Origin of the sequence: Streptomyces sp. NPDC001914 (assembly GCF_042891215.1) — a bacterium.
Classification (GTDB): Bacteria; Actinomycetota; Actinomycetes; order Streptomycetales; family Streptomycetaceae; genus Streptomyces.
The window spans coordinates 54,871-110,886 of the sequence record NZ_JBIASW010000005.1 but is presented as its reverse complement, the minus strand read 5'-3'; the positions used below and the strand labels follow the sequence as shown (position 1 = coordinate 110,886).

53 protein-coding genes, 3 tRNA genes and 1 pseudogene (1 of these 57 only partly in view) are annotated in these 56,016 nt (G+C 71.1%); 30 read left to right on the top strand and 27 right to left on the bottom strand.

All coding sequences use genetic code 11. The features are described from left to right. The first annotated feature begins 128 nt into the window (after positions 1-128). Complete coding sequence (locus ACFYYF_RS16095; protein ID WP_388776005.1) at positions 129-1,178, top strand: M23 family metallopeptidase; 1,050 nt, start codon at positions 129-131, stop codon at positions 1,176-1,178. A 465-nt stretch (positions 1,179-1,643) separates the two neighbouring features. On the opposite strand, the gene ACFYYF_RS16090 is transcribed toward ACFYYF_RS16095, so the two are convergent. The 6 genes from ACFYYF_RS16090 to ACFYYF_RS16065 form a co-directional block, all read right to left on the bottom strand. Next, positions 1,644-2,531 carry a Cof-type HAD-IIB family hydrolase gene (locus ACFYYF_RS16090; RefSeq protein WP_388776002.1) on the bottom strand — a complete coding sequence of 296 codons (888 nt, stop codon included), beginning with the start codon at positions 2,529-2,531 and terminating at the stop codon, positions 1,644-1,646. 153 nt (positions 2,532-2,684) lie between these two features. Further along, positions 2,685-3,587, bottom strand: coding sequence for an LLM class flavin-dependent oxidoreductase (locus ACFYYF_RS16085; RefSeq protein WP_361682869.1), 903 nt, complete (start codon positions 3,585-3,587; stop codon positions 2,685-2,687). A gap of 275 nt (positions 3,588-3,862) precedes the next feature. Beyond that, positions 3,863-4,411 carry an RNA 2'-phosphotransferase gene (locus ACFYYF_RS16080; protein ID WP_388775999.1) on the bottom strand — a complete coding sequence of 183 codons (549 nt, stop codon included), beginning with the start codon at positions 4,409-4,411 and terminating at the stop codon, positions 3,863-3,865. A gap of 254 nt (positions 4,412-4,665) precedes the next feature. Further along, the gene (locus ACFYYF_RS16075; RefSeq protein ID WP_388775996.1) at positions 4,666-5,610 is read right to left on the bottom strand and encodes a MerR family transcriptional regulator; all 945 of its coding nucleotides are present in this window, start codon (positions 5,608-5,610) and stop codon (positions 4,666-4,668) included. A 74-nt stretch (positions 5,611-5,684) separates the two neighbouring features. Further along, entirely contained in the window at positions 5,685-7,454 is a 1,770-nt protein-coding gene (locus ACFYYF_RS16070) for an SDR family oxidoreductase (protein WP_388775994.1), read from the bottom strand. Next, on the bottom strand, positions 7,451-8,293 hold the full coding sequence (locus ACFYYF_RS16065) for a M24 family metallopeptidase (protein ID WP_388775991.1): 843 nt from the start codon (positions 8,291-8,293) through the stop codon (positions 7,451-7,453). The genes ACFYYF_RS16070 and ACFYYF_RS16065 overlap by 4 nt, the downstream gene beginning before the upstream one ends. Positions 8,294-8,548: 255 nt before the next feature. Between ACFYYF_RS16065 and ACFYYF_RS16060 the strand changes: the two genes are divergently transcribed. From ACFYYF_RS16060 to ACFYYF_RS16040, 5 genes are all read left to right on the top strand, one after another. Beyond that, positions 8,549-9,511, top strand: coding sequence for an ABC transporter ATP-binding protein (locus tag ACFYYF_RS16060; RefSeq protein ID WP_388776749.1), 963 nt, complete (start codon positions 8,549-8,551; stop codon positions 9,509-9,511). Beyond that, on the top strand, positions 9,501-10,406 hold the full coding sequence (locus ACFYYF_RS16055; RefSeq protein ID WP_365478818.1) for an ABC transporter permease: 906 nt from the start codon (positions 9,501-9,503) through the stop codon (positions 10,404-10,406). The genes ACFYYF_RS16060 and ACFYYF_RS16055 overlap by 11 nt, the downstream gene beginning before the upstream one ends. Beyond that, complete coding sequence (locus tag ACFYYF_RS16050; RefSeq protein ID WP_388775988.1) at positions 10,403-11,314, top strand: ABC transporter ATP-binding protein; 912 nt, start codon at positions 10,403-10,405, stop codon at positions 11,312-11,314. Before ACFYYF_RS16055 ends, ACFYYF_RS16050 begins: the two co-directional genes overlap by 4 nt. Positions 11,315-11,324: 10 nt before the next feature. After that, positions 11,325-12,044, top strand: coding sequence for an ABC transporter permease (locus ACFYYF_RS16045; protein ID WP_361682855.1), 720 nt, complete (start codon positions 11,325-11,327; stop codon positions 12,042-12,044). A gap of 361 nt (positions 12,045-12,405) precedes the next feature. Continuing rightward, positions 12,406-12,492 (top strand) — tRNA-Ser (locus tag ACFYYF_RS16040). 70 nt (positions 12,493-12,562) lie between these two features. Here the strand turns inward: ACFYYF_RS16040 and ACFYYF_RS16035 are convergent. The 9 genes from ACFYYF_RS16035 to ACFYYF_RS15995 form a co-directional block, all read right to left on the bottom strand. Beyond that, entirely contained in the window at positions 12,563-13,417 is an 855-nt protein-coding gene (locus ACFYYF_RS16035; RefSeq protein WP_388775984.1) for an HAD family hydrolase, read from the bottom strand. Beyond that, positions 13,414-14,691 carry a serine--tRNA ligase gene (gene serS, locus ACFYYF_RS16030; RefSeq protein WP_388775981.1) on the bottom strand — a complete coding sequence of 426 codons (1,278 nt, stop codon included), beginning with the start codon at positions 14,689-14,691 and terminating at the stop codon, positions 13,414-13,416. Before serS ends, ACFYYF_RS16035 begins: the two co-directional genes overlap by 4 nt. 593 nt (positions 14,692-15,284) lie before the next feature. Then, a complete protein-coding gene (gene pheA / locus ACFYYF_RS16025; RefSeq protein WP_361682849.1) occupies positions 15,285-16,220 on the bottom strand; it encodes a prephenate dehydratase in 936 nt (311 codons plus the stop codon). A 186-nt stretch (positions 16,221-16,406) separates the two neighbouring features. Continuing rightward, on the bottom strand, positions 16,407-17,726 hold the full coding sequence (gene efeB / locus ACFYYF_RS16020; RefSeq protein WP_388775978.1) for an iron uptake transporter deferrochelatase/peroxidase subunit: 1,320 nt from the start codon (positions 17,724-17,726) through the stop codon (positions 16,407-16,409). 8 nt (positions 17,727-17,734) lie between these two features. Continuing rightward, a complete protein-coding gene (locus ACFYYF_RS16015; RefSeq protein WP_388775975.1) occupies positions 17,735-19,744 on the bottom strand; it encodes a copper resistance CopC/CopD family protein in 2,010 nt (669 codons plus the stop codon). A gap of 13 nt (positions 19,745-19,757) precedes the next feature. Further along, the gene (locus tag ACFYYF_RS16010) at positions 19,758-20,240 is read right to left on the bottom strand and encodes a copper chaperone PCu(A)C (RefSeq protein WP_388775972.1); all 483 of its coding nucleotides are present in this window, start codon (positions 20,238-20,240) and stop codon (positions 19,758-19,760) included. Next, the gene (locus tag ACFYYF_RS16005) at positions 20,237-20,890 is read right to left on the bottom strand and encodes an SCO family protein (RefSeq protein ID WP_388775969.1); all 654 of its coding nucleotides are present in this window, start codon (positions 20,888-20,890) and stop codon (positions 20,237-20,239) included. Before ACFYYF_RS16005 ends, ACFYYF_RS16010 begins: the two co-directional genes overlap by 4 nt. 154 nt (positions 20,891-21,044) lie before the next feature. Beyond that, entirely contained in the window at positions 21,045-21,779 is a 735-nt protein-coding gene (locus ACFYYF_RS16000) for a YcnI family protein (protein WP_361682839.1), read from the bottom strand. 228 nt (positions 21,780-22,007) lie between these two features. Beyond that, positions 22,008-22,856 carry a hypothetical protein gene (locus ACFYYF_RS15995; RefSeq protein WP_388775966.1) on the bottom strand — a complete coding sequence of 283 codons (849 nt, stop codon included), beginning with the start codon at positions 22,854-22,856 and terminating at the stop codon, positions 22,008-22,010. A gap of 251 nt (positions 22,857-23,107) precedes the next feature. Between ACFYYF_RS15995 and ACFYYF_RS15990 the strand changes: the two genes are divergently transcribed. Further along, positions 23,108-23,563: an ATP-binding protein gene (locus ACFYYF_RS15990; protein WP_361682835.1), complete on the top strand. Its 456-nt coding sequence runs from the start codon at positions 23,108-23,110 to the stop codon at positions 23,561-23,563. 197 nt (positions 23,564-23,760) lie between these two features. Here ACFYYF_RS15990 and ACFYYF_RS15985 read toward each other — a convergent pair whose 3' ends face one another. Both ACFYYF_RS15985 and ACFYYF_RS15980 read right to left on the bottom strand, forming a co-directional pair. Then, complete coding sequence (locus tag ACFYYF_RS15985; protein ID WP_388775964.1) at positions 23,761-25,248, bottom strand: aminopeptidase P family protein; 1,488 nt, start codon at positions 25,246-25,248, stop codon at positions 23,761-23,763. A gap of 98 nt (positions 25,249-25,346) precedes the next feature. Beyond that, positions 25,347-26,858, bottom strand: a complete 1,512-nt coding sequence (locus tag ACFYYF_RS15980; RefSeq protein ID WP_361682831.1) for a PP2C family protein-serine/threonine phosphatase — start codon at positions 26,856-26,858, stop codon at positions 25,347-25,349. 482 nt (positions 26,859-27,340) lie between these two features. Between ACFYYF_RS15980 and ACFYYF_RS15975 the strand changes: the two genes are divergently transcribed. Beyond that, positions 27,341-28,006, top strand: a complete 666-nt coding sequence (locus tag ACFYYF_RS15975) for a bifunctional DNA primase/polymerase (RefSeq protein WP_388775960.1) — start codon at positions 27,341-27,343, stop codon at positions 28,004-28,006. A gap of 55 nt (positions 28,007-28,061) precedes the next feature. Beyond that, entirely contained in the window at positions 28,062-28,646 is a 585-nt protein-coding gene (locus tag ACFYYF_RS15970) for a hypothetical protein (protein WP_388775957.1), read from the top strand. Positions 28,647-28,878: 232 nt separating this feature from the next. On the opposite strand, the gene ACFYYF_RS15965 is transcribed toward ACFYYF_RS15970, so the two are convergent. The 3 genes from ACFYYF_RS15965 to ACFYYF_RS15955 form a co-directional block, all read right to left on the bottom strand. Next, complete coding sequence (locus ACFYYF_RS15965; RefSeq protein WP_361682825.1) at positions 28,879-29,847, bottom strand: DUF5926 family protein; 969 nt, start codon at positions 29,845-29,847, stop codon at positions 28,879-28,881. Between the two features lie 178 nt (positions 29,848-30,025). Beyond that, complete coding sequence (locus ACFYYF_RS15960; RefSeq protein WP_361682823.1) at positions 30,026-30,655, bottom strand: ATP-binding protein; 630 nt, start codon at positions 30,653-30,655, stop codon at positions 30,026-30,028. Between the two features lie 128 nt (positions 30,656-30,783). Continuing rightward, positions 30,784-31,593: a glycerophosphodiester phosphodiesterase gene (locus tag ACFYYF_RS15955; protein WP_388775953.1), complete on the bottom strand. Its 810-nt coding sequence runs from the start codon at positions 31,591-31,593 to the stop codon at positions 30,784-30,786. Between the two features lie 257 nt (positions 31,594-31,850). Here ACFYYF_RS15955 and ACFYYF_RS15950 point away from each other — a divergent pair, with 257 nt between their 5' ends. After that, positions 31,851-33,356, top strand: a complete 1,506-nt coding sequence (locus tag ACFYYF_RS15950; protein ID WP_388775950.1) for a trypsin-like peptidase domain-containing protein — start codon at positions 31,851-31,853, stop codon at positions 33,354-33,356. Between the two features lie 116 nt (positions 33,357-33,472). Here the strand turns inward: ACFYYF_RS15950 and ACFYYF_RS15945 are convergent, their stop codons facing one another. Next, positions 33,473-34,303: a DUF2637 domain-containing protein gene (locus ACFYYF_RS15945; RefSeq protein WP_388775948.1), complete on the bottom strand. Its 831-nt coding sequence runs from the start codon at positions 34,301-34,303 to the stop codon at positions 33,473-33,475. Positions 34,304-34,655: 352 nt separating this feature from the next. Between ACFYYF_RS15945 and ACFYYF_RS15940 the strand changes: the two genes are divergently transcribed. The 3 genes from ACFYYF_RS15940 (at position 34,656) to ACFYYF_RS15930 (ending at position 37,436) form a co-directional block, all read left to right on the top strand. Beyond that, a tRNA-Ser gene (locus tag ACFYYF_RS15940) sits at positions 34,656-34,740 on the top strand. Positions 34,741-34,931: 191 nt separating this feature from the next. After that, complete coding sequence (locus ACFYYF_RS15935; protein WP_388775945.1) at positions 34,932-35,717, top strand: sulfite exporter TauE/SafE family protein; 786 nt, start codon at positions 34,932-34,934, stop codon at positions 35,715-35,717. Between the two features lie 504 nt (positions 35,718-36,221). After that, positions 36,222-37,436: a multiprotein-bridging factor 1 family protein gene (locus ACFYYF_RS15930; protein ID WP_388775943.1), complete on the top strand. Its 1,215-nt coding sequence runs from the start codon at positions 36,222-36,224 to the stop codon at positions 37,434-37,436. 123 nt (positions 37,437-37,559) lie between these two features. Here ACFYYF_RS15930 and ACFYYF_RS15925 read toward each other — a convergent pair whose 3' ends face one another. Beyond that, the gene (locus ACFYYF_RS15925) at positions 37,560-37,913 is read right to left on the bottom strand and encodes a GntR family transcriptional regulator (RefSeq protein ID WP_388775940.1); all 354 of its coding nucleotides are present in this window, start codon (positions 37,911-37,913) and stop codon (positions 37,560-37,562) included. Positions 37,914-38,343: 430 nt separating this feature from the next. Between ACFYYF_RS15925 and ACFYYF_RS15920 the strand changes: the two genes are divergently transcribed. From ACFYYF_RS15920 to ACFYYF_RS15895, 6 genes are all read left to right on the top strand, one after another. Beyond that, the gene (locus ACFYYF_RS15920; protein WP_388775938.1) at positions 38,344-38,619 is read left to right on the top strand and encodes a hypothetical protein; all 276 of its coding nucleotides are present in this window, start codon (positions 38,344-38,346) and stop codon (positions 38,617-38,619) included. Next, positions 38,616-38,840 (top strand): hypothetical protein, encoded by a 225-nt coding sequence (locus ACFYYF_RS15915; RefSeq protein WP_388775935.1) that lies wholly within the window; start codon positions 38,616-38,618, stop codon positions 38,838-38,840. The genes ACFYYF_RS15920 and ACFYYF_RS15915 overlap by 4 nt, the downstream gene beginning before the upstream one ends. Before the next feature lie 47 nt (positions 38,841-38,887). Further along, the gene (gene repSA, locus ACFYYF_RS15910; RefSeq protein WP_388775932.1) at positions 38,888-40,267 is read left to right on the top strand and encodes a replication initiator protein RepSA; all 1,380 of its coding nucleotides are present in this window, start codon (positions 38,888-38,890) and stop codon (positions 40,265-40,267) included. Then, positions 40,267-40,479 carry a helix-turn-helix domain-containing protein gene (locus ACFYYF_RS15905; RefSeq protein ID WP_388776746.1) on the top strand — a complete coding sequence of 71 codons (213 nt, stop codon included), beginning with the start codon at positions 40,267-40,269 and terminating at the stop codon, positions 40,477-40,479. Before repSA ends, ACFYYF_RS15905 begins: the two co-directional genes overlap by 1 nt. Beyond that, complete coding sequence (locus tag ACFYYF_RS15900) at positions 40,479-41,657, top strand: tyrosine-type recombinase/integrase (protein ID WP_388775929.1); 1,179 nt, start codon at positions 40,479-40,481, stop codon at positions 41,655-41,657. Before ACFYYF_RS15905 ends, ACFYYF_RS15900 begins: the two co-directional genes overlap by 1 nt. 6 nt (positions 41,658-41,663) lie before the next feature. Then, positions 41,664-41,753 (top strand) — tRNA-Ser (locus ACFYYF_RS15895). Positions 41,754-41,857: 104 nt separating this feature from the next. On the opposite strand, the gene ACFYYF_RS15890 is transcribed toward ACFYYF_RS15895, so the two are convergent. Further along, positions 41,858-42,757: a bifunctional DNA primase/polymerase gene (locus tag ACFYYF_RS15890; RefSeq protein WP_388775926.1), complete on the bottom strand. Its 900-nt coding sequence runs from the start codon at positions 42,755-42,757 to the stop codon at positions 41,858-41,860. A 185-nt stretch (positions 42,758-42,942) separates the two neighbouring features. Between ACFYYF_RS15890 and ACFYYF_RS15885 the strand changes: the two genes are divergently transcribed. From ACFYYF_RS15885 to ACFYYF_RS15845, 9 genes and pseudogenes are all read left to right on the top strand, one after another. Next, on the top strand, positions 42,943-43,329 hold the full coding sequence (locus ACFYYF_RS15885; RefSeq protein ID WP_388775923.1) for a hypothetical protein: 387 nt from the start codon (positions 42,943-42,945) through the stop codon (positions 43,327-43,329). A 351-nt stretch (positions 43,330-43,680) separates the two neighbouring features. Next, on the top strand, positions 43,681-44,874 hold the full coding sequence (locus ACFYYF_RS15880) for an acyl-CoA dehydrogenase family protein (RefSeq protein WP_388775920.1): 1,194 nt from the start codon (positions 43,681-43,683) through the stop codon (positions 44,872-44,874). Positions 44,875-45,119: 245 nt separating this feature from the next. After that, on the top strand, positions 45,120-46,118 hold the full coding sequence (locus ACFYYF_RS15875; protein ID WP_388776744.1) for a bifunctional MaoC family dehydratase N-terminal/OB-fold nucleic acid binding domain-containing protein: 999 nt from the start codon (positions 45,120-45,122) through the stop codon (positions 46,116-46,118). Position 46,119: 1 nt separating this feature from the next. Then, positions 46,120-47,316: an acyl-CoA dehydrogenase family protein gene (locus tag ACFYYF_RS15870; protein ID WP_388775917.1), complete on the top strand. Its 1,197-nt coding sequence runs from the start codon at positions 46,120-46,122 to the stop codon at positions 47,314-47,316. Beyond that, positions 47,313-47,708, top strand: a complete 396-nt coding sequence (locus ACFYYF_RS15865; RefSeq protein WP_388775915.1) for a MaoC family dehydratase — start codon at positions 47,313-47,315, stop codon at positions 47,706-47,708. Before ACFYYF_RS15870 ends, ACFYYF_RS15865 begins: the two co-directional genes overlap by 4 nt. Then, positions 47,705-48,871, top strand: coding sequence for a lipid-transfer protein (locus ACFYYF_RS15860; protein WP_388775913.1), 1,167 nt, complete (start codon positions 47,705-47,707; stop codon positions 48,869-48,871). The genes ACFYYF_RS15865 and ACFYYF_RS15860 overlap by 4 nt, the downstream gene beginning before the upstream one ends. Positions 48,872-49,499: 628 nt before the next feature. Next, positions 49,500-50,087, top strand: coding sequence for a SigE family RNA polymerase sigma factor (locus ACFYYF_RS15855; protein ID WP_388775911.1), 588 nt, complete (start codon positions 49,500-49,502; stop codon positions 50,085-50,087). A 174-nt stretch (positions 50,088-50,261) separates the two neighbouring features. Next, positions 50,262-50,960 (top strand): annotated as a pseudogene (locus ACFYYF_RS15850) (AMP-binding protein); the annotation flags it as partial. Positions 50,961-51,087: 127 nt separating this feature from the next. Continuing rightward, positions 51,088-52,749 (top strand): long-chain fatty acid--CoA ligase, encoded by a 1,662-nt coding sequence (locus tag ACFYYF_RS15845; protein WP_388775909.1) that lies wholly within the window; start codon positions 51,088-51,090, stop codon positions 52,747-52,749. Between the two features lie 286 nt (positions 52,750-53,035). Here ACFYYF_RS15845 and ACFYYF_RS15840 read toward each other — a convergent pair whose 3' ends face one another. Then, positions 53,036-53,509, bottom strand: a complete 474-nt coding sequence (locus tag ACFYYF_RS15840) for a hypothetical protein (protein ID WP_388776742.1) — start codon at positions 53,507-53,509, stop codon at positions 53,036-53,038. A gap of 2 nt (positions 53,510-53,511) precedes the next feature. Beyond that, a complete protein-coding gene (locus ACFYYF_RS15835) occupies positions 53,512-53,955 on the bottom strand; it encodes an ATP-binding protein (protein ID WP_388775906.1) in 444 nt (147 codons plus the stop codon). A 243-nt stretch (positions 53,956-54,198) separates the two neighbouring features. Between ACFYYF_RS15835 and ACFYYF_RS15830 the strand changes: the two genes are divergently transcribed. Together ACFYYF_RS15830 and ACFYYF_RS15825 are read left to right on the top strand one after the other, a co-directional pair. Then, on the top strand, positions 54,199-55,062 hold the full coding sequence (locus ACFYYF_RS15830; protein ID WP_388775903.1) for a helix-turn-helix domain-containing protein: 864 nt from the start codon (positions 54,199-54,201) through the stop codon (positions 55,060-55,062). Further along, positions 55,059-55,277: a DUF397 domain-containing protein gene (locus ACFYYF_RS15825; protein ID WP_388775900.1), complete on the top strand. Its 219-nt coding sequence runs from the start codon at positions 55,059-55,061 to the stop codon at positions 55,275-55,277. Before ACFYYF_RS15830 ends, ACFYYF_RS15825 begins: the two co-directional genes overlap by 4 nt. A 156-nt stretch (positions 55,278-55,433) precedes the next feature. On the opposite strand, the gene ACFYYF_RS15820 is transcribed toward ACFYYF_RS15825, so the two are convergent. Together ACFYYF_RS15820 and ACFYYF_RS15815 are read right to left on the bottom strand one after the other, a co-directional pair. Beyond that, entirely contained in the window at positions 55,434-55,778 is a 345-nt protein-coding gene (locus ACFYYF_RS15820; RefSeq protein WP_388775897.1) for a hypothetical protein, read from the bottom strand. After that, positions 55,775-56,016, bottom strand: the 3' portion of a protein-coding gene (locus ACFYYF_RS15815; protein ID WP_388775895.1) for a hypothetical protein. 4 nt of this gene lie beyond the right edge of the window; only the last 242 of its 246 coding nucleotides appear in the window; its start codon lies off the right edge, out of view; it ends in the stop codon at positions 55,775-55,777. The genes ACFYYF_RS15820 and ACFYYF_RS15815 overlap by 4 nt, the downstream gene beginning before the upstream one ends.

Here is a 56,016-nt window from a genome sequence, read left to right as displayed (position 1 = left end):
CGCCAGTCGGATCGCCTGAACCGCTGAAGGTCCGTCAGGCCCCTTCGCTGGGCCATTCGTGACGTCCTGTCCCCCAGGTGTACGCCTTGAACGGGCCGGGCCCGAGGGCGCGGGCCACGATCGCTGTCATGCGCCCATCTCGCCGCCATCCCCTCCTCGTACCGGCCCTGTTGTCCGCTCTCGTGATCCTCGCGGCCCGGCCGGCGCTGGCCGACGGCGACGGCGACGGCGCGGACCTCGACATCAGCGCCCAGGTGGCGCGGCTGTACGAGGACGCCTCCGTGGCGACGGGACAGTACGAGGCCGGGCGGCACGACGCCGACGCGCAGCGCGGCCGGGCGGAGCGGGCCGAGCGCCTTCTCGTCCGGGAGCGGAAGGAGATCGCCGTCCTGCACGAGGATCTGGGCCGTATCGTGCGCGCCCAGTACCGGCAGGGCGGTGGACTGCCGTACACGGCGCAGATCCTGTTCGCGAAGGACCCCGACGGGCTGATGCGCGGTCAGCATGCCGTGCGGCGGGCCGACCTGGCCGTGGCCGGTGCCGTCGCGAAGAGCCGGCGGGCCGAGGTCCGGCTCGCGGCGAACGAGGCGAAGGCGCGCTCCGAGTGGCAGGTGCTGGAGAAGCGGACCGGGGAACTCGCCGCGGTCAAGCGGACCATCGAGGCCAAGCTCGACGAGGCCCGGTCGGCGCTGCAGAGCCGGGCGGACGCCTCCGTGGCGGCCGGCTCCTGCCGCGGGGCGGTCCGTCTCGACCAGCCGCCGGCGGCGTTCACGAGCCCGTGGGTCGCGCCCGTGCAGACGTACGAACTCTCCGCGGGATTCGGCAGCGGAGGTGAGCACTGGGCGCACCGGCACACCGGGCAGGACTTCGCGGTGCCCATCGGCACCCCGGTGCGGGCGGCCGGGGCGGGCCGGGTGGTGAAGGTGTCCTGCGGCGGCGCCTTCGGCATCGCCGTCGTGATCGAGCACCCCGACGGCTACTACACGCAGTACGCGCACCTCGCGTCCGTCGCCGTCGACCAGGGGCAGCGGGTCTCGACCGGGGAGTGGATCGGCCAGTCCGGCACGAGTGGCAACTCGACCGGCCCGCATCTGCACTTCGAGGTGCGGGTGACGCCGGAGTCGGGATCGGCGATCGACCCGGTGCCGTGGCTCGCGGAACACGGGGTCGTCGTCTAGGACGCCGCGACCCCGCCGAGTCCCCCGGCACGGATGCCGGAGGACCCGAGCCGGACGGGCGGTGGGCTCGGCACGGATGCCGGCCACCTGAGCCGGACCGGCGGAGGCTCGGCACGGATGCCGGAGGACCCGAGCCGGATGGCGGAGGGCTCGGCACGGATGTCGGAGGATTCGAGGCGGCCGGGCGATGGGCTCGGTACGGATGCCGGTGACCTGAGCCGGACCGGCGGAGGCTCGGCACGGATGCCGGAGGATTCGAGCCGGACGGCGGAGGAATCGAGGCGGACGTGCGGTGGGCTCGGTACGGATGCCGGTGACCTGAGCGACGACCGGCGGAGGCTCGGCACGGATGCTGGTGACCCGTGCCGGACGGCGGTGGGCTCGGTACGGATGCCGGTGACCCGAGCCCGACCGGTGGAGGGCCGGGCGTACGGGCCGAAGGGCCCCGGCACCGGCCGGGTGGGGCTAGGAGCCGTCCGCCAGGATCCGCTCGATCACTACCGCCACGCCGTCCTCGTTGTTCGCGACCGTGCGCCCGGAGGCGGCGGCGATCACGGCGGGGTGGGCGTTGCCCATGGCGTACGACCGGCCGGCCCAGGTGAGCATCTCGACGTCGTTCGGCATGTCGCCGAAGGCGACGACCTCCTCGGGCGTGATACCGCGCTCGGCGCAGCACAGCGCGAGGGTGCTGGCCTTGGAGATGCCGGCGCCGCTGATCTCCAGCAGGGCGCTCGGGCTCGACCGCGTCACGTTGGCCCGGTCGCCGATGGCCGGGCGGGCGACGGCGAGGAATTCGTCCGGGTCCATCTCCGGGTGGAACGCGAGCACCTTGAGCACCGGCTGATCGGCGTCCAGCGCGTCCTCGGCGAGAAGCTTCTCGGCGGGCAGGACGATCTCCGGGGGCTCCATGTGCATCAGGGGGTAGCCCGGTTCGAGGTGGAGGCCGTACGTCCGCTCGACGGCGCACACCGTGCCGGGCGCGGCCGCGCGCAGGATCCGGACGACGTCCAGCGCGATGTCGTGCGTCAGCTCGCGGATCTTGACGAAGCGGTGCGCGCCGGGGCCGCCGTGCAGGTCGACCACGGCGGCGCCGTTGCCGACGATGGCCAGGCCGTGCCCGTGGACGTGGTCGCTGACGACGTCCATCCAGCGGGCCGGGCGGCCGGTGACGAAGAAGACCTCGATGCCGGCCTGCTCGGCGGCGGCGAGGGCGGCGATCGTGCGGGCGGACACCGATTTGTCGTCGCGCAACAGGGTGCCGTCGAGGTCCGTGGCGATCAGCCGGGGCGGGACGGTGGAGGCCGGGGTCTCGGGCCGGCGAGTCGCTGAGGTCACGCGCTCATTCTCCCGCATATATGCGCACGGTCGTGCGGCGGTCCGCACACTTGAGTGGTTACCGTCCTCACTCCGGCTCACGTCACCCCCGCGCACGCCCCCTCCGCGCTGCCGTCCTGCTGCCGTCCTGCTGCCGTCCTGCCGGCCCGGACCGGGGCCCGGCGGAGGGGTTCAGCGGAGCTGGGCGACCGCTTCCATGGCGATCCGCTCGAAGACCTTCGGGTCGGCGGCGAAGTCCGAGTCGGGGATCGGCCAGTGGATCACGATGTCGGTGACGCCCAGTTCGGCGTGCCGGCCCGCGAAGTCGACGAACGCGTCGAGGGACTCCAGGGGGCGGCCCCGGTCGGGGGTGAAGCCGGTGAGCAGGATCTTGTCGAGTTCCGCCACGTCCCGGCCGATCTCGGCGCAGGCGTCGGCGAGCCTGCCGATCTGTCCGCGAATGGCCTGAACCGACTGTTCGGGGGTCCCCGTCTCGTACAGCTTCGGGTCGCCGGTCGTCACCCACGCCTGCCCGTGGCGGGCGGCGAGCTTGAGTCCGCGCGGGCCGGTGGCGGCCACGGCGAACGGCAGCCGGGGGCGCTGGACGCAGCCGGGGATGTTGCGGGCCTCGTGCGCCGAGTAGAAGTTGCCGCCGTAGGAGACGGAGTCCTCGGTGAGGAGCCGGTCGAGCAGGGGCACGAACTCGGCGAAGCGGTCGGCGCGCTCACGCGGGGTCCACGGGTCCTGTCCGAGCGCGGTGGCGTCGAAACCGGTGCCGCCGGCTCCGATGCCCAGGGTGATCCGGCCGTCGGAGATGTCGTCCAGGGAGATCAGATCCTTGGCGAGGGTCACCGGGTGCCGGAAGTTCGGCGAGGTCACGAGCGTGCCGAGGCGCAGCCGGTCGGTGACGGCGGCCGCCGCGGTCAGTGTCGGCACGGCCCCGAACCACGGGCCGTCGCGGAAGGTCCGCCAGGAGAGGTGGTCGTAGGTGAACGCGGTGTGGAAGCCGAGCTGCTCCGCACGCTGCCATGCGGAACGCCCGCCCTCGTGCCAGCGGACGTACGGCAGGATCACGGTGCTCAGACGCAGACTCATGCGTCGAGCGTAGACGGAGCCGGGGCACGCCCGCTTCAGGGCGGCCCGGCGGGAGCCCGGCGCCAGGCGACGGCACGGACCTGCGCCGGCGTCGGCAGGGACCCGCGCCCGGCGTCGGCACGGACCGTTGATCGAGATCGGCGAGGACCGGGGACCGGCATCGGCAAAGACCGGGGACCGGGATTGGCGAGGACCGGGGACCGGGATCGGTGAGGACCGGGGACCGGGATCGGTGAGGACCGGGGACCGGGATCGGCACGGGCCGGCGTCCGGGATCAGTGCGGGCCGGGAAACCGCAGATAGCGCGGGGGTACGGCCTCGGCCAGCCAGACGCCGTTCGCGCTGACCCGGAAGACATGGCCGTCCCGGTGCATGGCGGCGGCGTCCACGGACAGGACGACCGGCCGGCCGCGGCGGGCGCCGACGCGGGTGGCCGTCTCCCGGTCCGGCGAGAGGTGCACGTCGTGCCGGTTCATGGGCTTCAGGCCCTCGGCGCGGATCGCGTCCAGGCTGCGGGCCACGGTCCCGTGGTAGAGGTACGCCGGCGGGGTCGCCGGGAGCAGCCCCAGGTCGACCTCGACGGAGTGGCCCTGGCTGGCGCGGATCCGGGTCCCCTCCACGGCGAAGCGCCGCTTGTCGTTGGTGGCGACCACATGGTCGAGCTCGTCACGGGTGATCCGGAAGCCGTGCTCGGTGGCCGCGGAGAGCAGCACGTCGATCTCGACCCAGCCGCCCTCGCCGAGGGTGAGCCCGATCCGCTCGGGCTGGTGGCGCAGATGTTTCGAGAGGTACTTGGACACCTTCACGGTGCGCTTTTCGTCCATCGGTTCATCGGCCCGTCTTTCCGTCCGATCATCCGCCCGCTCATGCGCCTGGTCCCTCGTTCGGCCCTGCGCCCGGCCTCGTGTTCGCTCACGCGTCCGCTCGTGCGGCTGTTCATCGCTGTGTTCCATCATCCTCTCAGCGTGCCTGGCGAGAGACGGATCACGCATTTGATTTTGGTCCGGAGGTTTGATCCACAGCCAAGTGCTGTTATCCACAGGTGAATTGACGAATCTGTGGACAACGCAGATGTCTTTTAAGGTGTTTCGTCAACATTGGTGGATTGAGAGACGTTTGCCGTCAGCCGGTCCAACGTCCTTGTCTGCAGCTCCCGTTCCGTCGCCGCCGTCACGAACTCCGCCACCTGCGCGGCACCAACCAGGCGCTCCACGGCCCGCGTTGTCGCGGCGGCCACCTCCACCCGGCGCGTCCCTTCCGGCTCGACCGGGAACCGTCCCGCCGTGAGGTGCCTGCTCAGCTGACGGGTGGCGAACATCCGCATGGCGCGGGCCAGTTCGGCGTCCACCGTCTGCTGCGCGAGCGGCCGCAGCCGTCGTACGAGCGAGGCCGCCTCGGCCGCTTCCGCGTCGCTCGGCGGATGCTCCCCCAGATAGCGCGCGAAGACGTGCTCCGTCGTGAACTCCAGGAAACGGGAGGCGATGTACTCGACCTGACCTCTCAACTCCCGCAGATGGCAGGTGATCGCGGGCAGCGGGACGCCCGAGTTGTACAACTCGACCGCTGCGGACAGTTCTTGGGGGCTCGGGACGAGGAAGGTGTCCTCGTCGCCCGGAACGGGCTCCAGCACGCCCAGCTCCACGGCCTCCGCGACCGCCGCGTCGTCGGGGCGGCCGCCGAACCGCTCCACCAGCTCGGTCCGGGAGATCCGGGCGGCCTCCTCGTCGGTCCACGGCCCGTCGACCTCCGCGACCAGGCCGAGTATCCCGCCGAGCCCCCGGCCCGCGTCCCAGGCCTCCAGGAGCTCCTTGATCGAGGCCAGGGTGTAGCCGCGGTCCAGGAGGTCCGCGATCTGCCGCAGCCGCGCCAGATGGGCGTCCGCGTACACGTTGGCGCGCCCGCGCCGCTCGGGGCGGGGCAGCAGTCCGCGGTCCTGGTAGGCGCGGATCGTCCGGACCGTGGCGCCACTGCGGTGCGCCAGGTCCTCGATGCGGTACGCGGTACCGCCCGCCTCGTCGCTCATCGCGCCCTCCTTCCCTGCTCCAGGAAGCAGCCGTCCGTCCGGTCGGCCCCGCCGCCGGAGGCAGGGCCGCGTGCTCACAAGGGTGGTTCCATGCGGGCGATCGCGCGCAGCGTCCGGGGCGCGAAACGGTGCAGGAGGTGGGCGCCGCGCGCCTCCGGGGTGACCGGAACCACCGCCTCGTCACGGACGACCGCGCGCAGGATCGCGTCGGCGACCTTCTCCGGCGGGTAGTTGCGCAGGCCGTAGAGCCGCGCCGACTTCTTCTGGCGCCGCTTCTCCTCGGCCGCGTCGACCCCGGCGAAACGAGCGGTCGCGGTGATGTTCGTGTTGACGAAGCCGGGGCACACCGCCGAGACGCCGATGTCCTTCCCCGCCAGCTCCGCGCGCAGACACTCGCTGAGCATCAGCACGGCCGCCTTGGAGGTGCTGTAGGCGGGCAGCGCCTTCGAGGGCTGATACGCCGCCGCCGAGGCGATGTTGACGATGTGTCCGCCCTGCCCGCGCTCGGCCATCTGCTTCCCGAAGAGCCGGCAGCCGTGGATCACGCCCCACAGATTGACGTCGAGGACCTTCTTCCAGTCCTCGGCCGTGGTGTCGAAGAACGAACCGGAGAGCCCGATACCGGCGTTGTTCACCAGCACGTCCACCACGCCGTACTCGGCGGCGACCTTGCCGGCGAGCTTCTCCATGGCCTGCTCGTCGCTGACGTCGGCCGTCTCCGCCCAGGCCGCGGGCGAGCCGATCAGCCGGGACATCTCCGCCGTGCGGGCCGCGGCCTCCGCGTCCCGGTCGACGGCCACCACCCGGGCGCCCGCCTCGGCGAACGCGAACGCGGTGGCCCGGCCGATGCCGCTGCCGGCGCCGGTGACCAGCACGAGCTGCCCGCCGAACCGGTCCGCGTACTTGCCTGAGGCGGCCGGCTCGGGCGCGGGCACCCCGGACGCGCGGCCCTCGTGGACCGTCACGAACTCGGATATCCAGGAGGCCAGTTGATCGGGCCTGGTCCGCGGAATCCAGTGCTTGGCCGGGAGCGTACGGCGCACCGAGCCGGGGGCCCACCTCTCCAGTTCGTCGTAGAGCCGCTCGGAGAGGAAGGCGTCGCCCAGGGGTGTGATGAGCTGCACGGGCGTGTGCGCGTACGCGTCGTCGCGGGGGCGGCCGAGCCGGGACCGTACGTTGTCGCGGTAGAGCCACGCGCCGTGCGCCGCGTCGGAGGGCAGCGACGGGGTCGGGTAGTCGCCCGCGGGCACCTTCTCGATCCGCTGGAGGATCTTCGGCCAGCGCCTGCCCAGAGGGCCGCGCCAGGCCAGCTCGGGCAGCACCGGCGTGTGCAGCATGTACACGTACCAGGACTTGGCGCCCTGCCCGAGGAGCTGGCCGATCCTTCGCGGAGTGGGCCGCCGCATCCGCCGCTTGATCCAGTGGCCGAAGTGGTCGAGGGACGGACCGGACATCGAGGTGAAGGACGCGATCCGGCCCTCCGTGCGGGCGACCGTGACGAACTCCCACGACTGCACCGAACCCCAGTCGTGGCCCACGAGATGCACCGGCTCGCCGGGGCTGACCGCGTCGATCACCGCCAGGAAGTCGTCGGTCAGCTTCTCCAGCGTGAACCCGCCGCGCAGGGGCAGCGGCGCCGTCGACCGGCCGTGCCCCCGCACGTCGTACAGCACGACGTGGAAGCGGTCGGCGAGCCGCGCGGCGACCTCGGACCACACCTCCTTGGAGTCCGGATAGCCGTGTACGAGCACCACGGTCGGCCGGCTCGCGTCACCCAGCTCGGCGACACACAGCTCGACCCCGCCCGTCCTCACCCGGCGTTCGCGCGCGCCCACGAGACTCACTTGTCCTCCGCCCAGCGCCGCACGTGCGGCAGATCGTCGTCGAGCCAGAACGCGCTCTGTCCGGGGTCCCGGGAGTCCGTGACGACCAGGAGCTCCTCGAACTTCGCGCCCGTACCCCGGAAACCGAGATGCGGTTCGACCGCCCACAGCCCCGGCCGGGGCGGGTGGTCGGAAAACGTGTAGGGCGACCACAGCGGCGACCAGCCCTCCCGGTGCCCGTGCAGCGCGTCGCCCGCCAGCCCCTTCAGCGACCGGACCCCGAACCCGAACACGTTCGGCGACCAGGGCCGCTCCCGCACCCGGTCCACCTTGTGCGCGATCACGCCGAACGGATACGCGCGATGCCGGTTCGCGTAGCCCTGGCGGACCATCAGCCGGTCCACGTCCTCGTAGATCTCCCGCAGCGGCCGCCGCTCGCGCACCTCGCGCAGGATCAGCTCGCGGTGCGCCTCCAGGTCGGCCAGCAGCCTGTCCTGCACGGGGTTCGGGCCCAGCGAGCCCGAATAGCCGATGTCCGCGGTGAAGCCCCCGTACACCGGCGCCATGTCGAGGATGAACGGCATCCCCGGCTCCAGCCGGCGGCCGGTGGGGAAGAACTGCAGCGGGATCCGGAAACCGGCGAAGGCCGTGCGGTCGCCGAACCAGGCGAACGGCAGATGGAACCAGTCCCGCACCCCGCGCTCGCGCAGCCACACCCGCTGCATGCGGGCCGCCTCCCGCTCGGTGACGCCGGGCTTCAACTGCGCCGCGACCGCCTCCGCGCAGGCGTACGCCAGACGCTGGACCTCTCTGAACCCCCTCAGCTCCGCGGAGAGTTCGCCCGTCATCGCCGTCGTCATGCCACCGCCCCACCTTGTCCGCACCGACTGCGGTACGTGCCCGTAACGTGACACTGGCGAATGTGACAGTTGTTAGAGGCTGCGTCAATAGGCGTGGGCGTCCTGTGGACAAGCAGCCCGGACGGGACCGCCCGGCGCCCGGAAGCCGTACCTGAGGGTGACCCCTACGGGCCCGTACGACTGGAGGCTGACGCGGATCCACCTCCGTGGGTTGACGACCCCTGTGGTGTGCGCCACTACCGTCGAACCGTGACTGTGATCGCGACCGAAAGCCTGAGCAAGCGGTACCCCCGGGTGACCGCGCTTGACCGGCTCTCCGTGGACGTCGGGCCCGGTGTGACCGGACTCGTCGGAGCCAATGGAGCCGGCAAGTCCACACTGATCAAGATCCTGCTGGGTCTGTCCCCCGCCACCGAGGGCCGCGCGCACGTGCTCGGTCTCGACGTCGCCACCGAGGGCGCCGCCATCCGCGAGCGGGTCGGGTACATGCCCGAGCACGACTGCCTGCCGCCGGACGTCTCGGCCACCGAGTTCGTCGTCCACATGGCGCGGATGTCCGGACTGCCGCCGGCCGCGGCCCGCGAGCGCACCGCGGACACCCTGCGCCACGTCGGCCTGTACGAGGAGCGCTACCGCCCCATCGGCGGCTACTCCACGGGCATGAAGCAGCGCGTCAAACTCGCTCAGGCCCTCGTCCACGACCCCCAGCTCGTCTTCCTGGACGAGCCGACCAACGGTCTGGACCCGGTCGGCCGCGACGACATGCTCGGACTGATCCGCCGCATCCACACGGACTTCGGCATCTCGGTCCTGGTCACCTCGCACCTCCTGGGCGAACTGGAACGCACCTGCGACCACGTCGTGGTCGTCGACGGCGGCAAGCTCCTGCGCTCCAGCTCCACCACGGACTTCACCAAGACCACGACCACCCTCGCCATCGAGGTCACCGACAGCGACGAACACCCGAACGGCACGAGCGCCGTGCGCGACGTGCTCCACGCGCGCGGGATCGAGACCCACGACGGCGGCGGACTGCCGGGCGCCGGACACATCCTGCTGCTCACCGCCGAGAGCGAGGACACCTACGACCTCGTCCGTGACGTGGTCGCCGACCTCGGTCTCGGGCTGGTCCGCATGGAACAGCGCAGGCACCACATCGCCGAGGTCTTCACCGACAGCGACGAACAGCGGAAGGAGGCGGTCGGCCATGGCAGTTGAGCACCCCCTCGCCCGGCCGGGCGAGCAGACCCGTATCCACAACATCGGCTACCGCAACTACGACGGCCCGCGCCTCGGCCGCGGGTACGCCCGCCGCTCCCTCTACTCGCAGTCCCTGCGCGGCGCCTACGGACTCGGCCGCTCGGTCAAGTCCAAGGTCCTGCCGATGCTGCTCTTCGTGGTCATGTGCGTCCCCGCGCTGATCATGGTGGCCGTCGCCGTCGCGACCAAAGCGAAGGACCTGCCGGTCGACTACACGCGCTACGCGGTGATCATGCAGGCGGTCATCGGCCTGTACGTCGCCTCGCAGGGCCCCCAGGCCGTGTCCCGCGACCTGCGCTTCAAGACCATCCCGCTGTACTTCTCGCGCCCCATAGAGACCGCCGACTACGTACGCGCCAAGTACGCGGCCCTCGCCTCGGCGCTGTTCGTCCTCACGGCCGCCCCGCTGATCGTCCTCTACGTGGGCGCGCTGCTGGCCAAGCTCGACTTCTCCGACCAGAGCAAGGGCTTCGGACAGGGACTGCTCTCCGTGGCCCTGCTGTCCGTGCTCTTCGCCGGCATCGCCCTGGTCATCTCGGCCATCACCCCGCGCCGCGGCTTCGGCATCGCCGCCGTCATCGCGGCCCTCACCATCTCCTACGGCGCCGTCTCCACCGTCCAGGCCATCGCCTTCGAGCGGTCCAGCAGCGGATCCGTCCCCTGGATCGGGCTCTTCTCGCCGATCACGCTCATCGACGGGGTCCAGACGGCCTTCCTCGGCGCCTCCTCCGCCTTCCCCGGCCAGGTGGGCCCCTCGTCCGGACAGGGCGTCGTCTACCTCGTCGTCGTCCTGGGTCTCATCGCCGGCTGCTACGGCCTCCTGATGCGCCGCTACCGAAAGGCCGGACTGTGACCACGCTCAGCATCGACCACGTCTCACGCTGGTTCGGCAACGTGGTGGCGGTCAACGACATCACGATGACCATCGGCCCCGGCGTCACCGGCCTGCTCGGCCCGAACGGCGCCGGAAAGTCCACCCTCATCAACATGATGGGCGGCTTCCTCGCCCCCTCCACGGGCACCGTCACCCTCGACGGCAAGCCGACCTGGCGCAACGAGGACATCTACCGGCACATCGGCATCGTCCCCGAACGCGAGGCGATGTACGACTTCCTCACCGGACGCGAGTTCGTCCTCGCCAACGCCGAACTGCACGGCCTCGGCGCGAAGGCCGCCGACCGGGCGCTCGCCACGGTCGAGATGGAGTACGCGCAGGACCGCAAGATCTCCACGTACTCCAAGGGCATGCGCCAGCGCGTGAAGATGGCGTCCGCGCTGGTCCACGACCCCTCGCTGCTGCTCCTCGACGAACCGTTCAACGGCATGGACCCGCGCCAGCGCATGCAGCTCATGGACCTGCTGCGCCGCATGGGCGACGAGGGCCGCACGGTGCTGTTCTCGTCCCACATCCTCGAAGAGGTGGAGCAGCTCGCCGCCCACATCGAGGTGATCGTCGCCGGACGGCACGCGGCGAGCGGCGACTTCCGGCGCATCCGCCGGCTGATGACCGACCGCCCGCACCGCTACCTGATCCGCTCCAGCGACGACCGGGCACTGGCCGCCGCGCTCATCGCCGACCCGTCGACCTCGGGCATCGAGGTCGACCTCGCCGAGGGCGCTCTGCGCATCCAGGCCGTCGACTTCGGCCGGTTCACCACCCTGCTGCCGAAGGTCGCGCGTGAGCACGGCATCCGGCTGCTGACGGTGTCGCCGTCCGACGAGTCGCTGGAATCCGTCTTCTCGTATCTCGTCGCGGCGTAGGAGGCCGAAGATGTACGACCCCACAGTCGCCCGGCTCACCTACCGGGGCCTGCTCGGCCGCCGGCGGGCCCTCATCCTCGGCGTCCTGCCCGTCCTGCTCATCGTGATCTCGCTGGCCGTCCGGAGCTTCTCCGGCGCCGACGACCAGGTGGCCTCGGACCTGCTCGGCGGGTTCGCCCTCGCCACCATGGTGCCGATCATCGGCGTCATCGCCGGCACGGGGGCGATCGGCCCCGAGATCGACGACGGCTCCGTGGTGTACCTGCTGGCCAAGCCGCTGAAGCGGCCCACGATCATCTTCACCAAGCTGATCGTCGCGATCGCCGTCACCATGGCCTTCTCGGCGGTGCCGACCTTCGTCGCGGGCATGATCCTCAACGGCAACGGCCAGCAGATCGCCGTCGCCTACACCGTGGCGGCCCTCGTCGCCTCGATCGCCTACGCCGCGATGTTCCTGCTCCTGGGCACCGTGACCCGGCACGCCGTGGTCTTCGGACTCGTCTACGCCCTCGTCTGGGAGGCCCTGTTCGGGTCCCTGGTGTCCGGCGCGCGCACCCTCAGCGTCCAGCAGTGGGCGCTCGCCGTGGGCCACAAGGTGACCGGCGGCGACATCGTCACCTCGGACGTCGGTCTGCCGACCGCGACGGTCCTGCTGGTCGTGGTCACCGTCCTCGCCACCTGGTACGCCGGGCAGCGGCTGCGCTCGCTGACCCTGGCCGGCGAGGAGTGAGCGGGGGCTCCCGCGCGCGGTGTCCGGAAGGGGCACGCGCGCGGGAGCCCTCTTTCCGTTCCCCGGCGGGAGCGTCGGCGCGGACGGCGCCGCGCGTGAGCCCACGGGCCCGCGCCCTTTAATCAGTGGCGCCCAAGTCGGCGTACAGGCACAGTGGTTCTGTCCACGCCGCCGCGTCGAGCCGGCGCCACCGACTGGGAGAGGAGCGCGACGATGTTCATCAGGAGCAGTTCGTCGAGCTCCCGACAGGGCAGCCCGCGGCGGGTTCCGGAGTAGTCACTACCTCCGTCGAACCCGCTCGCAGGGGGAGTTGCCCGGGGCGGCCGCTTCGAGCGCGCGTCACCGCGCGGGCCGCCCACCCGGAGGATTGGCCGAGTGGAAAGGCACCGGCTTGCTAAGCCGTGGTCGGGGGTGAAGCCCCGCGCGCGTTCGATCCGCGCATCCTCCGCACAACCAGGAAGCACCGAGACACACGGGCCCGACCGCGTCGGCGCCCACGCCCCGGTGTCCGGCCGACGCTAGTTCCCCGTCAGCAACCGCTCCAGCACGACCGCGATGCCGTCCTCCTCGTTCGAGGACGTCACCTCGTCGGCGATCGCCTTGAGATCGTCGTGGGCGTTGGCCATCGCCACCGAGTGGGCCGCCCAGGCGAACATCGGGAGGTCGTTCGGCATGTCGCCGAAGGCGATGGTGTCCGCGGCCTTGACGCCCAGACGGCGTGCCGCCAGGGACAGCCCCGTCGCCTTGGAGAGACCGAGCGGAAGCAGCTCCACCACGCCCGGGCCCGCCATCGTGACACCGACGAGTCCGCCCGCGACCTTCACGGCCACGGCCGCGAGCTCGTCGTCGGAGAGCACCGGATGCTGGATGTACACCTTGTTCAGCGGCGCCGACCACAGGTCCGCCGCGTCCCTGATCGGGACGACCGGCAGCGAGCCCTCCAGCCTGCGGTAGCCGGGGCCCACCAGCACGTCGCCGTCCAGCCCGTCGCGGCTCGCGGCCAGCAGCAGCGGTCCGACCTCCGCCTCGATCTTGGCGAGGGCGAGACCGGCGAGCTGCCGGTCCAGCGTCACCGACGTGAGGAGACGGTGCTCCCCCGCGTGGTAGACCTGCGCGCCCTGACCGCAGACCGCGAGACCCTCGTAGCCGAGCTCGTCGAGGATGTGCCGCGTCCAGGGCACCGCGCGCCCGGTGACGACGATGTGGGCCGCGCCCAGCTCGGTCGCGGCGACGAGCGCGTCACGCGTGCGCGGCGAGACCGTCTCGTCGGAACGCAGCAGCGTCCCGTCGAGATCGGTCGCGACGAGCCTGTACGGGAACGCCCCGGGCCCGGTGGACCCGGAGGCTCCCGTCGAACCGGTGGTGCTGGTCACTTGGAGATCGGCTCCAGAACCTCACGGCCGCCCAGGTAGGGGCGCAGCAGCTCCGGGACCCGCACCGAACCGTCGGCGAGCTGGTGGTTCTCCAGGATCGCCACGATGGTGCGCGGAACGGCGCACAGCGTGCCGTTCAGGGTGGCGAGCGGCTGGACCTTCTTGCCGTCGCGCATACGGACCGACAGGCGGCGGGCCTGGAAGCCGTCGCAGTTCGAGGCCGAGGTCAGCTCGCGGTACTTGCCCTGGGTCGGGATCCACGCCTCGCAGTCGAACTTGCGGGAGGCAGAGGACCCCAGGTCGCCGCTGGCCACGTCGATCACCTGGAAGGGCAGTTCGAGGCCGGTCAGCCACTGCTTCTCCCACTCCAGGAGCCGCCGGTGCTCGTTCTCGGCGTCCTCGGGAGCCACGTACGAGAACATCTCGACCTTGTCGAACTGGTGCACGCGGAAGATGCCGCGGGTGTCCTTGCCGTACGTGCCGGCCTCGCGGCGGAAGCACGGCGAGAAACCGGCGTAGCGCATCGGCAGCTTGTCCGCGTCGAGGATCTCGTCCATGTGGTACGCGGCGAGGGGGACCTCGGAGGTGCCGACCAGGTAGTAGTCGTCCTTCTCCAGGTGGTACACGTTCTCCGCGGCCTGGCCGAGGAAGCCGGTGCCCTCCATGGCGCGCGGGCGGACCAGGGCCGGGGTCAGCATCGGCGTGAAGCCGGCCTCGGTGGCCTGGGCGATCGCCGCGTTGACGAGGGCGAGCTCCAGGAGCGCGCCGACACCGGTCAGGTAGTAGAAGCGCGAGCCGGACACCTTGGCGCCGCGCTCGACGTCGATGGCGCCGAGCGCCTCGCCGAGCTCCAGGTGGTCCTTGGGCTCGAAGCCCTCGGCGGCGAAGTCGCGGATGGTCCCGTGCGTCTCCAGGACGACGAAGTCCTCCTCGCCGCCGACCGGGACGTCCGGGTGCACCAGGTTGCCGAGCTGGAGGAGGAGCCGCTTGGTCTCCTCGTCCGCGTCGTTCTGCTCGGCCTCGGCGGCCTTGACGTCGGTCTTGAGCTGCTCGGCGTTCTTCAGCAGCTCGGCGCGCTCGTCCGGGGTGGCCTTGGGGATCAGCTTGCCGAGCGACTTCTGCTCGGAACGCAGCTCGTCGAAGCGGACGCCGGACGACCTGCGCCGCTCGTCGGCGGAGAGGAGGGAGTCGACGAGCGCGACATCCTCTCCACGGGCGCGCTGGGAGGCGCGAACACGGTCGGGGTCCTCACGGAGCAGGCGAAGGTCAATCACCCCTCAAGGCTACCGGTGCGGATCTCCGGCCAACGACCCGATATTCCAGAGCGTGACGGCTGTCACGGTATGAGTGAAATGCCGGACCCAATCCCTTGATCGCCGAAGGGTGTCAAGGAAAGGGGCCCACTCCCTGGAACGGGGCAGGCGGCCGTTCGCCGGTTGACCGGATCGCCTTGCGGGGAGCGGTACTTGCGGGGCCGGTTGTCCACAGGGAGTGACCTGTCGCGAGAGTTATCCACAGGGTGTGTGGATGATCTGTGGATGTCGGAATTGATCATTCCGATACACCTTCGGCGGCCATGGAATTCCCGGTCCAAACCCTCAGTACAGCCACTTTCGGGTGTAAATGATTCGCTCCATCGGGTTGATCAATGGAAATGGGTAGACGAAGAGGGAGGTGCAGGGGTGTGGACCGACTTGGGTCGAGTAGCCGATTTGTCGACCATGTAGTGCTTCGTTGTCGACTTGTCCCCAGGTCGAGAAGCGTGCCTGTGGATAACTCTGTGGATGAAGAAAATCGGCAGGCGGAGACCTGGGGAAACGCTCGGGCGGGTGCGGATCCGCCGTTCAGACGGGTGCGGATCCGCCGTTCAGAACCGGCCGTCGGCGCAGCGCGCCAGCCAGTCCGAGGCCGCCGAGAACTCGTCGTCCGACGTCCCCGGCCGCAGCGGGCGGACGTCCTCCAGGGCGACGCCGGCACGCGGATACGAACCGAGGAAGCGCACCTGGGGACAGATGCGCTTGAGGCCCATCAATGCCTCGCCCACCCGGCGGTCGGTGATGTGACCCTCGGCGTCGACCGAGAAGCAGTAATTGCCGATGCCCTGTCCGGTCGGGCGGGATTCGATCCGCATCAGGTTGACGCCCCGCACGGCGAATTCCTGGAGCAGTTCGAGCAGCGCTCCGGGGTGGTCGTCGCCGAGCCAGATGACCACGGACGTCTTGTCGGCGCCGGTCGGCGCGGCGGGCCGGGCCGGGCGGCCGACCAGCACGAAGCGGGTCTCGGCGTTCGCCGCGTCGTGGATCTCGGTCACCAGCGGTTCGAGGCCGTACGTGGCCGCGGCGAACTCGCCCGCGAAGGCCCCGTCGAACCGGCCCTCCTGGACCAGCCGGGCGCCGTCCGCGTTCGAGGCCGCCGACTCCCACACGGCGTCCGGCAGATGCGCCGCCAGCCAGTTGCGCACCTGGGGCTGGGCGACCGGGTGCCCGGTGACGGTCTTGACGTCCTTCAGCGCCGTGCCGGGCCTGACCAGCAGGGCGAAGGCGATCGGCAGCACGACCTCGCGGTAGATCATCAGCGGGTCGCCCTTGGCGAGCTCGTCCAGGGTGGCGGTGACACCGCCCTCGACGGAGTTCTCGATCGGCACGAGCGCGCCCGCCGCCTGGCCGCCGCGAACCGCGTCGAGCGCGGCCGGGACGGACACCATGGGGACCAGCTCCCGCGTCGCGGCCTCGGGAAGCGTGCGAAGGGCGGCCTCGGTGAACGTACCCTCGGGGCCGAGATAGGTGTAGCGCGTCGCCGACATACCGTCACCCTAATGGGCCCCGCGCGAGGCGTCCGACGCGCGAGCCCGCCCGGCGGCGCGTCCGATACGAGGCCCGGTACCGCGGTACCGACCGAGGTACGGAGAGCCCGCGCCGAGCCCCCGCGTGAGGTGCCGCGCAGGCCCGGGCGTCGGAGTTCTCCCGAGGCCCGCCGGCGGACGGCCGCTTCACGCCTCCAGCAGTCGCTGTCCCACGTACTCGCCCTCCGCCGCGCCGCCCGGCACCGCGAAGAGGCCGCTCGACTCGTGGCGGATGTACGTCGAGAGCGCGTCGCCCCGGTCGAGCTTGCGCTGGACGGGGACGAAGCCGCGTACCGGATCCGCCTGCCAGCACACGAAGAGCAGACCGGCGTCGGGCGTCCCGTCGGCACCGATGCCGTCGTGGAAGGAGAACGGGCGGCGCAGCATCGCGGCCCCGCCGTTCTGGTCGGGCCGGGTGATGCGGGCGTGCGCGTTGACCGGCACGACGAGATTGCCGTCGGCGTCGGTTTTGTCCAGGTCCATCGCGGTGGTCTCCGTGCCGCCGCTCAACGGCGCACCGTCGGCCTTCCTCCGCCCGATGACGTCCTCCTGGGCCTTGCCCGACAGCTTCTCCCAGTCGTCGAGCAGCATCCGGATACGGCGTACGACGGCGTAGGAGCCGTTCGCCATCCACTCCGGGGTGCCGGAGGCGGGGACGAAGATCCGCCCGTCGAAGTCGGGCTCGGAGGGCTTCGGGTTGCGGGTGCCGTCGACCTGGCCCATCAGGTTCCGGGCGGTCATCGGTTCGGCGGTGGCGCCGGGGGAGCGGTTGAAGCCGTTCATCTGCCAGCGCACCCGTGCCGCGGCCCCGGCGTCCTTCTGGACCGCGCGCAGGGCGTGGAAGGCGACGAGGGAGTCGTTCGCTCCGATCTGCACCCACAGGTCGCCGTCGCTGCGCGCCTTGTCGAGACGGTCGGAGGAGAAGTCGGGCAGGGGGTCCAGGGCGACCGGGCGCTGCTTCTCCAGCCCCGTACGCGCGAAGAAGCTGTGGCCGAAGCCGAACGTGATGGTGAGCGACGACGGTCCGGCGTCCCGCGCGATGTCCGTGTCCTCGTGGGCCGCGGCCTCACCCGCCATCAGCCGCCGAGCCGTCCCCGACCAGCGGCGCAGCAGGGCGGCGGCCTCCCTGCGGCCCGCGCCCGCCGTCAGGTCGAAGGCGACGAGATGGCCGCGGGCCTGGAGGGCGGTGGTGATGCCCGGCTGATGTTTCCCGTGAAACATTGCCATGTCCGCGCCGATGGAGGTCAACGGGACGGTGCTGACGGGGGAGGGCGCCGCCGCGTATCCCACGGCCGCGCCCGCCGCTCCGAGCGTGAGCCCGGTGGCGCCGGCGGTGCCGAGCAGCCGGCGCCGTGACATGACCCCCTGCGGGGCGTCGCCCGGCGACGAGGTGCCGGAGGACGCTTCGGGGGACGGGGCCGTTCGGGCGGAGGGGGCGGAGGTCCCGGGGGTGGACTGGTCAGCCATGGTCAGGTTCAGCCGATCTGCGCGTTCTTGTTCACGGTGGCCTGGTCGATGTCGGAGGTGCGCACGGTCACCGCGATCTTCCAGTCGCCCGCCAGGGGGATCTGTACGGAGCTCGCCGCCCAGTGCCCGGTGGCGACCCGGTCGGGGGTCACCGGCAGCGGGCCGATGTTCTTCGCGGTGAGCGTGAAGGCGACCTTGACCTCGGGGACGTCGAAGGCCTTGCCGTTCGGCCGGTACACGAAGACGTGCATCTGGTTGCCGCCCACGCGGGCCGGATCGAGGGTGACCTCCACCGTGCCCTTGCCGTCCTCGCCGCCCGTGTCGAAGGGCAGCTTCAGGGACAGCGGCCCGGAGCGCTGCGCGGCGGACGCGGTGGCCTGGCGGGCGGCCTCCGCGGTGCGCCCGGGCTCGGTGGCCGTCAGCGCGGTCGTGACCGCGAGCAGGACGACCGCGACCCCGGCCTCGGCGAGCACCGAGCGCCGCAGGCCCGAACGCTGCGGGTCGGCGTCGCGGACCCGCTTGTCGCGCGCGGAGTCCATGACGGCCTGCTGCCGGGCGAGCTGGGCCGCGCGCCGCGCGTCCGTCCCGGCGGGGACGGTGGCGGGTGTCCTCAGCTCGGTGCGCTGCTCGACGACGGCGGCGACGGCCTCGGGGGCGCTCGTCTCGGCGAGCTGTGCCGTCCAGCGCCGGGAGATCCACGCGATGCCCACGAGAACGGCCACCAGGCCGACCTTGACGAGCAGCAGTTGTCCGTACGACGTGCCGGTGAGCGCGGACCACGAGCCGAGCTGGCGCCACGACTGGTAGATCCCGGTGGCGACCAGGACGACGACGGAGCCGAACGCGAGGCGGGAGAACCGGCGGACGGCCGCGGCCTCGACGGGTGCCTGCGCCGGAGCCCGGAACAGGGCCACAACCAGCGTCGCCAGACCGCCGAGCCAGGCGGCGACGGCCAGCAGGTGCAGGACGTCGACGGGCATCGCGATGCCCGGCTGGACGCCGGTCGAGGCGTGCTCGGCCATGGCCCAGGTCGCGGCGAGGCCGGCGGCGACGACCGTGCCGCCGACGGCGAGCCCGAAGGTGAGGTCGTTCTTCTCCGCGGCCAGGTGCCCGGCCTCGGCGGCCGGGTCCTCCGCACCGGCGGCCGGGTCCCCGGCGTCGGTGGCGCGGGCGTCCGTCGCCTCGGCCGGTTCCGCGGCACCGCCGTCCGCGCCGGCCGCGCGCTCGTCCTCGTCGCGCCGGGCGTACGCGCCGAAGAGCACCGCGATGAACAGCGCGGCGGCGGCGAGCAGCAGCAGCCTCGACACCAGTGCCGCGCCGGATTTGGTCTGCAGCACCTCGCCGAGCAGGTTCAGGTCGAAGATGTCGCCGGCCTTGCCGGACCCGACGTAGGAGCCGCGCAGGAGCAGCAGGGCGAGGGTGGAGGCGGTGAGCGTGAGCCATCCGCCCACCACGAGCCGCTGCACCGGCCGGATGCCCGAGCCGCGCTGCCAGCAGGCCAGGACGAAGGCGGCGCCGCCGACGAGCAGGATGAAACCGGCGTACGACAGGTAGCGCGCGGTTCCGTAGAGGAAGCCCACGAGGCCGCCGCCCGCGGCCTGGCCGTCCAGCGAGACGGAGGTCTGGGAGGGGGCGCCGACGGAGAAGGTGAAGGCGCCCGAGACGGGGTGGCTGTCCGCCGAGACGACCTGGTAGGTGACGGTGTACGTGCCGTCGGGCAGCCCCGGCCTGATCTTCAGGCCGTAGGTGTCGCCGCCCAGGTCGCTCGCGCCGCCGGTGTCGACCCGTTGGCCCTTGGGGTCGAGCACCTGGAGCGAGCCGTCGTTCAGCGAGACCTGTTCGGAGAAGGTGAGCGAGACCTGGGCGGGTGCCTCGTCGACCACCGATCCCTGCGTCGGGTTGCTCCCGGTCAGCGCGGCGTGCGCGGAGGCGGGTGCGGCGCCCGCCAGGAGCGCTCCGGTGACGGCGAGGAACAGCAGCAGGAGGGTCCTGAAGCGGGGGGCGATGGTCGGTGTCACGGTGATGCCTCCCTCAGCGTCCGGTCTTCGGGTTGTAGGTCGCGGGCTTCACCGGCATCGAGATCGTCACCGTGCCGGACTTGGCGAAGTGCAGTTCCACGGACACCTTCTCGCCCTGTCCGGGCTTGTGGGTGAGCTTTCCGAACATGAGGTGGTTGCCGCCGCTGGCGAAGTCCAGGGTGCCGTCGGCGGGTATGGCGAACGACTTCTTCTCCTCCATCGCGCCGTCCACGGTCGCGTGCATCGTCACGTCGTCCGAGAGGTCGCTGGTGACCGAGGTGAGCGTGTCGGCGCCGCCGGAGTTGGTGACGGTGAAGAAGCCCGCCGCCATGGTGTCCATGGTCGGTGCGGGCATGTAGGCGCCGGTGACCTCGAGTTCGGGCTCGGCCGAGGACGACGAGGAGCCGTCCGAGCCGCAGCCCGCCAGTGTCCCGGCGGCCAGGACGAGGGAGCAGACGGCGAGGAGTCCCGCGCGGCGGCCCGTACGGCGGCTCACGGGGTCTTCCCCTCGGCGATCTCGGGCAGGTCCTTGGTGTAGTCGTCGACGGTGGCGTTCTCGCCGTACAGCACATAGCCGGCGTCGGTCTTCGGCGAGAAGGCGATGACCTGGGTGCCGTGCACGGAGACGGTCTTGCCGTTCTTGTCCTTGCTCGTCGGCTCGATGCTGATGCCGAGGCGGCGGGCGCCGGCCTGGATGGCGGCGAAGTCGCCGGTGAGGCCGATGAAGTCGGGGTCGATGCCCTTGAGCCAGGTGCCGAGCGCGGCGGGCGTGTCGCGCGCCGGGTCGGTGGTCACGAACACGACGCGCAGCTTGTCCTGTTCGGCCTTCGGCAGCTGCTTCTTGGCGACGGCGAGGTTGTTCATCGTCAGGGGGCAGACGTCGGGGCAGTGGGTGTAGCCGAAGTAGATCAGCGTGGGCCGGCCCTTGGTCTCCGCGCGCAGGTCGTACTTCTTGCCGGTCGTGTCGGTGAGCACGAGGTCCGGCTTCTCGAACGGGTTGTCCAGGACCGTCGCGGCCTTGGTGGCGCCGGGATCGGCGGACACGGCGGCGACGGGCCGGCTGCCGGCGTCGTCACTGCCGCAGGCGGAGAGGGTCAGAGCGGCGGCGGCGAACAGGGCGGCCGTCGCGTACGTCTTCTTGCGCATAGAAAAATGTCCCAGATGTGAGCGCTCCGGTGGGCACCGGGGGGCCGGACGGGCCGAAGGGCCGGGCCGGACGCGGGTCCGGAGAGCCGTGTCCGCGACCCTCCGGTGCCCACCAGGAGCGTGTGTCTCAGTGCCTCAGATGTGTGCCGGCACCTCAGGCGCCGGCACGCCGCCGGCCGGCCAGAACGCCGTAGGCCACGCCCGCCAGTCCGACGAGGATGCCCACGACGCCGAGCACGCGTGCGGTGGTGTCGCTGCTGTCGCCGGCGGCGGCCGCCTCGTCGGTGTGCTCGGCGGTCTCCTCCGTGTGGGAGGCGTCCTCGGCGGCGGCGCCCCCGTGGTGTCCGCCCTCGGTCGCGGCGGTGAGCGCGAGGGCCGGGGCCGGGTGCTCGGGCTCCTCGGCGCCCTTCTTCTGCGGCTCGATCCAGCGGACGACCTCCTTGTCGGAGTACGTCTGGACGGCCTTGAAGACGAGTTCGTCGGTGTCCTCGGGCAGCGCGCCGATGGAGAGCGGGAACTTCTGGAAGAAGCCCGGCTCGATGCCCTTGCCGTCGGCGGTCCAGGTGACCTTGGTGACGGCCTCGCTGATCTTCTCGCCGTGCGCGGTGACCGGCTTGTCCAGCTTGGACTTGGTGACCTTCACGGTCCAGCCGTCGAGGGGCTGGGGCATGACGGAGGACAGCGGGTGGTCGGCCGGGAGGTTGACCTCGACCTGGGTGGTCGAGGCGTTGTCGCGCTCGTTGGGCACCTTGAAGTTCACGACGGCGTAGCCGCCCTTGGCGGCCGCGCCCTCGGGCTGCACGCTGACGTGCGCGAACGCGGGGGCGGACAGGGCGAGAACGGCCGTGGCGGCGACGGTGCCGGCGGCGGCGAGACGAGAAGCCTTCATGGAAGGAGACACTCCACATTCAGTCCGGTGACAAAGGGGACGCGCGTACGCCTCGGTGTCCCGTGGAAGGGGCGAAAGGGCGCCCGGGGAAGACCCGGCGGGCACGCGCGCGTGCGGCACGACCGCGTCCCCTTCGAGAAGGTCCGTGAAGTCCCGCCGGGCCGGTGAAGTCGATGACTCCGGGGACCCGGGGGAATTGCGTGGATTTCCGTGAGGCGGCGCGTCGTGTCAGGCGACGAGGGTGAACGTGGAGGCGGGCGGCCCGCGCCGGACGACGGTGTGCTGGAGAGCGGTCGTCCGTGGAGCGAGGGGTGCGAGCAGCGCGGTGTGAGGCGTGCGCGCGATCTCGGGCGCCCCGGGAAGTCCCGTACGCAGGGCGCGTACGAGGGTGAGGGCGGCGCGCAGGGAACGTACGAGCGCCGCTTCCGCGACTCCCTGGGCCGACAGGCGCATGAGCCGCAGGAGGGCCAGGTCGCCGTGGCGCAGCACCCATCCGGCGGCAAGGGCCGCGAGCACGTGGCCGAGCAGCATCGGCAGGGAGGGCAGCACCGGCATCGAGGTGCCGGCGGCGCCGGGCAGGGCGTCCGCGGCATGGCTCATGGACGACGTCATGCCCGTCGTCCTGGCCGTGCCCGGGTCGATCCGCGCGTCGGTGAGGATCTTCATGGCCTGCGCGGGGCTGATCGCCGCCGCGGCCGTCCCGCACACCAGGCGGGCGGCCCGCTCGACCAGCGTGGCGTCGGACATCGGCATGCCCGGCGCCATCGCGCCCATGGACGATCCGCCGGCCGTCGTGCCGCTGCCCAGGCCCAGTCCGAAGAGGGTGTGCAGCAGCGTCTGGCCGAGCGCGAGCAGTGCCACGATGCCCGGCAGTGTGCGTTCACGGCCCGCCAGCGCCCCGGCGACCGCGAAGACCGCGAGGAAGCCGGCGCCCAGCGTCCACAGCGGGACGGTGGTGCAGGAGGCGATCCCGTGACCGGCGGCGGCCAGCACGACGCAGACCGCGGCGAACACCGCGGCCCTCAGGGTCCGGAGACCTGCTCCGGAACGCGCCGAACGCTGGTGGGGGGCAGTCATGGCGGGCTCATCATCGCACTGGGCCCCGACGCCCCGTACGGCAGGTCCGATTGACGGCTTGTGACCGGTCCGTCCTCCCTGTGGCGGACGCCCGGAAGGCCGCCGTCCTGCAGGAGATCACTCGCGCATGCACCGCCGGCTCGGGTGAGCGCGTCGGCCGTATGGGCGGCGTCACGTCGCGTATGCGATTGCGCACGCGTGGTTGCGGCAATACGTAACGGTATGTCGAGCCGCGGCCGGGAGGCTGGAGCATGAGCATCTGGTGGTCACTCCATTTGCGGCGCGAGGCTGCGAGTGTTCCGCTCGCCCGACGCCTGTTGCTCGGCACGATGGAGAGCGCGGGCGTGGACCCGGACATCTCGTACGACCTCTCCGTCGCGCTCACCGAGGCCTGCGCCAACGCCGTCGAGCACGGCGGGGACGACGTCCGGGGCTCCTCCTGCGAGGCGTACCGCGTGACGGCCTATCTCGACGGCGACCAGTGCCGTATCGAAGTCGCCGACTTCGGCCCCGGTTTCCCGGCCGGCAACGCCCGCCCGGTATTCCGCCAGGCGGGCGAGGACGCGGAGCACGGCCGGGGGCTGTGTCTGATCCGGGAACTCGCCGACCACGTCCAGATCGGCAACAGGCCCGGGCGCGGCGGCGCCGTGGTGAGCTTCGACAAGATCCTCAAGTGGAGGACGGCCCCCGCACTGCTGCCGGCCTGACGCCGGCACCCCGGACGACTCCGGCGTCAGGGCCCCGCCGGCATTCGGGAGCCGCCCACGGGCATCCCGGGCGCCGCCCACGGACAAGGCCGGCGACAACCCTGGGCAGGCCGATGGCAGCCCTGGACAGGCCGATGGCCGGGAGCCTCGGAAGGCGCCCGGCCATCGGTCGCGTGCCCGCTCCCGCGGGCACGGCGTCAGCCCTTGAGGGACGCCATCCACGCCTCGACCTCGTCGGAGCGGCGCGGCAGGCCGGCCGACAGGTTCCGGTTGCCGTCCTCGGTGACCAGCAGGTCGTCCTCGATGCGGACCCCGATGCCGCGGTACTCCTCGGGCACGGTCAGGTCGTCCGCCTGGAAGTACAGGCCCGGCTCGACGGTCAGGCACATGCCCGGCTCCAGCGTGCCCTCGACGTACGTCTCGGTGCGCGCGGCGGCGCAGTCGTGGACGTCCATGCCGAGCATGTGGCCGGTGCCGTGCAGGGTCCAGCGGCGCTGGAGGCCGAGCTCCAGGACACGCTCGACGGGGCCTTCGAGCAGACCCCACTCGACGAGCCGCTCGGCCAGCACGTGCTGGGCGGCGTCGTGGAAGTCGCGGTACTTGGCACCCGGCTGGACGGCCGCGATACCGGCCTCCTGGGCGTCGTACACGGCGTCGTAGATCTTCTTCTGGATCTCCGAGAAGGTGCCGTTGACCGGGAGCGTGCGCGTGACGTCGGCGGTGTAGAGGGTGTGCGTCTCCACGCCCGCGTCCAGCAGCAGCAGGTCACCGGAGCGGACCGGGCCGTCGTTGCGCACCCAGTGCAGCGTGCAGGCGTGCGGACCGGAGGCGCAGATCGAGCCGTAACCGATGTCGTTGCCCTCGACCCGCGCGCGCAGGAAGAAGGTGCCCTCGATGAAGCGCTCGCTGGTGGCCTCGGCCTTGTCCAGGACCTTCACCACGTCCTCGAAGCCGCGCACGGTGGAGTCGACGGCCTTCTGCAGCTCGCCGGCCTCGAACTCGTCCTTGACGAGCCGCGCCTCGGACAGGAAGACGCGCAGTTCGTCGTCGTGCTCGCGGGTGACCTTGTCGGTCAGCGCGGCCTCGATCGCGGCGTCGTAGCCGCGCACGACACGGACCGGGCCGGTGGCCTCGGCCAGCGCGGCGGACAGCTCGCGGACGTCCGAGGCGGGGATGCCGTAGAGCTGCTCGGCCTCGGCCAGGGAGTGGCGGCGGCCGACCCACAGCTCGCCCTGTCCGGACAGCCAGAACTCGCCGTTCTCACGGTTCGAGCGCGGCAGCAGGTAGATCGTCGCCTTGTGGCCGTCGGCGGCCGGCTCCAGCACGAGGACGCCGTCCTCGGTGAGGTTGCCGGTGAGGTACGCGTACTCGACCGAGGCACGGAAGGGGTACTCCGTGTCGTTCGAGCGGGTCTTCAGGTTGCCCGCGGGGATCACCAGGCGCTCGCCCGGGAAGCGCGCGGACAGCGCGGCACGGCGGGCCGCGGTGTACTCGGCCTGCGCGATGGGCGTGAGGCCCCGCAGCTCGGTGTCGGCCCAGCCGGACTTCATGCTGGCGGCGAGCTCGTCGGACACGCCCGGGTACAGGCCGTTCTTGCGCTGCTTGATGGGCTCTTCCTCGCCCGCTTCGTCAGCGGCTTCGTCGAGTACGGCTTCCGGGGTCTCCGGGGTGAGCGCCTCCGACACGGTCTGCCTCCTTCATACGACTTTGGACCACCCCATCGTACGGTCGTACTGAAGGGGGCCCAGGGCCGGAAGGCCTGTTACACCGGATGAGAGTCGTCTCAGTCGAAACGGGCCGCCAGGAGGACGACGTCCTCGTCGCTGTCCGCCTCGTCCAGGCCGTCCGGCAGCACACCGCGCAGCACGTGGTCCGCGATCGCGCCGGGGTCCTCGCGCAGCGCCCTCGGGACGCTCGCCGCCGCCGCGTGCAGCCGGGCGAAGGCGCGGTCCATCGGATCGCCGGTGCGGTGCAGCAGCCCGTCCGTGTAGATGAGCACGGTCTCGCCCGGGTCCGCGGTCAGTTCGACGCTCGGTGCCTCCCAGCAGGCGAGCATGCCCAGCGGCGCGGACAGGGAGGTCTCCACGAACTCGGTGCGCCGCGGGCCGATCACCAGGGGCGGGCTGTGTCCGGCACCGGCGAGGGTGAGCTTGCGCAGGGCGGGCTCGCAGTACGCGAACAGGGCGGTGGCGGAGCGGGCCGGCTCGGTCAGCCGCAGCAGCAGTTCGAGGTCGGAGAGCACGGCGACCGGGTCCTCGCCCTCCATGACGGCGTAGGCGCGCAGGGAGGCGCGCAGCCGGCCCATGGCGGCGACCGCGCTGGGCCCCGAGCCGGTGACGGAGCCGACCGCGAGTCCGAGCGCGGCGTCGGGCAGCGGCAGCGCGTCGTACCAGTCGCCGCCGCCGCGCGGGCCGGTGCGGTGGCGGGCGGCGAGCTGGACGCCGGAGACCCGGGGCAGCCGTGGGGGCAGCAGCTCCTCGGACATCGTCCGCACGCACGCCCGCGCGCGTTCCAGCTCCAGCAGCCGGGCCAGGTGCTCGGTGGCGTAACGGGTGTAGAGGCCGATGAGGTGGCGCTGGCGTTCCACCGGCTCGGCGGGCTCGTCGTAGAGCCACACGGCGGCGCCGAGGCGGCCGGCGGCCTCGGTGGACAGCGGGAGCGCGTAACTGGCGGCGTAGCCGAGACGGGCGGCGACCTCGCGGTGGCGCGGATCGAGCCCGTCCTCCGAGAGGAGGTCCGGCTGGGTGATCTCGCCCTCGCCGCCCGGCAGTCCGTCCAGGATCTTCCCGTACGACATGGAGCTGCGCGGCACCGTCTCGATGTGGCCGAGGTCCGCCCGGGCGAGGCCGAGGCCGATCGTGGTGTCGGGTCCCAGTCCGTCGCCGGGTTCCAGGACGACCAGACCGCGCCGGGCGCCCACGAGGGCGGCTCCGGCGCGCAGCAGTTCCTGCAGCGCGTCGTCCAGGGTCGCGGTGCGGGCGACCCGCTCGGTGAGTTCGTGGAGCGTGGTGAGATCCGAGACCCAGCCCGCGAGACGGTCCTGGAGCGCTGCTCCGGGGCCTGCCGGCGGGGCGGCCGGGGAGGCGCCCGTGGGCGCGGGCGCCGGCGCGACAGTGTGCGCGGGCGAAGGAACCGTTGAATCGATTCCGGCCACTTTGGGAAGGTGAGGGGCGTTCATGGCGTCCGGCTTTCCGACCGGTGCGTTTTGCTCAATAGCATCGCAAACCCCCATGTCGTTCTGCGCCGCTAGCGGTGTCTCCACATGTACACGTACTCGTGAGGGGATGTCCAGCATTGTCCTGCCGGGATTCCTGGTGTCCGTGCGACCGGTGGTAACCCTTGCGGGAAAATGAAATTGGCCTAAAACTGACTCGGGCAACGGCTTATTGAGGTCGACTGGCCTCGTTCGACGGAGCGTCACAGCGGTCGTGATGGGTACGTACTCGGTGAAGGCCAGGGGTGGTTGAGATCCGCCCGGAACCTGGCGACGGACCCGGGCGTCTTAACCACCGACGACCGTGCCCCATCCTCCCGTGGCGGAGGCGGCTAGGAATACGCGGGACGTAAAACGCCAGGCGCCGCCACCCCACGCCATGCCCATGCTTTGGATATACGCGGTATGGGCGCGGACACAGCCACATGCTCGGCCCAGAGGGGTTCCCCTTGTCTCCAGCAGGGGTGTGATGCGCCAGCAGGTACGCACAGTGAAGTGATCGACACATGGTGTGATGTGATCCTCGGTGTTGCCAGGCGTGCAACGGAAAGGAACGAGCGCTCATGCGCGAGATCCTCGGAAGGCGACGCAGGCTCCTGTCCAGGCGAAACGGCGGGAGGCCTGAGATGCTCAGCGCGGCCCTGACGTTCGCGGCCGCATGGCGGTGGCCCGTACTCCCGGGTGTGGCGGCCGATCCGCAGGGGCGTGCCCGCTGCGGCTGCCCCGACCCGGAGTGCACGGTGCCGGGCGCCCATCCCTTCGACCCCGGCCTCCTCGCGGCCACCACGGACGAGCGCATGGTGCGCTGGTGGTGGACCAACCGGCCCTCGGCCCCCATCGTGCTGGCCACCGGCGGCGGCGCCCCCTGCGCGGTGAGCCTGCCCGCCGTCGCGGCGGCGCGCGCGCTCGACGCCCTCGACCGCACGGGCATGCGCCTCGGCCCGGTCGTGGCGTCCCCCTCCCGCTGGGCGATCCTCGTCGCCCCGTACTCCATGGAACAGCTCGGCGAACTGCTCTACGCCAAGGACTTCGTCCCCGGCTCCCTGCGCTTCCACGGCGACGGAGGCTACATCGCGCTGCCGCCGTCCGAGACGGGCCAGGGCCAGATCCGCTGGGAGCGCGCTCCGCTGCCGGGTTCGGCCGCCCCCTGGGTGCCCGGCGTGGAGGCCGTGGTGGATGCCGTCGTCGAGGCACTCACTCGTACGGGTGTGAGCGCGCCCGAGTTGTAGGGGCGTCCGGCGCGCGGCGAGCCGCGCGCCCTCCCCCGCTCGTTATCGTCCGCCCATGCAGCGTCATTCCGGGGGGTACGGGGCCGCGGCGCCGACCGGCGGCGGGCCCGACCCCCGAAGAGTGCGGCTCGCGGCCCTGGCCGGAGTCGTGGTGGCCGTCCTCGCCCTGCCGCTCGCCATGGCCTCGGCCGGCCCGGCGGGCGGGGCCCGCGCCCCGGCCGTGCGTGCGGCGGCCCCCGCGGACGACCGGCCGCCCGCGCCCCGGCGCTCTCCCCTGCGGCTCGGCCTCGGACTCATGACCGCCGCCCGGTGCGGTCCGGAACTCTCCTCGCCCGACGGCGTCGAGGCGCAGACCTGTGTCCTCACACAGGGTGAGGAGACCTGGGCGCGCACCTACTACCGCAACGCGACCGGCGACGCGCTGAGCGCGGCCCTGACGCTGATGGGCCCCGGCGGCCGCGCGGTGCAGATGAACTGTGCGGTGGACGCGGCGGACGACCCGGGGGCGTGCGAGACGCCGAGGGAGCACATGGCGGGGGATCCGGGGGCGTACTCGGCGGTGGCGGAATTCGCGAGGAGCGACGACGGGCCGCTGCTGCTGCGTTCGGGAAGCAACTCGGGCCGCAGGCAAGCCGGTTGATATTGTTCGGGATTCCGAACATGGAAAGACCCGGTTGCTGGCGACGGGGGATGCACCAGCAACCGGGCTACTCGAACGGTAACAAGAGATCGGCGGTTCGCAAATTCGATCTCGGCTATTCGGACACGGATTTACCTGTCACAACGGGGAGTTGTGACAGGAGTCACCCGTTTCCGAGGCCCTGACGAGCTGACCGGTCGGTCAGTTTCCCGTCCTGTGGGTCCGCTGTGGACTAGCTGAGCGTCACCTGGCGGTTGGTGAGACCGCCGCGTGCACGGCGCTCGTCCGCCGTCAGCGGCGCGTCCATGGCCAGAGCGGTGGCGAGACGCTCGGCGAACTCCGCCGCCGGCTTCTCGACGTCGTCCGCCGTGACACCGCTCGGCAGGTCCCAGACCGGCACGGTGAGCCCGTGCGCGCGGAAGGAACCGACCAGCCGGGTCCCCTCCCCGAGGCTCGAACGGCCCTCGGCGTGCAGGCGCGCGAGAGCGTCCAGAAGCCGCTCCTCGGCGTGGGGCATGACCCAGCGCAGGTGGTTCTTGTCGGGCGTCTCGCACCAGTAGGCGGCGTCGACCCCGGCGAGCTTCACCGTCGGGATGGCGGCGGCGTTGGCCCGCTCCAGCGAGGCGGTCACCTCGGGCGTCGCGTTCTCCGCGTCCGGGACCCAGAACTCGAAGCCGCTGTGCACAACTGGCTCGAAGGCGCCTTCGGGGTCGAGCAGGTCCTGGAGCCGGGGGCCGTCCGCCGGGGCGCGCCGCCCCTCGACCGGGGTGCCGGGAGGCGCGACGAGCGCGCGCTGGAGGGTGTCGGCCAGGTCGCGGCTGATGTCGCCGGACGCCGTGTCGTTCTGCAGGCCGAGCAGCACCGAGCCGTCCTCGCGGCGCAGCGCGGGCCACGCCATCGGCAGGACCGTGGCGAGGGTGACCGAGGGGACGCCCTCGGGCAGGCTCTCCTTGAGCGTCAGCTCCACCGTCGCGGCGGGAACCAGTTCGCGCAGCGCGACCCAGTCGCCCTCGCCGCGCAGGCCCTCGAACGGGCGGTGCACCAGCTCGGTCACGGCGTGCGCGGCGGCACGGCCGTGGCAGGCCTTGTACCGGCGGCCGCTGCCGCAGGGGCAGGGCTCGCGGGCTCCGACGACCGGGATCTCGCCGCCGTCCGTCAACTGCGGCTGCTTGGCCTTCGTCTGGGGTCGCTTCTTGGCCATCGTGGGTGTCTCCCGATCACGGCTCGTCTCGTACTGGCGCGAGCCTAGCCGTTCGCGGGGAGACCGACGGGACCCTGTGGACAACGCACCGCGTCGTCCCGTGGCGCGACGGTCCCTCCGCGCGCCGGTGCTGCTCGGTGGGGCTCGGTGGGGCTCGGCCGGGGGCGTCCCGTCCGGTTCAGTCGAGGTCGTCGAAGGCGTCCACGAAGTCCAGACCGGAGATCCCGGACACCCTCGGTGACGCGACGCGCGTAGCGAAGTCGTCGTGCCGACGGGCCAGTTGAACGTCGTCCTGCACGACCACCCACACCGTGACCTCGCCGCGGACGTCGTCCCGGACACCCCAGTCCTTGGCCAGTGCCGTGATGATGTTCAGCCCGCGGCCGCCGCGTGCCGTGACCGACGGCGTGGCGGGTGCGGGGCGGGTCGGACCGCCGCCGTCCGTCACCTCGACCGTCAGCCGTCCCGCCGCGTCGACACGCCAGGCCGCGCGCACGGTGCCGTCGTCCGCGAGGGCGTCGCCCAAGGGCCTGCCATGCCGGCACGCGTTGCTGAGCAACTCGGAAAGGATCAGTACGGCATCGTCGATGACCGTTTCCGCCACGCCCCCCGAACGCAGTTGATCGCGCATCCGGTGTCTTGCCTTCCCCACGCCCGCAGGGCCATGGGGTACGGCCATGCTCGACGACGTGGGCACCTCCTGTGCCACCACCAACGCCACCCCCGAGACCTCCTTCACCCCACGCCACGGTGTGAATGCCCCTTTGGACTGGACCGGAAACCGGCCAGTGGGCGTCTGCTGACGCACTCGTAACGTTCGACTGCGGAACGAACGCGCCGGAGCACTCCCTGTGACCGGGTGGCTGATTCTCGATGGTTTCCGGTGGGCGATCGTGGTGTTTTCCGGGGGGGGTGCCGACGTCGGGCAGGGCCAGGTCAGCGGCCCAGTTGGCGGAGCACCGCGCGCGGGCGGTTGGTGATGATGGCGTCGATGCCCAGCTCGACGCAGAGATCGACGTCCTCGGGCTCGTTCACGGTCCAGACGTGCACCTGGTGACCGGCGCGTTTCAGCCGTTCGATGTACCCGGGATGACTGCGGACGATCCGCATGGAGGGGCCCGCGATCCGGACACCGGCGGGCAGCCTTCCGTCCCGCAGCCGGGGGGAGACGAACTGGAGCAGATAGACCGTCGGCAGGGTCGGGGAAGCGGCCCGTACGCGGTGCAGCGAGCGCGCCGAGAAGCTCATGACCCGTACCGCGGACTCGTCCGGGGAGGCGGGGGCGTCCAGGCCGAAACGCTTCAGCAGCTGGAGCAGCCGCTCCTCGACCTGGCCCGCCCAGCGGGTGGGGTGCTTGGTCTCGATGGCCAGCTCGACGCGGCGGCCGGCGTCGGCGACGAGTTCGAGCAGTTTCTCCAGGGTGAGGACGGAGGTGTCCGTCAGGCTCCCGGGGGTGTGTTCCCAGTCGGGCGACTCGTCGCGGTTCTTCCACGAGCCGAAGTCCAGTGCGGTGAGTTCGGCGAGTTCCAGGGCGGAGACGGCTCCGCGGCCGTTGGACGTCCGGTTCACGCGGCGGTCGTGGACACAGACGAGATGGCCGTCGGCGGTCAGCCGCACATCGCACTCGAGGGCGTCCGCACCGTCCTCGATCGCCTTCTTGTACGCGGCCAGCGTGTGCTCCGGTGCCTCTTCGGAGGCTCCGCGGTGGGCGACGACCTGGATCGGGTGCTGTCGTGCGAGGGTCACCGCGTCATGGTGCCACCGTCGCGGGGCTCATGTGAGGTGAGATATGTCGCAAGACATCCCAATTGGTAATAAAAGTCCGTTATAAAGGATGGCCTCGGACGCACAGCCACCGCTTATGGTGCCCTGACGCCCTGTGGGAAAAGCTGACGGCGTACAAAAGCACATGCACAGCTGAATCGCGCCGGGCCATCGACAAGTGTGAGTGGGCGTGACCGAGTGCGACCGAGAACAACAGCCGTGGATCGAGGAGAAGAGCTGTGAGCACCGAGAACGAGGGCAACGCAGTACCCCCGGCCCCGTCCGCACCTCCCGTGCCGGTGGAAACTCCCGCTGCCTCCGCGCCGGGCCCCGCGCACCCGGGCCCCGCGCACCCGGGGGACGCGCCGACCGCTCCGATTCCCCCGGTGCCCGGCACCCCCGGCGCACCGCAGCACGACGCGGCGCCCGCGGGCATGCCGGCGTACGCGTCGAACGGCGCCGGGCAGGGGGCCGACCCCTACGGACAGGCCCCGACGCAGGGCTCCGCCCCCGAAGCGGGCTGGCCGCCCCCGCCGCCCGCCACCCCTTCGTACGCCGACGGCGGCGGCTCGGGTGACGGCGGCTGGGGTTCCTCCTACCAGCAGCCCGCGCCGAAGCCGAAGAACCGGCGCGGCGGCCTGATCGCCGCCGTCCTGGTGGCCGCGCTGGTCGCCGGCGGTGTCGGCGGCGGCATCGGCTACTCGCTGGCCAAGAACGACGACGGTTCCACCGACTCGACGACGGTCTCCGCCCCGAGCAGCAGCGGCGAGGTCAAGCGCGCCTCCGGCACGGTCGCCAACGTCGCGGCGAACGCGCTGCCGAGCACCGTCACCATCGAGGCGCAGAGCAGCAACGGCGAGGGCGGCACCGGCACCGGCTTCGTCTTCGACAAGCAGGGCCACATCCTCACCAACAACCACGTGGTGGCGGACGCGGTCGACGGCGGCAAGCTCAGCGCCACCTTCCCGAGCGGCAAGAAGTACGACGCCGAGGTGGTCGGCCACGCGCAGGGCTACGACGTCGCGGTCATCAAGCTGAAGAACGCGCCCTCGGACCTGAAGCCGCTCGTCCTCGGCGACTCCGACAAGGTGGCCGTCGGCGACTCCACGATCGCGATCGGCGCGCCCTTCGGTCTGTCCAACACGGTGACCACGGGCATCATCAGCGCCAAGAACCGTCCCGTCGCCTCCAGCGACGGCAGCGCCAGCAGCAAGTCCTCGTACATGAGCGCGCTGCAGACGGACGCCTCGATCAACCCGGGCAACTCCGGCGGTCCCCTGCTCGACTCCTCGGGCGCGGTGATCGGCATCAACTCGGCGATCCAGTCGTCGAGCAGCGGCGGTCTCGGCGGCTCCGGCCAGTCCGGTTCCATCGGCCTGGGCTTCGCGATCCCGATCAACCAGGCCAAGCACGTGGCCCAGCAGCTCATCCAGACCGGCAAGCCGGTGTACGCGAAGATCGGCGCGTCGGTCTCCCTGGAGGAGGGCACCGGCGGCGCGAAGATCACCGAGCAGGGCGCGAGCGGCTCCGCGGCCGTCGAGTCCGGCGGTCCGGCCGACAAGGCGGGCCTCAAGCCCGGCGACGTCATCACCAAGCTCGACGACATGGTGGTCGACAGCGGCCCGACCCTGATCGGCGCGATCTGGACCCACAAGCCGGGCGACACCGTCAAGCTCACCTACACGCGCGACGGCAAGACCCACACGGTCGACGTCACCCTCGGTTCCCGAGAGGGCGACAGCTGATCGTCCGGTCCCGCACGCAAGGGGTGTCTCCCACGGGGAGGCACCCCTTCCGCGTGCGGGCCCCGTCCCGGTCCGACGGAGTCCGGGACGGGGCCCGCACACGGTCCCGGGACGGGTCAGCCGCGCGCCTTCTTCGCGGACGACGACCCCTTCTTGCCGCCGGCGCGCTCCGGGGGCGTGGGCGGGGCGGGCCGCGGCCGGTGGCGGTGCGTGCTCTGGCGGGGCGGCCGGGTCAGCGTGATCTGACGGATCAACTGCTGGAAGCACGTCAGCGACGCGAGGGCGGGTACGACGGCGGTGGCCACACCGGTGATCGTCTGGTGGGCGTCGGCCACGCAGAACATCATGGCCACGGACGAGAACAGCAGCACGACGTACCACGAGTGCACGGCCCGGCGCTGGTGCAGGGCGGCTCGCAGGATGGAGAGCGAGGCGACCATCCAGGGGCCGTAGATCAGCAGGGGCCACCAAGGGCCGGTGCCGCTCTGGGCGTTGGAGGCGATGCGCTGCAGCGGCGAGTACGCCACCATGCCGCTGAAGACGCTCACCATCGACACGGTGGCTGCCGCGACCGCGGCGAGCACGAAACTGGCGGTCTGCAGCCAGTTGCGGGGGTTGCGGGCCCGTACCTTGCGGTGTCCCGTCGAGGAGCGCCGGATGGGCGGCAACTCGGCGGTGATCTGCACCAGGTTCTCCATCGGGTCACCGGTGAACTCGTCCCCGTAGTCCGGCTCGCTGCGCGGGGGCGGCACGGTGACGTCCTGCTCCGCCGCCGCGGCGTCCTGCAGGAGGTAGGTGAGTTCCTCGACGGGGTCCCAGCCCTGTTCGTTCAGGGCGGTGACGGGATCGCCGTACGGGCCGGTCTCCGTCCCGACGGGATGTCCCGCGGGGTATCCGGGGTCCTGGCCGTACCGGGCGAACGAGAGGTTCGGGTAGTCGTCATTCACCGGAGTCAGCCCCGGCCGGTACCGCGGGGGCCGGGACCGGCCCCTCTGCCGTCGCTCCTGGGACGGTCGGAGCGAGAGATCTTGCTTTCGCCATGTTCCGCTAACGCGGCTCCCCCGCCTCCAGGTGTGCGGCAATCGAGTGAGCGCGTGGCGGGGGAAGTATTCACCAAAACGGCTTTTCGTGTACGTCGGCCGCAGGCTTCCGGCGCGCCGCCGAACGGACCCCGCCGACGCCCGGCCGGTGCCTCCCGCGAGCCGGATCGGCGCTGGTGGATCCGGTGCGGACCATGCCTCCGCGACACGCTCCGAGCCGGGTACTCTGTACCCGCTCCACCCGCCTGGGCGGGAGCGGGGTGGGTTGCCCGAGCGGCCTAAGGGAACGGTCTTGAAAACCGTCGTGGCGCGAGTCACCGTGGGTTCAAATCCCACACCCACCGCAGGTGAACGGCCCCTGACCGGGAGAAACGGTCGGGGGCCTTCGTCGTATGCGCTGCCCGTGCGCGACCGTTGTTCCCCGCGAGTCCCCGGTCCAACGGGCACGGATGGGGCACGGCCCTCGATGTGCGGGGCGATCTAGTCTGTCGTGGGACGGCGACCGGGACGGACTGAGGCGCGGCGGGGGCATCGGGTGGACTGGGAGCTGGGGGCGGCCGGCCTCGCGGTCGGGATGCTGATTGCTGTGGTGACGGCGCCGGTCGGAGTGTCCGGGGCGGTGTTCCTCCTGCCCGTACAGCTCAGCTTGTTTGCCGTGCCGAACCCGTCCGTCACTCCCACGAATTTGCTCTACAACGTCGTGGCAGGCCCGGGCGCGCTCGTGCGTTATCGCCGTGACGGCGCTCTGCGGGGGCCGCTCGTGCGCAGACTGGTGCTGGGCACCCTGCCCGGTGTGGTCCTCGGAGCGGTCATCCGCGTGTTCGTCCTCCCGGGCCCGGACGTCTTCCGCCTCCTGGTCGCCGCCTTGATGCTGCCGCTCGGAACCTGGCTCATCGTCCGAACTCTCCGCGCGGGGGCTCCGGAAACCCAGCGGTCTGCGCCTTCGCCCCGGACCGTGACGAGTCTGGCTCTCGTGGTCGGGGTCGTGGGTGGCATCTACGGCATCGGCGGCGGTTCGATCCTCGGCCCTGTCCTCGTCGGCCGCGGGCTCCCCGTTTCCCAAGTCGCCCCGGCCGCGCTCGCCTCCACGTTCGCCACCTCGTTGCTCGGCGCCTCGACCTACGCCCTGCTCTCGCTGGGGCACAGCGGCAGCATCGCCCCCGACTGGTTCCTCGGACTGGCCTGCGGGCTGGGCGGTCTCATCGGCGGGTACCTCGGCGCCCGCCTCCAGCCACGGATGCCCGAGACCTTCCTGCGCCTGCTCCTGGGCACACTGGCCGCCGGGCTCGGCACCCTCTACGCGATCAACGCGCTGCGCTGACCTGCCTAGTCAGCCCATCACTTCGATAGGGCGTAGCGGTCCTCGACGGGAACCTTGCAGAGCGGTCGGCGGAACGGCTTTGGGCGGGAGCTGCTTTGGGGCGAGTGATCATGGCCCCTTAAGCTTCCGGCGAGTCGGGCAGTCTGTGGACCTGCCCGTTAAAGCACGACGTTGGGGCCATGATCTTCGAGGCTCGCCCCAAAGTGGCTGCCTAAAGCCGTGGAGCCGACCGCCCCAGCCACGATGTGTTCTGACCTCATGCCGCCGGCCAACCCTCTCCAGGGCGCGCGTCGGCGCAGCCCGCCGGAGCGGGCCGAAGGCAGGAGCGGCGGCGGAGCGGAGCCGGGAGCGCGCCCGGCGGAGCGGAGCGCAGCCGGGGCTTGATGAGGTAGAGAAATCCGTAACTCCGACCTGCCGGAGGGCTGTTCGGGCGCTCACTGTCACTTTTACTGACAGCGTCACGGTTCGGCGTGGGTACCGTCGTAGTGTCGAAGGGAACCCATGATGGCTGAACTGACCACAGGGCAGCGCGTAGCACGGGCGCGGCGCCGTCTCGGCTGGGATCAAGCGCAGTTGGCGGCATCTGTCGATCGCTCTGTGAGCTGGGTATCGAAGATCGAAACCGGTCGCCTTCCGCTTGATCGAATGAGTGTCCTCGGGCAGATCGCCGAGGTTCTGGGTGTAGAGGTCGTAGAGCTGACCGGTCAGCCGTACCGTCACGAGACTGCGGAACTCGACTCCGGTCACGCCGCGATCCCCGGTCTCCGGCTCGCGCTTCAACAGGCAACCATGCCTGGCGGCGCGGCCTTGATCCCCGTGACGGACGTCCCGGCTCTTCCCGCACTCACGGGGCGGGTCGAAGCGGCCGAGAGGCTGAGGCAGGATGCGAAGTTCGCTGCCCTGGGTGACGTTCTCCCTCAGATTCTTCGCGACCTGGTCGTCCTGTGCGATACGGCCGAGGGTCAAGACGTACCGCGGGCCGAGTCGCTCATGCTGCGGGCGAGCCACATGGCGCGGGTGTCGTCCAACCTCCTCGGTCACCATGACCTCGGATGGAGCGCTGTTCAGCGTGAGCTGGTGGCGGCGGAGCGGGCAGAGTCTCCGATCCTCCGCGCTGCGGCTCGCTGGGATCTCTGCGGTCTATGGCTGCACGAGGGGGAGCTAGGCGCGGCGCGCGACATGGCACGCAAGGCTCTCGATGACCTCGAACCTCACATGGGGACGGCTGATCAGACGTTGCGCGCGCTGTGGGGTGCGATGCATCTGCGGGCCGCCGTCGCCTGGTCCCGACTCTGGGATCGGCCGGAGGCGGAGTCCCATCTGGCTGAGGCTCGACAGGCGGCGGCCGGCGTACCGGAGGACGGCAACGCATTCCAGACTCAGTTCAACGCGGTCAACGCAGAGATCCACTCGGTGGAAGTGAGCTTGGAACTGGGCCACCCTCGCGATGTGCTCTCGCGTGCCGAGCTGGTCAACATCGGTCACATCGCATCGGGCGAGCGGCAGTCGCACTTCTGGGTCTGCACCGCTGTCGGCCAGATGATGAATGGCAAGTCGGCCCTGGCGGCTGACGCGATCCTGCGGGCTGACGCGATCGCCCCTCAGCACGTGCGCAACAGGCCGATCGCCCGGAACCTCGTGGACGACCTGAGGTCGACGGACAAGCACGCGCACACGGCGGAGATCAGGCGTCTCGCCGCGAGTATGAAACTGGGCTGATCACTGACTGGGGGACAGACGCTGTGAGGGTCGCGGACAGGGCGCGATTATTAGTAGAGCTGCACGAGATCCGGAAGAAGCTCGCCGAAGCTGCCCAGCGGGTCGAGCGGCTGTCTTCCTCGGTCAAGGACGTTCGCGAACCTGGGTCTCAAGGCGGTCGAGCCGTGAGTTGATCAGTTCCAGAGCGGCCCTGATCTCGCCGAGTTCATCGGCCATGGTGCTGGCCTCTTCCGGCGAGTCTGCGAAGCCCGGATCGCTGGCGACGAAGGTCCCGCGCCCTTGCTGGCTCACGATGAGCTGTTCGCGTCGCAGGATGTCGAGAGCGTGGCGAATGGTCATCGCCGCAACGCCGTAGCGTTCGGCCATTTTCGCGTTCCCGTCGAGCCGCTGACCAGGCTTGAGGGCCCCCGAGGCAATCTTCCTTCGGAGGTCGTGGGCGACCTGCTCGTAGGCGCTACGCGGATCGTCCTGGCTCACTGTCACCTCCCCAGGTTACCTAAGTGACCTAAAGAAATCTGCCCCAGGTCTTGCGTGGAATCGTCCAGCAACTAATCTAGGTAACACAAGAGAAGTTAGACAGGTTGATTCGCCTGTCAAAGCCAGGGGCGGCGCTCCTACCGCCAAGCAGATTCGCCGCCCCTCGTCCCCTAAGGGAGCTTCCATCATGCCTGCAACGTTGGTCGCACCGCATGCATCTGCATCCGCTGCGATGATCGCGACCCTTTCCGGAATGGAACGCGCGGTCGCCCTCTACTCGTCGGACATGCCGAACGGGTACCGGCTCCGGAGTTCTTCGGACTCGGCGCTGATCGCTTGGATCCTCCAGGGCGTTGTGCGACTCGGACGTGAGGAGACTCGTCGGCGCGCGTCGTATCTGGCCGGACATCGCAAGCTCTGGTTGCGGGACATGACCACCCAGGAAATCGACCGTCGGCACGCGGAGCGGTTCCCGTCCGCCCGCCGCCTCGACCGGGCGGAGGAACTGGCGTCTGCCTCGGTCATGTGGCTGGTCGGGGTCGCCCCGGAAGCTCGGCACCTCCCGGCGGTCATCGACGGCTGCTGCCCGGAGTGCGACGACTCCGGAAAGGTCTGGGGGACCTGGGTCATCGACGCTGGCTCGGACTGGTCTGAAGAGGGCTATCGAGCCTGCTGGGCCTGCCAGACCGGTGGCGGTGTCGCATGAGTACCCTCCCGTCCTGCTCCGACCTGCTCGACGCCATCCCGCCCACCTGCCCCGGCTGCGCGGCGCACGCCCCGCACTGGCGCTGGGTCCGCGCCGATGACATGCGCATCCTCACCCACGACGGTGACCTGATCTGCCCGAACGACCGCACCTTCGGCTACACCCCCGCTGTCGTCCCGGCTCCGCTGCCCGTGGTCGAGCCGCTGGAGGTGGCCGCGTGACGGTGTTCCCCGTCCCCCCGGAGGCCGTGGCTGGTGCTGCGGCCTCCATGGGCACAGACCCGTTAACCCTGGCCGATCTCCTGCGGGTTGCTGGCTCCCCGGACTTCGACCGCTGGCAGGAACAGGTACGCCGTACCGGCGGGTGCTCGCACCCGATCCGGCTCCAGGGCCAGACCGTCACCCGCGACCGGGAGACCGGCGACGTCCTGTACTCGTACAGCACCGAGAACGAGCCGGGCGGCATGCTCCGGGTCGCGTGCGGCAACCGGCGGGCCTCGCGCTGCCCGTCGTGCGCCTGGACGTACGCCGGGGACGTCTACCACCTGATCCGTGCCGGGATCACCGGTGACTCCCGGATGGGTATCTCCGGGGAGATCCGCCAGCATCCCGGCGTCTTCGCCACCCTCACCGCACCCTCGTTCGGCCCCGTCCACAACCGGCCTGCGTCCGGCCGCTGCCGCTGCCGCTGCGGCGCCCAGCACGCCGAGGGCGATCCCGCGCTCGGTACGGCCCTCGACCTCGCCCGGTACGACTACGCCGGGGCGGTGCTGTGGAACAACCACGCTGGCGACCTGTGGCGCCGGTTCACCATCTACCTGCGCCGGGAGGTCGCCGCCCGCGCGGGCCTGTCTCAGACGGCCTTGAAGGAGGTGTGCCGGGTCTCCTTCGGCAAGGTTGCCGAGTTCCAGAAGCGCGGCGCCGTGCACTTCCACGCGGTGGTGCGGATGGATGGTCCGGACGGGCCCGACTCTCCTCCGCCGGCCTGGGCCACGGTCGCTCTCCTAGATGATGCGATCAGGGCGGCGGCTGCTCGGGTCGCGGTGCCTGTGCCCGCGAGTGGGGACTTCCCGGCCCGCACCCTGCGGTGGGGTACTCAGGTCGACGTTCAGCCGATCGGCAGCCTGACCGGTGTCGAGCTGACCGACGGGGCGGTCGCCTCCTACGTCGCCAAATACGCCACCAAGGCGGCCGAGACCACCGAGACCGTGGACCGCCGGATCGGGGAACTCTCGGAACTCGACAAGCTGTCCCTGCCCGCGCACACCCGGTGCCTGATCGAAGCGTGCCGGGACCTGGACGACGCCTATCCGGACCGGATGCTGTGGCGCTGGGCCCACATGCTCGGCTTTCGGGGCCACTTCATGACCAAGTCCCGCGCCTACTCGACCACCCTGGGCGAGCGGCGCCAGGTCCGCGCCGACTACCGGGCCCGCCAGGAGCGCCGTGAACGGGGCCTGCCGGAAGACCTTGATGACGCGGAGGGCTCCACGCTCGTGCTCGCCCACTGGGTCTATGCCGGACAGGGCCACACGCCGGGAGAGTCCTGGCTGGCCGAATCGATCGCGAAGGAGATCCGACTGAACCGAGAGACCGCACGCGAAGCCCTGGCCGACATGCCGGATCACGAGACAGAGGGGGAGTGGTGATCGTGGACCGACTTCTCAGCGTGCAACAGGTCGCCGAAGTCCTCGGCACAGGGGTGCGATTCCCCCGGCGTCTGATCGAGGAACGTCGGATCACCTTCGTGAAGGTCGGGCGGCACGTCCGCATCCCAGAGTGGGCCGTTGAGGCGTACGTCGCCGCGAACACCGTGCAACCGGTCGCCGCGGGGCCTGCGGGGCTTAGGAGGGTCGCCTAATGGCGTCGAAGCGTAGATCCCGGCGGAACTTCGGCAGGGTCCGCAAGCTGCCCTCCGGCCGGTATCAGGCTCGGTACCCGGGGCCTGACGGCGTACTCAGGCCTGCTGATAGGACGTTCGCCACGACGGCGGATGCTGATCGCTGGCTGGCAAAGAAGCGCATCGAGATCGAGGGTGGCCGATGGCTCGACCCCACTGAGGGGCAGACGATCTTACGAGACTGGGCCGCTCGCTGGCTGGCTGCGGTCTCTCCGCAGCTCAAGCACACGACCCAAGCGTCGTACCGGTCCCTGATCAACTCGGTGATCACTCCAACGCTCGGGGATCGTGAGTTGTCGAGCCTTCGGCCGATGACCGTGACCGAGTGGGTCGCAGGGATGCGGACCAAGGGACTCAGCGCCTCGCGCATCCGGCAGGCGTACCGGGTCCTGTCCCAGATCATGCAGTCTGCGGTCGACAACGACATGATCGCGCAGACTCCTTGCCGGGGAGTGAAGCTGCCCCGGATGCCTGAGACAGAGCCGCACATCGTCACGCCGCTCGAAGCGTCCCGCATCGTTCGGAGCGCCGCGAAACCACATGACCTGTTGATCGCTCTTCTCGCCTTCGCGGGCCTGCGCGTGGGAGAAGCCTTCGCCCTGCGACGCGTGGACATCGACGTGTCCGGCGGCTTCGTGCTCGTGGACGAGAACCTTGCCGAAGCCAACGGCGTTCTGGTCTTCGACACCCCCAAGTCCCATCAGAAGCGGCTCTTGCGCATCGCGCCTTCGCTCGTGCTGCGGCTTGCGGCGTACCTGGAGACCTTGCCCGGCGGTGATGACGCGCTGCTCTTCACCACGCTCGCGGGCAAGCCCATGCGCTACAACCAGTGGCGCAAGGCGTACTTCGACCCGGCGGTGACGGCGGCCGGCCTCACGGACTTGACCCCGCACGATCTGCGGGCCTCGCACGGGACTTGGGTCGCCGACCGGTACGGCGTGATGACGGCCGCTCACCGACTCGGCCACTCGAACGCGAGCGTCACCACACGGCACTACGCCCGTCCCGTCGCCGGGCGTGATGACCAAGTGGCCGAAGCCTCGGACTCCTGGTTCAACGGACACGATCACGACCGAGGGGCACGTAGCGGGCACGACAGCGTCAGCGGTGGCTCGACAGACGAGTCCCCACCCGTCTGACCTGCGGCGGAGGGCCTGACGCCTGGTGATCGGCGAAAGGTCTTGAAAACCGTCGTGGCGCGAGTCACCGTGGGTTCAAATCCCACACCCACCGCAGTTGGACGGCCCCTGACCGGGTAACTCGGTCAGGGGCCGTTCGCGCGTCCCGGCACCACCGGCGCGGACCGGTGCCCCGTCGGGTGCGGCCGGTACGGCCTTTCCTACCGCTGCCGGGGCTGCGGGGCCGTCATGCGGGAGGCCGAGGCGATCGTCGAGCGGGCCTCTCGTTCGGTCAGGCCCGTGCGGACGGCGGCCTGGACGAGCGGGGCGGTGAGCTGGGGGCCGATGCCGTTCTCGTAGGCGCGGCAGGCGGCCCAGAAGAGGCGGGTGTTGCGCTGGCCCTCGTGCGCGGCGAGGACGAACTGGACCAGCCCCTGACCCTGTCGTTCGCTCGCGGAGGACGTGGAGGGTGCGGCGGGCGCGGAGTGCTGGGCGCGGGTCGGAGGCGGGGGCAGGAGCAGGCGCAGGAGTTCGGGCGGGCAGGGCGCGGGTGCGAGCCGGGAGGTGCCGGGAGCCGTCCCGTACACGCCCTGTTCGGTGCGTGAGCCGGGGCCGACGAGGTAGCCGCCGGCGCCGCGGATGTCGATGCCGGGGGCGAGCCGGCTCGCCGAGTTGGGGACGACGACGTCCGGCGGTCCGCTCAGCCACAGATGGCGACCGCCGCTGGGGGTCACGACGACGACCGTGTCCGGGATCGTGAAGAGGTGCCGCAGCGCCAGTTCGCGCAGGGCGGTCGAGGAGTCGGTGTCGGACTTGGTGTCGAGGTCGACGCCGATGAGGTGGTGCGGGTGCAGCCCGCAGGCGATGCCGTAGCCGGTGGCCCAGGGGGCGGCGGCGAACAGCTCGCGGATGCGCCGGGGTTCGGTCGAGGCGTCGTACACGCCGTGCCCGAAGCGGCCGCATTCGCCGTGGCACGGTCGGGGGTCGGGGTCGTCGCGGTGGGGGGAGCGCAGGGCCGGGAGCTTCGTACGGGACAGCGGGATCACCGCGAGTCCGCGCTCCGCTGCGGACAGGGCGTGAGCCAGGGCCAGAGTGGTGGCCCGCCGGTCGATGGTGGCCATGCATCCATAATCGTACGAGTGTTCGAGAAAAGGAAGGCTTCTCCGGGCTCGCGCGAGAGCCGGTCGGGTGAGAGGTGGGAACGGCCGGAAAGGTGCCGGAACGCTTCAGCCGTTGCGGGGTCCGGGTCCCTGGCCGACAGAGGGTCTGAGCAGGGACTTTACGAGTGTTGCACTGGTTTATCGACATGTCATCACGCTTGAGGGGGAATCACGGCTTCCGGTGTGGTTCGCCCCGGACGGCCTGGGCAACTCTGGACTCGCGACGTCGTGGACAGCGCCGAGGCGGCCGGCCAACCGCCCCGGAACAAGCCGTACTTCCCGTACGCCCCGGCTCAACGCCGGTGCGTGCAACCGCTCCTGGAGGAACTCGCATGGCAAGCATCCGTACCGCCCGCGTTCTCGCCGCCGCCGAGGTCGGGCGTGACAACAGCGGCAACTCCTCGGCCACACGACAACAGGCGGCCGGTTCGGGGGCCTCGAACCAGAGCAACGCCGCCCAGGTGAACGGCTCCGCACCCACGGCCCTCAACCAGGGCAACGCGAACGTCCTGGTCAACTTCGCCGGGTTCTGACGACCGGGGCCGGCGGGCTTCGTTCGGCCGGGGGCCTCTCCTTGGGGTGAGGGGCTTCTTCGCGGGGCGGGATCAGGGGTGGGGCTCGGGGGCGGGGCCCAGGGGTGGGACTTCGGAGGTGGGGCTCCGGGGTGAGGGCGAGGTGGGGGTGGGGTCGGGGGCGAGGCGGGGGGAGGGGGGAACCGAAAGGTCTGCGCGACGGTGCTTCGGCACCGTCGCGCAGGCGTTTCGGTCGGCTCCCGGGTCGCCCCTGGTCCCGCCGTCGGCCCGGTCCCGCGACCTTGACAGGCAACAGCATCTGACGGACAGTCAGAAAACCTTGTTCGTACGAGGTCCGGGAGGGCCGCCGCCGTGCACCTCGCCCCCACCGAGCGCCAGCAGCGGCTGCGCGCCGAACTCCGCACGTACTTCAGGGACCTGATGCCGGACGGACCGCCGTCCGCCGACGACCCCGCCCGGCAGCGGGCACTGCTGCGCCGCATCGGAGCCGACGGCCTGCTCGGGCTCGGCTGGCCGGTCGCGTACGGCGGACAGGGACGCGGAGCGGACGAGCAGTTCGTCTTCTTCGACGAGGCCTACCGGGCCGGCGCCCCCGTCTCGATGGTCACGCTGAACACCGTCGGACCGACCCTCATGAAGTACGGCAGCGAGGAACAGAAGGAGTACTTCCTGCCGCGCATCCTGAGGGGCGACCTCGTCTTCGCCATCGGGTACTCGGAACCGTCGGCCGGCACGGACCTGGCCTCGCTGCGCACCCGCGCCGTCCGGGAGCCCGGGGAGAACGGGGAGAACGGGGCGGAGGGAGGGTTCTGGCGGATCGACGGGCAGAAGATCTTCACGTCCAACGCCCAGAACGCCGACTGGATCTGGCTCGCCTGCCGGACCGACCCGGACGCGCCCCGGCACCGGGGCATCTCGATCCTGCTCGTCCCCACCGGCGCCCCCGGCTTCTCCTGGACGCCGATCGAGACGGTGGGCGGCCAGACCACCACGGCGACGTACTACGACGGGATCCGCGTCCCGGCCGGGAACCTCGTCGGCGAGGAGAACGGCGGCTGGGGGCTCATCACGAGCCAGCTCAACCACGAGCGGGTCGCCCTCGCCGCGATCGGCATGCAGGCCGAGGACTTCTACGCGGCCGCGCTGGAGGCGGTCCGCACCCCTGATCCGGTGACCGGGCGGCGCGCGGCGGACGAGCCGTGGGTGCGCTTCCAGCTAGCCGAGGTGCATGCCCGGCTGGCGGCGTCGCGCCTGCTCAACTGGCGTCTGGTGGGAGACGTGGGAGCGGGCGGACCGGCGCCCGGGGACGCGAGCGGCGTGAAGGTCATGGGGACCGAGTCCGCGGTCGCGGTGTACCGGATGTGCCAGCACGTCGTGGGACCGGAGGCCCTGGTCCGCTCCGGTTCGGCGGGGGCGTTCGGGGACGGCGAACTGGAGCGGATGAACAGGGCGGCCCAGATCAACACGTTCGGGGGCGGGGTGAGCGAGGTGCAGCGGGAGATCGTCGCGACGATGCGGCTCGGCATGCGGAGGGGGCGGCGGTGAGCGGCCGGGGGACGGCCGGCGAGGGCCCGGCCGGCGAGGGCCCGGCCAGCGAGGGCCGGGCCGACGAGGGCCGGGCGGCGGGAGACGGCGTCGTGCCCGACGGCGAGGCGCTGGAAGGAGCCGGGCGAGGGAAGGCCGTGCGGGAGAAGGCGGGTCCGGACGGGGCCGGGCGGGAGGAGGCGGGTCCGGGCGGAGTCGGGCGGGACGCAGCAGGCTCCGGGGGCGGTGCGTCCGACGGGGACGTACTGTCGGCGCGGCTGAAGGAGTACCAGGGGCGTACGGCCACCGTCGGGGGTGTCGGCAGGGACCCGGTCAACGCGCCGATGATCCGGCACTGGTGCGAGGCGATGGGCGACACCAACCCGGCGTACACGGGGCCGGACGCGGTGGCCCCGCCCACCATGCTCCAGGCGTGGACGATGAGCGGCCTCTCCGGGCACGCCGACCGGCCCGGCCGCTCAGAGACCTACGACGAACTGTTCGCCCTCCTCGACGCCGCCGGATACACCTCCATCGTCGCCACCGACTGCGAACAGGAGTACCTGCGGCCGTTGCGGCCCGGGGACGAGGTCACCTTCGACTCGATGATCGAGTCGGTGTCCGGACGCAAGACGACCAAGCTGGGCACGGGGTACTTCGTCACGACCCGCATGGACATCCGGGTGGGCGGTGAGCTCGCCGGGACGCACCGGTTCCGCATCCTCAAGTACGCCCCGGCGCGACGGAGTCCGAAGGTCACGGACGCGGAACGGGTGGCGCCCGGCACCGCGGAACCGAGGAGCCGGCGTCCGCGTCCGGTGGTCAACCGGGACAACGCCGGGTTCTGGGAGGGCGTCGGACGGCACCGGCTGCTGATCCAGCGCTGCACGGCGTGCGGGACCCTGCGCTTCCCGTGGCTGCCCGGGTGCGGGGAGTGCGGCGGCCCGGACTGGGACACGGTCGAGTCGTGCGGCGAGGGGACCGTGTACTCGTACGTCGTCATGCACCATCCGCCGTTCCCGGCCTTCGACCCTCCCTACGCCGTCGCCCTGGTCGAACTCGCCGAGGGCGTGCGGATCGTGAGCAACGTGGTGGGGGTGCCGTACGACGAGGTGCGGATCGGGATGCCGGTGCGGCTGGAATTCCGGCAGTACGACGACGTGGAGCTGCCCGTCTTCCGGGCCGCCGCCACTGCCGCCGCCGCTACTGTCGGCGCCGCTACTGTCGGCGCCGCTGCTGTCGGCGGCCCGGGCGGGGGGAGCTGACATGGACTTCACGCCCACCGAGGAACAGGCCGCCGCCGCGGATCTGGCCGCACGGATCCTCGCCGACCACTCCACCCCCGAACGCCTCACCGCGGCCGGTACGGGCAGCGACGCCGGACTGTGGAAGGAGCTGTGCGCCGCCGGACTGGTGGGGGCGGTCGCGGACACCGGGCTCCTCGGACTGGTCCTGATGCTGGAGGAACAGGGGCGCGTCACGGCGCAGGTGCCGTTCGCCGCGAGCTGTGTGTACGGGCTGCTGGCGGTGGCGGCACACGGATCGCCGGAGCAGCGCGAGCGGCTGCTGCCGGGGATCGTCGACGGGACGGTGGTGGTGACGGGCGCGATCGCGCACCCGGAGGCCCTGCCGCCCGCCGAGACGGCCTCTGGCCCCGCGACCATCTCCGCCTCCGCCCCCGCGACCATCTCCGCCTCCGAGACGGCCTCCGCCCCCGCGAACCTCTCTGTCTCGGTCTCCGCCTCCCCCTCTGCCTCCGCCCCCGTCTCTGCGCCCCTCTCCCCTTCCACATCCCTCTCCCTCTCTGGGACGTTGACCGGGGTTCTTCCCGTCGTGCCGTGGCTGCGGGACGCCACTCACGTGCTCGTGGCCGACGGCCGGCGTCGGCTCTGGCTGGTCCGCACCGCCGAGGCGGCGGCGAGCGAGCCGGTGGAGCTGACGGCGCCCTGGTCGGCCGGGCGGCTGACGCTGGACGGGACACCGGCGGAGGCACTGGGCGCGGCGGGGGCGTACGACGACCTGCTGGCGACGGCCCGTACGGCCTTCGCCGGGCTCCAGGCCGGAGTGTGCGCGGGTTCACTGGCGCGGGCGGTGGAGCACACGAACACGCGGGAGCAGTTCGGGCAGCCGCTCGCGGTTCGGCAGGGCGTCCAACTGCGCGCCGCAGACGCGTACATGGACACCGAGGCGATACGGGTGACGGCGTACGAGGCCGCCTGGCGGCGCGACGAGGGGCTGCCGTACGCGACGCACGCCCTCACGGCCGCGTGGTGGGCGTCCGAGGCCGGCCGGCGGGTGGTGCACACCGGCCAGCATCTGCACGGCGGAGCGGGCGCCGACCTCGGGCACCCCGTCCACCGGCACTTCCTGTGGGGCAGGCAACTGGACGCTTATCTGGGCTGCGGGGGAGAACTGCTCCAGGAACTGGGGGAGTTGATCGCGAACGGGAAGGTGGAGACATGAGGGTGGGCGAGGTGCTGCCGCCGCTGGAGATCGAGATCACCCGCACGCTGATCGTGGCCGGGGCGATCGCCTCACGGGACTACCAGGACGTCCATCATGACGCGGACCTGGCGCGGGCGAAGGGGTCGCCGGACATCTTCATGAACATCCTGACGACCAACGGCCTCGTCGGACGGTACGTGACCGACCACTTCGGCCCGGCCGCCGTGCTGCGCAGGGTGGCGATACGGCTGGGCGCCCCCAACCACCCAGGAGACACCATGGTGTTGACCGGATCCGTCGAGGAGGTCGACGGCGACACGGCGACGGTCAGGATCCTCGGCGCCAACGGCGTCGGCCGACACGTCATGGGAACGGTGACGGTGACGGTCCCGGCAGGCGGTGCCGGATGAGTGTGCGCACGCGGGACGACCTCGGCGGACGGGCGGCGATCGTCGGCATCGGGGCCACCGAGTTCTCCAAGGACTCGGGGCGCAGCGAGCTGCGGCTGGCGGTCGAGGCGGTGCGGGCCGCGCTCGACGACGCGGGGCTGACACCGGGGGACGTGGACGGGCTGGTCACTTTCACGATGGACACCAGCCCGGAGATCACCGTGGCGCAGGCGGCCGGGATGGGGGAGCTGTCGTTCTTCTCGCGCGTCCACTACGGCGGTGGCGCGGCCTGCGCGACCGTCCAGCAGGCGGCGCTCGCGGTCGCAACCGGCGTGGCCGAGGTCGTGGTCTGCTACCGGGCGTTCAACGAGCGGTCGGGCCGCAGATTCGGGTCGGGGGTGCAGCGGCGGGAGCCGTCGGCGGAGGGTGCGGCGCTGGGCTGGGCCCTGCCGTTCGGGCTGCTCACGCCGGCCTCCTGGGTGGCGATGGCGGCCCAGCGGTATCTGCACACGTACGGACTGACCCCCGAGGCGTTCGGCCATGTCGCGGTGGTGGACCGGAAGTACGCGGCGACGAACCCGGCCGCGTACTTCCACGGCAGGCCGATCACCCTGGCCGAGCACGCGGCGTCGCGCTGGATCGTGGAGCCGCTGCGGCTGCTGGACTGCTGTCAGGAGACCGACGGCGGCCAGGCGCTGGTGGTCACCTCCGTGGAGCGGGCCCGCGATCTGCCGCACCCCTCGGCGGTGATCACGGCCGCCGCCCAGGGTGCGGGCCGGGCGCAGGAGCAGATGACCAGCTTCTACCGTGACGAGCTGACCGGGCTTCCGGAGATGGGTGTGGTGGCCCGGCAGCTGTGGCGGACGGCGGGAATGGGGCCGGCGGACATCGACGTGGGAATCCTGTACGACCATTTCACGCCGTTCGTGCTGATGCAGTTGGAGGAGTTCGGCTTCTGCAAGCCGGGTGAGGCCGCGGATTTCGTCGCCGAGGAGAGGCTGCCGCTGAACACGCACGGGGGGCAGCTCGGGGAGGCGTATCTGCACGGGATGAACGGGATAGCGGAGGGGGTGCGGCAGCTGCGGGGCACGTCCGTGAACCAGGTGCCGGGTGCCGGGCGCGTGCTGGTGACCGCGGGAACCGGGGTCCCGACCTCGGGCCTGATCCTCGGCTCCGACGCCTGAGAGCACCACCGACCCGCACCCCCTGTGGCCGGGTGGCCGCCTGCGCCTCTTCCCGGCCCACTTGGCCCCGAGGCCTGCCCCGCCCGGCCGGCGACCCCACCCCTCTTTCTCGCCCCCTCCGCCCCTACCCGTCCCGTACCTGGGGCTCCGCCCCAGACCCCGCTCCTCAATCGCCGGAGGGGCTGAACTTTTGCCGGCCGGGACTGAATTTTCCCGGCCGGGGCTGGATGTTCCCGGCAGGGGTTGGATGTTCCCGGCAGGGGTTGGAACCTTCGTCGGCCGGAGCTGGATTTTGCCGCGCGCCCGAAACGTTGCCCGTGCGGACGGATCTCGCACCCGCAGTCGGGATCCGGCGTGAGGGGACGTGGCGGTACATCGATGGCCGTCGCCACTAACGGTCACTTCTCTGCCCGACGGCGGCGGCCTGATGCACCGGCGCGGCCCCGACCCACCCACCGGACCGAACCGCGCCCGGCGGCCGTCTCTCAGGGGCGAACCCTCAGACGGGGCGACCCGCTTGTCCACCTTCAGGAGGTGGGGCCGGCCCCGTCTCTACAACCTGAGGCGGACACCGCTTCGGGACCTGCGGCCGATCCGCCGGACGAGGGGGCGAACCTAGCGTGGAGCCATGACCACACTCGTCTGCACGAGCGCCTCGAACGCGGCCACCGGGGCGGCACGGACCCGTTCGTACCCGTCGTTCTCGTCGTACGTGAGGGCGCGCCAGCCGGTGCTGCTGCGTACCGCCCGGTCGCTCACCGCGAACCCGAGCGACGCGGAGGACCTGCTGCAGACGGCACTGACGAAGACGTACGTCGCCTGGGACCGGATCGAGGACCACCGGGCGCTGGACGGCTACGTGCGGCGCGCGCTGCTGAACACGCGGACGTCGCAGTGGCGCAAGCGCAAGGTCGACGAGTTCGTCTGCGAGGAGCTGCCGGAGCCGGAAGGACTCCCGGCCGCCGACCCCGCCGAGCAGCAGGCACTGCGCGACGCCATGTGGCGGGCGATCATGAAGCTGCCGGCGCGGCAGCGGGCGATGGTGGTGCTGCGCTACTACGAGGACCTGAGCGAGGCCCAGACCGCGGAGGTCCTCGGGGTCTCCGTCGGTACGGTCAAGTCGGCGGTCTCCCGCGCACTGGGCAAACTCCGCGAGGACCCCGAGCTGATCCCCGTCCGCCAGGACACCGGCCGCCCGGTGGCCGTCCGTCACTGAGCCCCGGTCGGCAAGCCTCCGCCGGCAGGCCCCCCTCCCGCCGTCGGCCCGCCTCCGAGCACCCCCCGAGGTGATCGATCATTCCGGGGCCTAGTGACATACCACGCGGTATGTGAGCAGAATCAGCGCAACCCATTACTACCGCGTAGGCAATGTCGCCCCCGGGAGGACGCCGTGCTGAGCACGATGCAGGACGTACCGCTGACTGTGACCCGCATTCTGGAGCACGGGGCGCTGATCCACGGAGAGTCGCAGATCACGACCTGGACCGGCGAGGGCGAACCGCACCGCCGCAGCTTCCGTGAGGCCGGCCGGCGCGCCCACCAGCTCGCCCACGCCCTGCGCGACGACCTCGGGGTGACGGGCGACGAGCGCGTGGCGACCCTGATGTGGAACAACGCCGAGCACGTCGAGGCGTACTTCGCGATCCCCTCCATGGGCGCCGTGCTGCACACCCTGAACCTCCGCCTCCCGGCCGAGCAGCTCGTCTTCATCGTCAACCACGCCGCCGACCGCGTCGTCCTCGCCAACGGCTCGCTGCTCCCGCTCCTCGCACCGCTCCTCCCCCAACTCCCGACGGTCGAGCACGTCGTGGTCTCGGGTCCCGGCGACCGTTCGGTGCTCGACGGTACGGGCGTGCGGGTGCACGACTACGAGGAACTGCTCGCCGGCAAGCCGGACGTCTTCGCGTGGCCGGAGATCGACGAGCGGCAGGCCGCGGCCATGTGCTACACCTCCGGGACCACCGGGGACCCCAAGGGCGTCGTGTACTCCCACCGTTCGATCTACCTGCACTCCATGCAGGTGAACATGGCCCAGTCGATGGGGCTCACCGACCTCGACACGACCCTCGTCGTGGTCCCGCAGTTCCACAACTGTGAGCCTAAAGGGGCATCACGGCAACGGGGCCGGTCGGCCTGGTCACCGCACAGGCAACGGGGGAAAGTGACCCACCGCGCCACCTGTGGCAACGCCGGTCGCGTCCTCGCGGGAGGCCGCCATGTTTAGCACCATGCAGGACGCCCCGTTGACCGTGAGCCGCATCCTGCGGCATGGCGTAAGGGTCCACGGTTCGTCGCTGGTCATCACCTGGACAGGCGGTGAAGCGCAGCGCCGCACCTTCGCCGAGGTGGGCGCGCGAGCCGGGCAGCTGGCTCACGCGCTCCGCGAGCTGGGCGTCGGCGAGGGGGATGTCGCGGGAACCCTGATGTGGAACAACTCCGAGCATGTGGAGGCGTACTTTGCGGTGCCGTCCATGGGCGCAGTTCTCCACACCCTGAATCTCCGCCTTCCGGCCGACCAGCTGAGCTATATCGCGCGCCACGCCGGCGACAAGGTGATCATGGTCAACGGCTCGTTGGTCGGGCTGCTGCTCCCTCTCCTTCCGAACCTGCCACGCCTTGAGCATGTGGTCGTGTCCGGCCCAGTGGCGGACGACGCCCGCGCGGCACTGTCCGCGGCTTCCGGCGTGCAAGTGCACGAGTACGAGGAACTGATCGCCGGGCACCCCACGGCCTACGACTGGCCGGAGCTGGACGAGCGGCGAGCGGCCTCGCTCTGCTACACGTCCGGTACGACCGGAGAGCCGAAGGGAGTCGCGTACTCGCATCGGTCCATCTATCTGCACTCCATGCAGGTCAACATGGCCGAGTCGATGGGGCTCACGGACGCGGATCTCTCGCTCGTGATTGTCCCGCAATTTCATTGCAATTCGTGGGGTTTGCCCCATGCGGCGTTCATGACCGGCGTCAACATGCTGATGCCTGACCGGTTCTTGCAGCCTGGCCCGATCGCCGAAATGATCGAGCGCGAGCGACCGACGCACGCCGCGGCTGTGCCCACCATCTGGCAAGGGTTGCTTGCCGAGTTGACCGCGAAACCGCGTGATGTCAGCACGCTGACACAGGTCACGATCGGCGGCTCGGCCTGTCCCCCTGCCCTGATGAAGGCGTTCGACGATCTCGGTATGCGGGTGTTCCACGCGTGGGGCATGACCGAGACTTCGCCGTTGGGCACGGTCGCGAGGCCGCCGGCCAACGTGGCGCCCGGCTCCGAGGAAGAGTTCGCCTATCGGCTTACTCAGGGCCGGTTCCCGGCGGGGGTCGAGGGGCGCCTCATTGGTCCGGGCGGCGAGGAACTGCCGTGGGATGGCACGTCAGCCGGTGAGTTGGAAGTGCGCGGGCCCTGGATCGCCGGCGCGTACTTCGGCGGGGTCGAGGGCGAGGCCACGCGTCCGGCCGACAAGTTCAGCGAGGACGGTTGGTTGAAGACTGGCGACGTTGGGTCGATCAGCGCAGACGGATTCCTGACCCTCACCGACCGGGCGAAAGACGTGATCAAGTCGGGCGGCGAGTGGATTTCGTCGGTCGAGCTTGAGAACGTCCTGATGTCCCATCCCGACGTTGCCGAGGCCGCCGTCGTGGCTGTCCCCGACGAGAAGTGGGGAGAGCGGCCGTTGGCAACCGTGGTGTTCCGGGAGGGTGCCGCGGCTGACTGGTCGGCCCTGCGGGAACACCTGGCCTCCAACGGCATCGCGCGGTGGCAGCTACCGGAACGGTGGGCCCTGGTGGCTGAGGTGCCTAAGACGAGCGTGGGGAAGTTCGACAAGAAGGTGTTGCGCGGACGCTACGCGGACGGCGCGTTGGAGGTCACGCGGGTCTGAGACCCGACGGCGCCCACGCCGAGCAGGCCGCGGCCCCGGCACCTGACCAGGTACCGGGGCCGTTCTGTGCGGTCCGCCGTCCCGCACGGGGGGAACGGTGACGGCGGACCTCCCCCGCTACCGGCTCACTGGCTCACAGCGGCGGGGGGACCAGGAGCGCGCCGACGGGGCGCGCGTCACGGGGTGGCTCATCCTCTTGGGTGGTCGCGAACAGGCTTGTACGCTCGGCAGCAGCGGGCCGACCCGGAGTCTTCCTTACTCCGGGGCGGCCCCTTCTCTGTGCCGGTCATACGTGGTACGTCGTTCCCCAGCGCATCGCGCCGCGGTTGAAGCAGTCGACCGCGTGCTCGCCGAGCGTGGCCTGATCGGCCCCGGCGTCGAGGGGGTCGAACAGCACGTACACGCGGACCGGCTTCCCCGTGCGGACCAGGCGCACCCAGTCGAACGACGCGGCCACGCGCACCCTGTACGTGTCGTGGCCGTAGTCGAGCCACGGCAACCCTGCCCGCATACGGATGCGGTGCCCGATGTACGGCGGGCGGTCGTCGTGCGGGCCGAGATTCATCGCGCCGGCGAGCCTGGCCATACCCGCGTTGATTCGCTCGACGCTCTCGTGTGCGAGACGCGGCGGCACGTGGTAGGCGAGCAGCTGCGCGACCTCGATCCCGCCCATGTCCTGTATGCCGGTTGCGAACCGAACACCGGCGATGAACTGAGGGCCGGGCGCTTCGTTCACCTCGGGCGCGGTCGTCTCGGGCATGGTCACGACGCCTTCACCTCCGCCCACACCGACTTGCCCATCGGGATGTCCTCGATTCCCCAGGAACCGGGGCACAGTGCGTTGAGGATGATCAACCCTCGGCCGCGGTCGCGGTGTTCGGACTCGGGGCGGACCTTGGGCACTCGACGCACGGGGTCGTGGACCTCGATGCGGGTCCGGCTCTCGTCGGCGTCGAGCACGACGCGTACGGAGTCCTCGGGTTCGGTTCCGTAGCGAATCGAGTTGGTGACCAGCTCACACGCGACCAGGACGGCGGTAAAGACGTGGTCCTCGGATGCGCCCGGAACGTGGTACGTCACGAACTCGCGTACGAACTCGCGGGCCGCTTTGGCGGATTCGTACTCGCCGGCCAGTAAGAGAATCGGCGGGGGGCCGACAGCGGGTGTGCAGCAGGCGGGCAGACCGGCCCGCCGTAGTTCGATCATGCTTGTCCCCTCACGGGTGAGCGCCAGAGCGCGCATGTATTTCGTAGCACGCGCCGGGCAGCTTTGACCTTTCGTTACGACAGATTGCTCCCTCAACTCTCCCTAGTGCAAGCCCTGTCATGCCATCGTAGAAATTTGCATATGCCGGTAGGAGGGGGCCGCGTTGTGTTAAGTACGCAGGTGACAGCCGATGACGGGTGCAGGCAGACTGTCGGGCAAGCCACCGAAGGGGAGGGCAACAAAGTGGGTGCGCCTACAGTGCGCCGTCGGCGCCTCGGTGCGAAGCTGCGCGCGCTGCGCGCCGAACTCACCCTCGAAGAGGTCGCCGAGCGTTCCAAGGGCCTGTTCGTGTACTCCAAGCTGTCGAGGATCGAGACGGCGAAGAGTCCGGCCAAGGCAAAGGACATTGACGCCCTGCTCGATCTGTACGTCGAGCTGGGCCGGGAAGTGAGCGACGAACTGCGCGCCGCGCTGCTCACGCTCACCAAGGAAGGGGCGCAGCGGGGTTGGTGGCACTCGTACCGGGGAGTCCTCACGCCCGTGTACGAGGATCTGATCAGCCTGGAGGCCGAGGCCGAATCGGTCTCGTCGTGGCAGCTGGGCGCGGTTCCCGGCCTGCTCCAGACCGGCGAGTACGCCCGCGAGCTGATGCGAGCAATGGCTATGTCCGAGGCGATCGAGGCGCGCGTCGATGCCCTGGTCGAGGTCCGCCTCGCACGACAGGCCGTACTCACGCGCGAGGACCCGCTCACCCTGTGGGCGATCGTCGCCGAGCAGGCCCTACGCTCGACCTCCGAGGTCGACGGCCTGATGCATGACCAGCTGGGCCGTCTGGTGGCCATGGGCAAGAGGCCGAACGTCAACATTCAGGTGTTGCCCAGCAACGCGCCGTTGCACGTCGGTCAGCTGGGCAGTTTCACGGTCCTCGGGTTCGGGCCGCACGCTGACCTTGATGTCGTGCATACCGAGGGTCTGACCTCGGCCCTGTACGTCGAGGAACGCGAGCAGATCACCGCTCACCGTGATGCCTGGCAACGTCTGACCTCCGCCGCTCTCTCTGTCGAGGCGTCGGCGGAACTGATCACAGAGATAAGGAAGCAAGCATGAAGCATGTTGACGACGCCTCCACCCTGCCCGTGACGTGGTGGAAGTCCACGTTCAGCGACAGCGGTACGCAGTGCGTCGAGTGCGGCATCGTGGATGCCGAGACGGTGGCCGTTCGGGACAGCAAGGACCCGCACGGGCCCGCGCTGCTGTTCGGCCGTTCCGCGCTGTCCGCGTTCGCCGCTGCGGCGGCGGCCGGTCAGTTCGGCAGCAAGTAAGGGAGCCATACGCGTAACGACGGCCCGCCCCCGCCCAATTCGGGGGCGGGCCGTCCGTGTTGTGGGCCTCGGCGCGAGCCTACGGCGAGCAGGCCGCCGGGGGGAACACGACAACGCCCCCCGCACGGCCACAGACGGCCGTACGGGGGGCGCTGCTTATCTGCGGGTGGCGAACTGCCACAGGGTGAGTGCGAGGCCGACCAGGCCGACCAGGGCGGCGATGCTCGGCAGGGGCCACCGGGCGCGTTCGAGGGCGTCGAGCCGGGCTATGTCGCGCTTCTGGCGCTCGGTCTCTCCCCGCTCGACGGTGTCGAGGCGTCCGTCGTGGTCGTCGAGCCGGCGGGCGTGTTCCTTGATCTGCTCGTCGGTCTGGTCGTGTCGCTGCATGAGCAGGGCGAGGGCGCCGTCGGTGCGGGTGAAACCCACTTCGATCGTGCGCCGGATGCGCTCCAGTTCTACGGCGACGGCGGCCGGGTCCGACGGCGAGGGGCTGGTCGTCACTTCGGAGTGCCCCCGGTGTCCGGCGCGGTGTCGACCAGGCCGAGGCCGAACCGGTCGAGGACCGCCTCGACGGACGGCAGGGCCATGACGCGCGCGAGGCCGCCGGCGGCGGCGAGGCCGGCGGCGACCCACGGCAGGGACTCGGGTACGCCGGACGCGTCCACGATGGCGGGCAGGGCGACGGCGAACCCGACGATGCCCTGTATGACGGTGCGTACGGTGCGCTTGTTGGCGTCGG

Excerpts from the sequence above, each read along its gene's own strand:
- ACFYYF_RS15995 (WP_388775966.1), bottom strand. The coding sequence starts at position 22,856 with ATGACTGCCCCCCACCAGCGTTCGGCGCGTTCCGGAGCAGGTCTCCGG.
- ACFYYF_RS15980 (WP_361682831.1), bottom strand. The coding sequence starts at position 26,858 with ATGCTGGACATCCCCTCACGAGTACGTGTACATGTGGAGACACCGCTA.
- ACFYYF_RS15870 (WP_388775917.1), top strand. The coding sequence starts at position 46,120 with ATGGACTTCACGCCCACCGAGGAACAGGCCGCCGCCGCGGATCTGGCC.
- ACFYYF_RS15865 (WP_388775915.1), top strand. The coding sequence starts at position 47,313 with ATGAGGGTGGGCGAGGTGCTGCCGCCGCTGGAGATCGAGATCACCCGC.
- pheA (WP_361682849.1), bottom strand. The coding sequence starts at position 16,220 with ATGTCGGCGACGCGCTACACCTATCTCGGCCCCGAGGGTACGTTCACC.
- ACFYYF_RS15965 (WP_361682825.1), bottom strand. The coding sequence starts at position 29,847 with ATGGCCAAGAAGCGACCCCAGACGAAGGCCAAGCAGCCGCAGTTGACG.
- ACFYYF_RS16085 (WP_361682869.1), bottom strand. The coding sequence starts at position 3,587 with ATGAGTCTGCGTCTGAGCACCGTGATCCTGCCGTACGTCCGCTGGCAC.
- efeB (WP_388775978.1), bottom strand. The coding sequence starts at position 17,726 with ATGGCTGACCAGTCCACCCCCGGGACCTCCGCCCCCTCCGCCCGAACG.
- ACFYYF_RS15930 (WP_388775943.1), top strand. The coding sequence starts at position 36,222 with ATGGCTGAACTGACCACAGGGCAGCGCGTAGCACGGGCGCGGCGCCGT.
- ACFYYF_RS15835 (WP_388775906.1), bottom strand. The coding sequence starts at position 53,955 with ATGATCGAACTACGGCGGGCCGGTCTGCCCGCCTGCTGCACACCCGCT.
- ACFYYF_RS15920 (WP_388775938.1), top strand. The coding sequence starts at position 38,344 with ATGACCACCCAGGAAATCGACCGTCGGCACGCGGAGCGGTTCCCGTCC.
- ACFYYF_RS15900 (WP_388775929.1), top strand. The coding sequence starts at position 40,479 with ATGGCGTCGAAGCGTAGATCCCGGCGGAACTTCGGCAGGGTCCGCAAG.
- ACFYYF_RS15990 (WP_361682835.1), top strand. The coding sequence starts at position 23,108 with ATGAGCATCTGGTGGTCACTCCATTTGCGGCGCGAGGCTGCGAGTGTT.
- ACFYYF_RS16000 (WP_361682839.1), bottom strand. The coding sequence starts at position 21,779 with ATGAAGGCTTCTCGTCTCGCCGCCGCCGGCACCGTCGCCGCCACGGCC.
- ACFYYF_RS16095 (WP_388776005.1), top strand. The coding sequence starts at position 129 with ATGCGCCCATCTCGCCGCCATCCCCTCCTCGTACCGGCCCTGTTGTCC.
- ACFYYF_RS15885 (WP_388775923.1), top strand. The coding sequence starts at position 42,943 with ATGTCATCACGCTTGAGGGGGAATCACGGCTTCCGGTGTGGTTCGCCC.
- ACFYYF_RS16005 (WP_388775969.1), bottom strand. The coding sequence starts at position 20,890 with ATGCGCAAGAAGACGTACGCGACGGCCGCCCTGTTCGCCGCCGCCGCT.
- repSA (WP_388775932.1), top strand. The coding sequence starts at position 38,888 with ATGGGCACAGACCCGTTAACCCTGGCCGATCTCCTGCGGGTTGCTGGC.
- ACFYYF_RS16055 (WP_365478818.1), top strand. The coding sequence starts at position 9,501 with ATGGCAGTTGAGCACCCCCTCGCCCGGCCGGGCGAGCAGACCCGTATC.
- ACFYYF_RS15860 (WP_388775913.1), top strand. The coding sequence starts at position 47,705 with ATGAGTGTGCGCACGCGGGACGACCTCGGCGGACGGGCGGCGATCGTC.
- ACFYYF_RS16080 (WP_388775999.1), bottom strand. The coding sequence starts at position 4,411 with ATGGACGAAAAGCGCACCGTGAAGGTGTCCAAGTACCTCTCGAAACAT.
- ACFYYF_RS15975 (WP_388775960.1), top strand. The coding sequence starts at position 27,341 with ATGCGCGAGATCCTCGGAAGGCGACGCAGGCTCCTGTCCAGGCGAAAC.
- ACFYYF_RS16065 (WP_388775991.1), bottom strand. The coding sequence starts at position 8,293 with ATGACGACGGCGATGACGGGCGAACTCTCCGCGGAGCTGAGGGGGTTC.
- ACFYYF_RS15915 (WP_388775935.1), top strand. The coding sequence starts at position 38,616 with ATGAGTACCCTCCCGTCCTGCTCCGACCTGCTCGACGCCATCCCGCCC.
- ACFYYF_RS15825 (WP_388775900.1), top strand. The coding sequence starts at position 55,059 with ATGAAGCATGTTGACGACGCCTCCACCCTGCCCGTGACGTGGTGGAAG.
- ACFYYF_RS16075 (WP_388775996.1), bottom strand. The coding sequence starts at position 5,610 with ATGAGCGACGAGGCGGGCGGTACCGCGTACCGCATCGAGGACCTGGCG.
- ACFYYF_RS15840 (WP_388776742.1), bottom strand. The coding sequence starts at position 53,509 with ATGCCCGAGACGACCGCGCCCGAGGTGAACGAAGCGCCCGGCCCTCAG.
- ACFYYF_RS15855 (WP_388775911.1), top strand. The coding sequence starts at position 49,500 with ATGACCACACTCGTCTGCACGAGCGCCTCGAACGCGGCCACCGGGGCG.
- ACFYYF_RS16090 (WP_388776002.1), bottom strand. The coding sequence starts at position 2,531 with ATGCGGGAGAATGAGCGCGTGACCTCAGCGACTCGCCGGCCCGAGACC.
- ACFYYF_RS15845 (WP_388775909.1), top strand. The coding sequence starts at position 51,088 with ATGTTTAGCACCATGCAGGACGCCCCGTTGACCGTGAGCCGCATCCTG.
- ACFYYF_RS15890 (WP_388775926.1), bottom strand. The coding sequence starts at position 42,757 with ATGGCCACCATCGACCGGCGGGCCACCACTCTGGCCCTGGCTCACGCC.
- ACFYYF_RS16045 (WP_361682855.1), top strand. The coding sequence starts at position 11,325 with ATGTACGACCCCACAGTCGCCCGGCTCACCTACCGGGGCCTGCTCGGC.
- ACFYYF_RS15970 (WP_388775957.1), top strand. The coding sequence starts at position 28,062 with ATGCAGCGTCATTCCGGGGGGTACGGGGCCGCGGCGCCGACCGGCGGC.